Raw genomic sequence first — 45,548 nt, forward strand, 5'->3', positions numbered from 1 at the left:
ATCTACTGACGTTGGGCGTTCGTGCCATCCACGCATGGCGTGGATCTACTGACGTTGGGCGTTCGTGCCATCCACGCATGGCGTGGATCTACTGACGTTGGGCGTTCGTGCCATCCACGCATGGCGTGGATCTACTGACGTTGGGCGTTCGTGCCATCCACGCATGGCGTGGATCTACTGACGTTGGGCGTTCGTGCCATCCACGCATGGCGTGGATCTACTGACGTTGGGCGTTCGTGCCATCCACGCATGGCGTGGATCTACTGCTACGCGTTTGCTCTCTGAATCTACAGTAGAGCCACGCCATGCGTGGATGCCTCTGCTCGGGCAATGAGGTTAGTTGCAAAACAATCGGCGAAAAGTTGCATCTCTCTCAATTCTTGACCGCCATCCCTAAAATTCCTTAACAACCAAATATTTAGGAATCGTTGAATGGTCAACGGGGGTAGGGGTTCCTACCATTCTCTCCGTCGCCACTCCCTACCTCCGGCGTGGTGACGCTCCCCTCCCACCCTCCTTCCTCCGGGAGGGGAGCTTCTTCCTTTCATTGTCCGAGAGAGACAACCGATGAATACCATTCTGAAGAAGGTCGCGCTGGCTGCAGCGCTGGCCACCGCTTCGCTGTCCGCACACGCCGCCGAAGCCGAAATCGCTGTCTGGGCCAGCGTCGATGCATCCCTGGCCCTGCTGAAAGCCGATGGCACTGCCCTGGACGATTCGGTCCGGCTGGTTCACAACCCCGTCAGCGGCCGACTGGGCGATTGGACCGATCGCGTCCGCATCTATAGCAATGGCACCGACAAGGACGTTGAAGTGCGCTTGGGTGCTGATCCGGTGCTGCTGCGTGAAGGTGGTGGCGGCACCGCCGTGCCGCTGGCGGTCAGCCTGAACGGCGAAGCCCTCAGCACTACCCCGCGGACCTACGAGGCCAGCAAGATCTTCGACGGTGCGATGGATGGCGCGTCCATCCCGATGGAGCTGCGTATCGCCCACGGCGGCACCGACAAGATCACCGTCGACGGCAAGTACGTGGGCATCGTCACCATCGCCATGGTCCATGCCGCTGGCACCCCGTAACACCCCGCGTTGAACCCCGCGCCGGCCCGACCACCGGGCCGGCCGCACCAGGCACCCCTCCCATGAAAGCTCCCGCACCCGCCGTCACCCGGCTGGCGGTCGCGCTCGCCTTGTCGCTGGCCACGCCGCTGGTCGCGGCACGCGGCGTTCCCGTCGGTTTCGAGGATCTGGTTGAAGGCCAGGTCGAACAACTCGACATCCGCCTGTTCGGCCGCAGCGCCGGGCTCTCACCGGTGCGCGTCACCCTGGAACACGTGCAGCTGGAAGATCCCGCACGCGTGCTGCAGGCGCTCGACCTGCCGGCCGATGCCCAGGCGGCGCTGCTGCCCGCACTCACGCAGCCGCTGGCGCGCAACAGCCACCTGGCCTGCCGCTTCGGCGGCGCCGAAGCCGGCTGCGGCTACCTCGATCCGCCGGAAGACCCCAACACCGTGCGCGCGCTGTATGACGAAGGCGAGGGCGCCGTGCGCCTGTTCGTGGCCAAGCAATGGATCACCGCCGAGCCCGCCGCCGACCGCTTCCACCAGATCAGCAGCAATGCCGAGAACGCCTTCCTGCACCAGCAGACCGTCAACCTCAGCGGCGGCCGCGGCTACCAGGCCATCACCGCCCAGGGCGCGGGCGCGCTGGGGATGTTCCAGCGCGGCCACATCGCCGTGGATTGGAACCTCAACAGCCAGCAGTACCGCGGTGGCCGACGCCGCCACGATTTCCAGTTCGACAACGCCTATTACCGCCATGACCTGGGCCCGCAGCACTACCTGCAGGCCGGGCGCATGGACCGCCGCAACCTGTCCAGCCCGCAGGGTGGCACCTTCAGTTTCAGCATGCTGCCGATGGACCGCTTCGCCGGCCTGCGCATCGGCACCACCCAGGCCTACGTGGATACCGAAGCGGCCGTGCAGTCCACGCCGCTGACCGTGCTGCTGGCCCGCGATGCACGCGTGGATGCCTTCGATGGCGAGCGCCTGCTGCAGAGCTTCTACCTGCAGGCCGGCATCAACGATCTGGACACGCGCCGCTTCCCGTTCGGCAACTACACCATCACCCTGCGCATCTACGAGGACGGCGTGCTGGTGCGCAGCGAGGAAGCACCGTTCGACAAGGGGGGCGACTGGGCCAACAGCAGCGTGCAGTGGTTCATGCAGGGCGGCCGCCGCAATGAGCGCCGCAGTGACCGGTTTGATGGCGAGATGGCCGCCATGGCCGGCCTGCGCGTGCCGATGGGCCGCGACATGGCGCTTACCGCAGGCGTCGCCGATCTCGGCGGTTTCAGCTACGGCGAGCTGCGCGTGGACCTGCGCCACATGTTCACCACCCAGGACGTGCGCGCCAGCTTCAGCGGCATGCGCGGCAGCGATGGCAGCAGCGGCCAGCAGCACCAGCTGTCCTACCGCCGCAAGGCGTCCTGGAACGTCTACCAGCAGCGCATGCGTGGCCGTGCCTGCCAATTTGAATTCGATACCCGCGACCGCCTGGCCTGCGCCGATTCGCTCAGCGCCTCGATGTCACTGCCCATCGGCGGTGGCAACGCCTACGTCGCCTACACCCGCCGCCAGACCTGGAGCCGAGGCACCGTGCTCACCCCCGACCCCGATGACCCGATGGCTGCGCTCGACCCGCTGCTGCCGTGGGAGCCGCGCTACAGCCGCGACCCCAACCTCACCCGCACCTGGCAGGCCAGCTACAGCCGCGTGCAGCGCTGGCAGGAATTCAGCGTCTCCACCCGCGTGGGCGTCTGGCAGCAGGCCACGCAGCGCAGCGTGGGCGACAGCCGCGACCGCGGCATCTTCATCAACCTCAGCCTGACCCGCCTGCAGCGCCGCGACATCGGCAGCTCGCAGCGCCGCTACGCCGTGGATGTGCGCCAGCCGCAGCACGCGCGCCCGGATGTGAACTACGGCGCCAGCCAGACCCTGCGCCAGGAAGTGGATGCCCTGTACCGCGAGGCCACCGTGGACCTGCGCGGCAACAACACTGACCGCTACAGCGCATCGCTGAGCGCCCAGACCCAGAACAAGTACGGCCACACCGGCGCCAGCGTGTCGCATTACCAGCAGCGCGGCGGCGACGAACTGAGCTATACCGCCACCCACAGCTCCGGCTTGGCGCTGGGCCGTCGTGGTTTCTACTGGGGTGGCGGCCTGGGTGCCGAGGCCGGCCTGGCGGTGCAGGTGGATGGCACCGACGACCTGGAGCTGACCGGCGTGGCCGCCGAGCTGCAGGTGGGTGGCCAGCGCAAGCAGCGCCTGGCGCTGGGCGAACGCCGGCTGATGCCGCTGTCGGCCTATCAATCGCACCGCGCCGAAGTGCAGGATGCCAGCGCACTGAACAGCGATGCCGCCATCCGCGTGACCGGCGTGGGTGGCGCGCGCCCGCTGTTCCTCGCGCCCGGCCGCCTGGTGCGCATGCCGGTGCCGATTGAAGTGACCTACACCTTCATCGGCAACGCCCGCGACGTGGCCGGCGTGCCGCTGGGCGGCGCCCGCATCCTCAACGCCCCCGTGCCCGGCACCGGCAGCAACGGCGGTTTCGTGGCCGACTTCCCGCGCCGCGAACGCACCCTGTACCTGCTGCAGGATGACCGCCTGCTGCAGTGCCCGCTGCAGGTCCGCGAGCGCCGCAGCGTGGTGATGCTGGTGGGCGCGGTGAACTGCGAGCCGCTTTCAGTGGCGCAGCTGCCGCCGGATATCCGCCAGCAGGCGCGGGTAACCCGGCTGCTGCAGGAACAGGCGTTGATTGCAGGCACGCAGCAGACCGCTGCGGCAGGAGGTACGCCATGAAGCGCGCGATTCGCGGATTGATGTGGGTGATGTTGAGTACCGCGCTGGTGGTGATGGTGCCGCGGGCGTTTGCGCAGCGGCCGCCGGAGACGCATCCGGTGAGCACGCACCAGGACATTGTGATGAGTTGGGATCGCTCGGCGTTGCCGGGCGATGTGGAGATTCTGCCGCGTCGAACCGTGCTCGGCTATAGCCATACAGACTCGAGCCTGCAGTACGGACTGTTGCATTTCGTTTGCACATCTGAATCCAGCGCCGAACACGGACAGTGCCCGACTGTGGGTCAGGAACTTATAGGAATTGGTGCAAAAACAATCCCGTTAACTTTCACAGAGGCGAGAACGTCTGCCCGCTTTAACTTAAATGTCACGGCTGGCATTGAGAGAGCACTGTCCAGCCGAGTGTGTCTCGGTGACTTCTGGCACGGAAGTCTACTGGCTCCCTGGTCAGTATCTGGAGAGTATTGCCGTTCGAAAGCTGCAGGCACGGGTGCGGAGCTGTGGCTTGAGAAAAATGAGTTGAGCAAACTGGTTGCTGGGGTCTGGACCGCGCGTCTGGATCTGTCGTTGCGTACGCCTGCCAACTCAAATGTGGCGAGCTACAACTTCGAATTCTCCTTCACTGTCACCGACCGCGACGCAGTAGCCATCTACTTCCCGCACTTCGACGAAATCTCCCCACACGTCGGCATGAACCTCCGCTACGACCCCATCACCCAGACTGTGGGTGGCGGCACGACCGTGGACATGTGCCTGTACGACGGACTCGGGTCGCACTCGCCTTACCTGGGTGTAACCGTCCGCGACTCCGGCAGCCGAACACCCGGCCCCACTGGCTTCTCCGCATGGCATCGCGACAGTGGTGGCACCGGCGACAGCGAGCGCCTCGATTACAACGTCACCCTCGACTACAACGGCGCGCCGTTGCCCATGCGCAACGGCGTGGAAGAGCAACTCACCGGCATCGATACCGCCAAGTTGAAGCTGGTGGTGCTGCCCGGCATGAGCCAGCCCGTGTTCTGCGTGGATACACCGCTGCGGCTGGAGATGCCGCGCGTGCCCATTGCCGAGAAACAGGCGGGCTATTACCGCGGCGATCTCAAGGTCGAGCTCCGCGTCCCCACCGGTGTGCCCTGATCCCCACCAGGAGTGTCCATGAAACGTCTTTCTTTCTGTCTGCTGCCCCTCTCCCTGCTGCTGGCGGTGCCTGCCCAGGCCAACCTCACCGTGCATCCCATGCGCACCTCGGTGGATGCCAAACGGGGTACGCAGATCCGCGTCTACTCGCAGTCCGCCCAGCCGCAGTACATCCAGGCCTCACTGCGGCGCATCGTCAACCCGGCCGATGCCGATGAGCGCGAGGTGGAGGTGGAGCCCGGCGATGCGGAGATTGCAGTGACGCCTGCCAAATTTGCACTTTCAGGTGCCGGCAATCGCCTGATACGGGTCATCCCGCTGCAGCCGGTGGAGCGGGAAGCGGCGTATCGCGTGTACTTCGAAGGCGTCAGCGGGCCGGAAGAAGCAACCGCAGACGCCAAGGAGGCCGCCGAGGCGAAGGTTGGTGTCAACCTGGTCTGGGGCGCGCTGGTGAACGTGCTGCCGGCCGATGGCACAGTGCTGCCACGCCTGCAGGGCAATACCCTGCGCAACGACGGCACGCTGCGCCTGGGCATTACCAGCATTTCCGATTGCGTCGGCAACCGCTGCACCGCGCACGACGTCTCCCGCAGCCTGTATCCCGGCAGTGCGCTGCAGCTGCCGTTTGCCGTTGAAGCCGGGCACACCGTGCAGCTGCGCTACCGGCTGACCCGCGATGGTTATCGCGAGCACGTGCAGACCCTTACTCCCTGATCCCCACACCCCGCCTTGCGCTGGGCGCGGGCGGGTTTCTTCTGTATTCCCTGTTAAGGAGACACCTGATGAACAAGATCTATCGCCGCCTCTGGTCCACCGCACGGCAGTGCTGGGTGGTGGCCAGTGAGCTGACTTCACCGCGTGGAAAGGCCTCTTCTACTGTCGGCGCCTCTGCACTGGTGCTGGCCATGGCAATGCTGCCCGGCGTGGGGGTGAATAACGCGCATGCCTATTACTACAACACGTGCCAGAACCCAAGCCAGTACAACTGCGTACCCTTCATGGCAGAAGTGGAGGGGTCGCAGCCAAACACGCTGGTGACGGGCTCAAGGTCCTACATGATGCTTGGCATGAGCAGCTACATGCACGGAAGCTACTCCACCTTGTTCGGCAACTGGTCAAGGTCGGTGGGCAACAACAATGCGGTGTTCGGATTCGACACCCGGGCGAAGCAAAGCAACAGTGCAGTATTTGGTGCCCGATCCGAAGCGGACGGCAACGGTGCTGTAGCGGTAGGCACTAGCGCGTATGCACACGGAGACATGTCCATTGCGATGGGCTACGCAGCGAAAGCCGTTGAGGGCGGCGGCGTCTCACGCATTGCCATCGGTAACGACGCCAATGCGGGTACGTCCGGCTGGACAGGTGCCGTAGCTATAGGGGGACGATCAAAGGCGGAATACGATAGCCTTGCGGTGGGCTACGAAGCCAAGGCCACAGCCGTTCGCTCCGTCGCCCTCGGTCGTGGCTCGGTCGCCACCGAGACAGACACGGTCTCGGTTGGCAACGCAGCCGCCAAAAGCCGACGGCGCATCGTCAACGTTGCTGACGGTGTCGTCAACAGCAGCAGCTTCGACGCGGTCAATGGTCGGCAGCTGCAGCAGGTCATTGACAACAACGCCACTGCAAATGCGGTGATCGCGGCTGGCTCTACGCTTGATGATAAGCAGGCTACGTCCCGTGGGCACTTGGCGCTGTCAGTCGGTCATCTAGCGCAGTCCAACGGTGTTGCAGCACTCGCATTGGGTCATTCCGCCTATGCGGGCGCAGATAACGCAATTTCCCTTGGTAGCGGCTCGCGTGCAGCTGGCGTCGGTGCCGTAGCCTTAGGCGGAAACACCCGCGCCATTCACAGGAATTCTGTCGCACTGGGTGAAGGCTCGGAAACCAGCGGTGACCGGCAGGTCTCGGTCGGCAGCGGCTCGATCAAGCGCAGGATCATCAATCTGAATGATGGTGACGTCAGCGCGACGAGCAGCGATGCAATTACCGGCAAGCAATTGCATGCCACCAACCAGCGCATCGACAGCACCAACCGGGCCATTGCCACGAGCGCCGCGATTTCCGAAGCGAACAAGGCCGTAGCGACGGGCGCTGTCTCCCTGGCCATCGGCAACCTCTCCAAGGCAACTGGTGACGCAACGACCGCCGTGGGACACATGTCGAAGGCGGAAGCACTGAATGGCGTTGCAATGGGCGCGTCCGCGCGCGCTGCGGCAAAGTACTCCGTGGCGCTGGGCAGCAATTCGGTGGCAGGGCACGAGGAGTCTGTCGCGCTTGGCGAGCAATCGCAGACCAATGGCATCAAGCAGGTATCGGTGGGCAATGCCACGCTGAAGCGCAAGATCGTCAACCTGGCCGACGGTGACATCAACGCCACCAGCAGCGACGCGGTGACCGGCAAGCAGATGCACCAGGAGAGCCAGCGGATCAGTGGCTTGGTGAAGCAGGCCCATGGAGGTGGCATCCTGTACCTGGGCGCTGAAAACACCGGCAACGTACTGACCGTCAGCAACAAGGAGGGCGGGAAGCGTTATATCAACGGCGTACAGAACGCCACGCTGAGCGCATCCAGTAGTGATGCCGTTACGGGCCAGCAGCTGTTTGCCACCAACAACAACGTGACAACTGCACAGAGCACGGCAAACAACGCACTGGGAAAAGCCGATGCTCTTGGCGGTCTGGTCAGCCAGGCTGCTGCCAATGGCAACGTTCGGTTGGGCGGTGAAAATACCGGCACCGTGCTGGATGTCCGCAACAAGGCCAATGCCAGTCGTGTAATTGACGGCGTGACCGCCGGCAAGGTCGGCACCGACAGCAACGAGGTTGTGACCGGCAGGCAGCTTCATGCAACCGAAACACGGATCAATGCCGTCATCAGGACGGCGGTGGGCGCGGAGGCCGTTGCCAATCGGGCGGACGCAAAAGCAGATCTGCTCGGTGGCCTGATCAACGAAGTGGCCGGCGATGGCGACGTGCGTCTGGGGGGCGCCAATGCGGGCACCGTGCTGGATGTGCGCAACAGCGCCGATGCAAATCGGACCTTGAGTGGCCTCGCCGATGGCACCATCAGCGCAACCAGCACCGAAGCTGTGACTGGCAAGCAGCTGCAGGCCACCCATGATCGTCTGGCAACGGCGCAGTCGCGCGCCGACGCCGCATTTGCTGATGCTTCCGCCGCGCAGACGACCGCCAACCAGGCCAAGGCCAAGGCCGATGCAACCGGTAATGCCGTAGCCACCTCGGCGGTGATTGAAGATCGCAACCGCGCGACCGCCACGGGCAGTCTGGCAATGGCGATGGGCGAGGCTGCCAAGGCCAATGGTGTGGCAGCCTTTGCCATGGGCCATAGCGCCATTGCCAATGGCAACAATGCCGTGTCCGTGGGCAGCGCATCGGCCGCCTCGGCCAAGTTCGCGGTGGCACTGGGCGGCAATGCCAAGGCAAAGCACGAGAACTCGGTGGCTCTGGGCGAGGGCTCCGAGACTACGGGCATCAATGAGGTATCGGTGGGCAACGCCGCGACGGATCTGAAGCGCCGCATCGTCAACGTGGACGATGCACGTCTGACCGACAGCAGCACCGATGCGGTGACCGGCAAGCAGTTGTTCGTCACCAACGAAAAGGTCCGAGCGAATGAGGGTGTACTTGCAGGCCACACCAGCGACCTGGCAACGCAGTCTGGCCACATCGCCGACAATCGACGCGATCTGGATGCGCTGCGCTCGGAATTCGAGGACTTCGATCCGGACCTGGATGGCGTCGTGAAGTTTGCTGCCGACGGAAGCGTGGATATCGCCGGCGGGAAGCTACGTGGTGTGGCCGCGGGTGATATCAGCTCTTCAGCGAGTACAGACGCTGTGAATGGTGGGCAGCTCTTTGCTAGCAATGAGCGAATCGCCTCAATGGAGTACGGCGGCCGCTTCTTCAAAATCGGTACTGATGAGTATAGTGAAGATGCCTATGCGGGCTGGTTCGGTGTTGCCATCGGTGAGTCTGCAGAAGCATCCAGGGTGGGTGAGGGAGGAGTTGCGGTTGGTGGTTTTGCTAGCGCACTGGGTACCAACTCTGTTGCGCTGGGACGGGGGTCCCAAGTTATCCAGTCCGCCACCAAAGGGTTCGCACTCGGCGCTAGCTCTAGCGTTGATGCGGAAGGAGGAATCGCTTTGGGTGCAGACTCGAGGGTGACGTCTTCCGCAAGAGGCAGTGTTGCAATTGGTGAAGGGTCCATCGCTGATGTGGCTGGAACGGTGTCGGTTGGTGGCGAAGGACTGGTGCGCAGGATCACTAATGTCGGACGTGGTGCGGGCCTGTCCGACGCCTCTACGGTTGCTCAGCTTGATGACGCCCTTCGGACTTTGGGCGCGGGCGCAGGCATGGATAGCAGCGGCAACATCATCGCTCCCACCTACAACATCCAAGGCGGCACCCAGAGCAATGTCGGCGATGCCCTCGCCGCACTCGACAGCGCCGTGGTCACTGCGGACAGCCGCGTGGACAACCTGGAAGGCAAGCTGCGCTCCGTATTCCTGGATGGCCCGTCGGTGCGTGCCGATGGCCTGAATCAGCTGGTGCTGGCAGGCGCCAATGGTTCGGTGCTGACCAATCTGGCCGACGGCCGCGTTGCCGCAGGCAGCCGTGATGCTGTAACCGGTAGCCAGCTGTTTGAGGCGAAGCAGGAGATCGCCCGCAACCGCAATGATCTGAATGACCTGCGCGGTGAACGTGATGGGCTGCTGTCGCGCGGGCTGATGGCGGCGGAGCAGGGCAACGTGATCGATTACGGCGGCGCGCGATTGACGGGTGTTGCTGATGGGGTGCTCAGTCCGCGTAGCAGCGATGTCGTAGTCGGAAGTCAGCTCTATGCGAGCAATGAGCGAATTGGCGCTGTTGAAGGGAAAGTGCGCAACTTTGCATTCGGTGTGACACCCTACGAGGATGATGATTCTGATCCGCCGATGGCGGGGAAGTTCGGCGTTTCCATAGGTGACTGGTCGAAGGCATCCCCTGATTCAGAAGGTGCTGTTGCGGTTGGATTTGCCGCAGTGGCATCCGGCAAGAATTCGGTTGCACTTGGGCGCGGTTCACACGTCCACAAGAGCGCCGAACGGGGGTTCGCGGTAGGAACAGAGTCTCAAGTGGGTGCATTCGGCGGTATCGCATTGGGCGCAGCCAGCGTGGTTGGGACATCTGCCTTCAACGCTGTCGCCTTGGGCGCAGAATCGATAGCTGAGGAGGCCAGTACTGTCTCAGTTGGGCACAGAGGCCTCCAACGCCGCATCGTAAACGTAGCCAACGGCCGCAACGCCACCGATGCCGCCACCGTCGGCCAGCTCCGCGGTGCGCTCGCCACCCTCGGCGGCGATGTCGACGCCAACGGCAACATCATCAACCCGACCTTCAACGTGCAGGGCAGCCAGCAGTCCACCCTCAACGAGGCCTTGTCCAGCCTGGACTCCGCCGTCGTCACCAACACCACACGCACCGAGCGCGTGGAATCCCAGCTCCGCTCGGTCTTCCAGGACAGCCCGACCGTCCGCAACGACGGCCTGAACCAGCTCACCTTTGCCGGTGCCAACGGCATGGTGCTGTCCAACGTCGCCAACGGTGCCATCGCCGCCGGCAGCCGCGATGCGGTCAACGGTGGTCAGCTGCATTCCATGCAGCAGCAGCTCAACGGCCGCATGGACGGGCTGGAGCAGCGTATCGACGGCCAGCCGCAGGCACCGCAGTCGCGTACGCTCACCGTGGCTGCGGCGGACAGCGGCGCATCGTCCGCCCCGGCGGCCACGCCGGCCGCCGACGAGCCGGCTGCACCGCCGCCGTCCAGTGGTGACAACAAGGTCGTGGCCGATGCCGGCAACGCACCGAAGTCGTCGCCGCAGCCGCAGGCCGATGCACCCAAGCCAGAATCGCCCAAGCCGCAGGTGGATACCGCCGAACTCGAGAAGATGCTGGCCCGTGCCAACGAGTACAGCGATGGCATCTCCCGCGAGGTGGACCGCCGCCTGGACAAGATGGACAAGCGCTTCAACCGCATGGCGGCGATGAGCAGCGCGCAGAGTGCGATGGCCATGAACACCGCCGGCCTGAACACCTACAACCGCCTGGGTGCGGGCGTGGGTTACAGCGAGGGCGAGTCGGCCATGGCCGTGGGCTACCAGCGCGTGTTGAACGACAAGGGCTCGGCAACCTTCAGCCTCAATGGTGCCTTCACCAACAGTGGTGAACGCAGCATGGGCGTGGGTGTGGGCATTGGCTGGTAAGCCGTGACGCCCCGGCGTGGCGCGCAGAAGGATGCCCGTTGCGCCGGGGCACTTCAGAGGGAGATGGCGATGTACAAGAAGTTCAGCCGCTTCATGACCTACCGGCGCTTCTATGTGTGGCGCGCGCGGTACAACTATGTGGTCCGCAGCATCAACGGATGGACGCTTGTCTACGCGCTGCTGGTGCTGGGGCTGGTGTATTCCTGCTGGATCATCTGGAAGATCAGCAACCCGCCGGTACCGCGCGTGCATCCGGAGGCTGCCAAGGTGCAGGTGCGGTTGATCCAGGAGCAGTCGATGCATCGCGTGGCCGTGGCACTCCACGGCGGCGGCAAGCCCGGGCAGGATTACACCACGGCCGACGAGGTACGTGCGGCGACGCTGCGCGCGATGCGGGCGCGTGAGGTGTATTTGGGCGAGGAATCCAAGCAGCTGCAGGCCGACATGCTGGCGGATATCTCCGATTACATCCGGGCGACGGGTGTGTGTGCGCCTTTCATCTGCTGGCATGTGAAAGAGAGCGTCGCGCAGCTGCAAAGGGCAGGGCAGCGCACGGCTGCACTGGATGAAGCGCTGCGGCCGATGTTGGACCTGCCCAGCGGGGCGCTGCCGCCACTGGACGGAGGCCTGGACCGGTTGCAGAACTCGTGGTCCGACCCGTTCCAGGATGTGGTTTTCCACGGCTGGATGCTCAGCGACATGCAGGTGCTGCACGAGCGCATGATGAAGGAGTACCCGCAGCGCGAGCCGATGCCGTGGTTGTCGCGGTTGATGGACAAGCCGCTGGACCCGCGTTACGCGATGTGATGCGTTGGTGGGTGTAACGCCGCTGCGCTCGCCCGGGCATGGCCCGGCGCTACCCTTGCGGTGCCGCGCGGAAGAGCAGCCGATCATGGGCTCGGCTCTACAGGGGCGGCGCGATGTAGGCGGCGATCTCCGCTTCTGCCAGCAGCTGCCGCAGCTGCGCGATGGATGCCCGCCGCATGGGTTTCTCATCCACCGGTGACAGCGGTGCCTGGCGCAGGGCGTCGTACGGCAGCACGGCCAGGTCGAAGGTCAGTTCCTCCGCGCTGAACACCCACACCGGTACGTCCAGGTTGCGCTCGCGGTCCAGGCGCAGGCGGCGCACGCGCGATTCGGCAGGGATGCCGTGTTCGTCGAGGAAGCGGTGCACGGCTTCCGGGTCATCGCTGTGCACGTGCAGCTGCACGGGGCTGTTGCTGTCGGCGGTGCCGTCCAGCACCGGACCGACCAGGCGCGGGGCGAAGCCATGCAGGAATTCCAGGGCGCGCCCTGCGGCCTCGCGGCGGCGCTGCAGGTCGTTGCCGTGCTCGGGCCCGGCGAACAGGCGCTGGTACTCGCGCAGGGCGTCTTCGATCTCGACGTTGCGGGGCAGGGAGGCATCGTCATGGATGCCGAGGCGGCTGGCGGCCTTCAACTTGGCTCGGTGGTAGTCGCGGATGCCGCCTTCGGCCATGAGGCGGGCGGCTTCGTGGGCGAGGCGGTGGCGCCGCTCGCGGGTCTGGCTGGCAGCATGCTGACGTGCCCGATGCATGCAAAGACTCCTGATGCGACCTGGGGACAGGTTAGCGCAGTGATGTGACATCTGCGTGGGGGGCGGGCGGTTCCTGTAGAGCCGAGCCCATGCTCGGCTGCACTACGGCAGTGCCAACCAACGGTTGGCACCCACCAGAGCAGGAAGCGCCAACCAAGGTTGGCATCTACCGGTAGCGCCGGGCCATGCCCGGCGGATGCCCAAGCAGTGCCAACCAACGGTTGGCACCCACCAGGCAGAGGCAGAAGCAAAGGCAGTGCCAACCAACGGTTGGCACCCACCAGGCAGAGGCAGAGGCAAAGGCAGTGCCAACCAACGGTTGGCACCCACCTGTACCGGCACCCGTACCGGCCTTAGAAGATATCGAACGCGGCGGCGTCGGCCTGCGGGGTGTTCTGCAGGTTGAGGTCGTAGTCGGTCAGGCGGTCCATGTCCTCCACCTTCACCCACTCCACCGCGCCGTTGAGCGTGGCCTGGACCATGCCGGCCGGCGGTTCGTTCTCGGCCAGCGGCACGTCCTTCAGGGCCACGCGCATGTAGTCGATCCAGATCGGCAGGGCGGCCTTGCCACCGTATTCGCGGTAGCCCAGCGAGCGGAAGTCGTCGCGGCCCACCCAGACGGTGGTCACGTACGGGCCGCCGAAGCCGGAGAACCAGGCGTCGCGGTGGTCGTTGGTCGAACCGGTCTTGCCACCCAGGTCGGCGCGGCCGAGCACCTTGGCGGCGGTACCGGTACCGCGCTGGACCACGTCGCGCATCATCGACACCAGCTGGTAAGCCGTACGGGCGTCGATCGCGCGCGGGGCGGTGCGGGCGTCCGGGTTGACCGGCGCGGCCGGGGTCTCGGTGGCTGGCTTGGCAGCCGCCGTGGCATCGGGCTTGGGTGCCGGGGCGCCGAAGTTGAAGCCGTCCACCACCTGGTTCACCGGCTGGTCGCTGGTGCCGGCGCACTCGCGGCAGGCCAGGGCCGGGTTCTCCTTGAACACCACGGTGCCGTCGCGGTCGGTCACCTGGTCGATCAGCCAGGTGTCCACGCGCGAGCCACCGTTGGCGAACACGGCGTAGCCGCGGGCCACCGACAGCGGGGTGAGCGAGGCGGTACCCAGCGACATCGACAGGTTCGGCGGCAGTTCCGATTCGGCAAAGCCGAACTCACTGATGTACTTGCGCGCGTAATCCACGCCCATGCCGTCAAGCAGGCGCACCGAGACCAGGTTGCGCGACTGCACCAGCGCTTCGCGCAGGCGCATCGGGCCGCGGAAGCCGCCGCCGTCGTTCTGCGGGGCCCAGGTCTTGCCGCGGCGGTCGCGGAACACGACCGGGGCGTCGAGCACGATCGAGGCCGGGTTGTAGCCCTTGTCGAAGGCGGCCGCGTAGACGAACGGCTTGAAGCTCGAACCCGGCTGGCGGCGGGCCTGGGTGGCGCGGTTGAACTTGTTGCCGGAGAAGCTGAAGCCACCGACCAGAGCCTTCAGGGCGCCACTGTGGGCATCCAGCGAGACCAGGGCGGACTGGCCGCGCGGGATCTGGTCCAGCAGCCACTCGCCTTCCTTCGCACCAGCGCGCACGCGCACGATGTCGCCGCGCTGCACCAGCTTGCCCGGGGTCTTGTTGGTCCACTTGGCGGCGCCGGCCGGCAGCACGATCTCGCTGCGGTTGGCCAGGACCACGGTGGCGCTGCCGTCGGCGCCGGTGCTGGCGACGATGGCCGGCAGCAGGCCAGCCTGGCCGGCGATGCCGCGCAGGTGCTCGGCCAGGGCAGCGGCGTCATCACCGGCGCCCAGCTGCACCTGCTTTTCCACGCCGTGCCAGCCGTGGCGGTGGTCGTACAGCAGCAGGCCGTCACGCACGGCCAGGTTGGCCGATTCCTGCAGGGTGGCATCGATGGTCGTGGTGACGTGATAGCCCTTGTTGACCACGTCACCGCCGAAGCGGGCGATCATCTCCTGGCGCACCAGCTCGGCCACGTACGGGGCGTACACCTCCACCGGCGGCTCATGCGGGGTGGCGTGCATCGGCACGGCCTTGGCCGCATCGGCCTCGGCCTGGGTGACGAACTTCAGGTCGGCCATGCGCTGCAGCACGTAGTTGTCGCGGCGCTGGCGGGCACGTTCCGGGTTGGAGATCGGGTTGCCGGAGGAGGGGAACTTGGGGATGCCGGCCAGCGAGGCCATTTCGTCCAGGTCCAGCTCGTTCAGCTTCTTGCCGTAGTAGAACTCGGCGGCGGCGGCCACACCGTAGGCGCGGTTGCCGAAGAAACTCTTGTTCAGGTACAGCTCGAAGATCTCGTCCTTGCTCAGCTCGGACTCGATCTTGCGGGCCAGCAGGATCTCGGCCAGCTTGCGGGTGTAGCTGTACTCGGAGCTGAGGAAGAACTGGCGGGCGACCTGCTGGGTGATGGTCGAACCACCCGGCACGCGCCGGTCGCTGGTGGTGGCCAGCAGCCAGACCGCGCGGGCGATGCCCTTGTAGTCCACGCCGCCATGCTCATAGAAGCGCGCATCCTCGGTGGCCAGGAAAGCCCGCTTCAGGTTCTCCGGCACGTCCTTCATGGTGACGGGGGTGCGCCGGGTCTCGCCGAAGACGGCCATCAGCTTGCCATCGGCAGCATAGACGTACATCGGCTCCTGCATTTCCACGTCGCGCAGGGTCTGCACGTCGGGAAGCTTGGACGATACGGCGTAGTACAGGCCGCCGAGGGCGGCAGCACCAACCAGCGCCAGGACCAGGACAACAACAAAGATCCAGCGCAGCCAGCGGCGGAGACGAGTCATCGGTGTCAGATTCCGATTGCGAATTTCGTGGTCGCAGAGTATAGATTACGCAAGGTAGCGGCTGGGGCCGGTGCCGGGGAACGCAAGGGGAATTGCCAGGGGCTGCGTGTTCATCCTGTGAGGGATTTCACAGCAGGGCGGTTGCCATTCGCTAAAAATACGTTATTAATGCGCGGACGCAGATCCTGTGTCCAAGTGCCCGTCGGCAGGGGAGAAACCGTGGGGCTCATCCCAAAAAGTCAGTCGCCGCTCATTGGCGTCGACATCAGTTCGACTGCGGTAAAGCTGTTGCAGCTTTCCCGCAGCGGCAACCGTTTCCGCGTGGAACACTACGCCGTGGAACCGTTGCCGCCGAATGCTGTGGTTGAAAAGAACATCGTCGAGGTGGAGGCCGTGGGTGAGGCCATCCGCCGGGCGATGAACCGTTCCGGCAGCAAGGCCAAGCTGGCGGCGGCCGCCGTGGCCGGTTCGGCGGTGATCACCAAGGTGATCCCGATGCCGGCCGACCTCGACGAAGGCGACATGGAAGCCCAGATCGAGCTGGAAGCGGTCAACTACATTCCGTACCCGATCGAGGAAGTGAACCTGGACTTCGAGGTGATCGGGGCGATCCCGAACAACCCGGAGATGGTCCAGGTGCTGCTGGCTGCCTCGCGCTCGGAAAACGTCGAGCTGCGCCAGTCGGCGCTGGAGCTGGGCGGCCTGCAGGCCAAGGTGATGGACGTGGAGGCCTTCGCGGTCGAGAACGCCTTCGCCCTGGTGGCCAGCGAGCTGCCGGTGTCCCACGACGGCGTGGTGGCCCTGGTCGACATCGGCGCCACCATGACCACGCTGAACGTCCTGCGCGGCGGCCGCAGCCTGTACAGCCGCGAACAGGTGTTCGGTGGCAAGCAGCTGACCGACGAGATCATGCGCCGCTACGGCCTGAGCTACGAGGAAGCCGGTCTGGCCAAGCGCCAGGGCGGGCTGCCGGAAAGCTACGAAGTGGAAGTGCTGGAGCCCTTCAAGGAAGCGACGGTCCAGCAGATCAGCCGCCTGCTGCAGTTCTTCTACGCAGGCAGTGAATTCAACCGGGTCGACCACATCGTGCTCGCCGGCGGTTGCGCCGCGCTGGCCGGTCTGCCGGAGATGGTCGAAGAGCAGCTGGGCGTGCCGACCGTGGTCGCCAACCCGCTGGCACAGATGACCCTGGGCCCGAAGGTGCAGGCGCAGGCGCTTGCCCAGGATGCCCCCGCGCTGATGATCGCTACCGGTCTGGCACTGAGGAGCTTCGACTGATGGCACGCATCAATCTATTGCCTTGGCGCGCCGAACGGCGCAAGCAGCGCCAGCGCGAGTTCGGCGTCATGCTCGGCATGGCCGCGCTCGGTGGCCTGCTGCTGTCCCTGCTGATCTGGTTCTACTACGACATGCAGGTCAGCGGCCAGCAGGAGCGCAACGCGTACCTGCAGACCGAGATCGAGAAGGTCAAGAAGCAGAACGAGGAGATCAAGCGCCTCGACGAGCAGAAGAGCCGCCTGCTGGCGCGCAAGGCCGTCATCGAACAGCTGCAGGCCAAGCGTTCGCAGATGGTCCATCTGTTCGACGCGCTGGTCCGCACCATTCCCGATGGCGTGGTGCTGACCGCCCTGACCCAGGACGGCGACATGCTCACCCTGGAAGGCCGCACCCAGTCCAACGCACGCGTTTCGGCGTATATGCGCAACCTGGAAGTGTCCGGCTGGATGACCAACCCGGAACTGTCGATCATCCAGGCCAGCGCACCGGACAAGGACGCAACCCAGGGCAGCCTGTTGGCTGACATCAAGGCCCTGCCGTATACGTTCAAGGTCACGGTGAAGCTGCCGGCGCAGAGCGACGAGACGACCACCCCTGGCCTGAATGCCGATGGCTCGGTGGCGACGCCTGGTGCGGCTGCTCCGGCTGTCGCGCCGCTGGCGGCCGCCCCGGATGCGGCCGCCCCGGCAGCTGGCCAGGCTCCGGCACAGCCCGGCGCTGCCCCGGCGGCAGCCCCGGCACCTGCTGCTGCTCCGGCGAACAGCCCGGCTGCCCAGCCCGCGCCGGCCGCCCCGGCCGCCAAGCCGCCGGCCCCGCCCAAGCCTGAGGGGAGCCGCCTGGCGCAACCGCCGCAGGCCTTCCATGCCCCGCTGCAGGGGGACCGCGCATGAGCAAGAAAGTCGACCTCAAGAGCCTGGACTTCAACGACATCGGCAACTGGCCGCGGAACGCGAAGATCGTGTTCTGCACGCTGATCGCCCTGGTCATCATGTTCGTGGCGTACATGCTGCTGATCAGCGGCAAGCGTGAAGAGCTGGAAGGGCTGGAAGGCCAGGAAACCACGCTGCGCGAGGAGTTCAGCAAGGAACAGGCGCGTGCGGTGAATCTGGAGCCGCTGCGCCAGCAGCTGGCGCAGATGGAACAGGTGCTGCAGCAGATGCTGCGGCAGCTGCCCAGCAAGACCGAAATGCCGGACCTGATCATCGACATCTCGCAGACCGCGCTGTCCAGCGGCCTGACCAACCAGCTGTTCGAACCGGAACAGGAACAGATCAAGGAGTTCTACGCCGAGAAGCCGATCAAGCTGAAGATGGTGGGCAGCTATCACCAGTTCGGTGCGTTCGTCAGTGGCGTGGCCTCGCTGCCGCGCGTGGTCATCCTGACCATGCACGACATCAACCTGAAGCCTGTGGACAAGGCCAGCGGCACCAGCCGTGCCGGGGCGCTGGAACTGTCCGGCACGGTGAAGACCTATCGTTACCTGGATGATGCCGAGGTCGCCGAACAACAGACCGTTGAAGCGGGCAAGGAGGCGCAGCCGTGATCCGTTCCTTCATTGCACGGGGTGGCATGGCCATGGCGGTGTTGTTGCTGGCCGGTTGCGGCCGCGGCATCACCAGCACGCCGGGCGACGCCCCCAACCTGGAAAAGTGGGTTGAAAGCGAGCGCGCACGACCGGCGCAGCCGCTGGAGCCGCTGCCGGTGATGCAGCAGTTCGAGACCTTCGAGTATTCCGCGCAGGGCATGCGCGATCCGTTCACCGATGCCTGGGCCAATCCGCAGCAGGGGGCTGGTGGAACCCGTCCGGATCCGAACCGGCGCAAGGAGCCGCTTGAAGGCTTCCCGCTGGATGCGCTGGACATGGTGGGTACCATCGGTACCGGAGGCGGCACGGTCGCCCTGGTGATGGGGCCCGACAAGGTGACCTACCGGGTGCGCCCGGGTGGATACCTTGGGCAGAGCGACGGGCGGGTCACCGCGGTCTACGAAGACCGCGTGGAACTGATCGAACTTGTGCCGGACGGTGCGGGGGGCTGGCTGGAACGTCCGGCCACGCTCGCGCTCGATGATCAATGATCGTTTACTGGGGATAGCACGATGACTTTTCACCAAGCCAAGGGGCTGCGACCCATCCGGCGCTCTACCTTGAACCGCATCAGCGCGCTGGGAGTCGCGCTGATGCTGGCCTGCGCCCCGGCGCTGGCTGCCGCACCGGCCGAAAAGCCGGCAGGCACCGCCGTAGCGACGCAGGCCTCCGCGCCGGCTTCGCTGTCGGTGCAGCGGATCGATTTCAAACGTGGCGATGACGGCAGCGGCCGCCTGATCGTCCAGTTCGACGGCCAGGGCGCGATCCCTGACCTGCGCACGCAGGACAACAGCGTGGTGGTCGACGTCGGCAATGCCCGACTGCCGGCCAACCTGCAGAAGCCGCTGAACGTCACCGACTTCGCCACGCCGGTGCAGCGCATCGACGCCAAGCCGTCCGGCGCGGGCACCCAGCTGGTGCTGAGCACCGGCGGCGCGGTCGAATCGCTGGCCTACCAGAGCGGCAACGAATACGTGGTCGAGATCAGTGCCCGCAAGGCACCGGCCGCCGTCGGTGCCGTCACTGCCGGCAGCGTCACCCAGGCCGCCAAGGGCGTGCCGGAGCGTGGCTACAGCGGCAAGCCGGTCACCTTCAACTTCCAGGACGTGCCGGTGCGCACCGTGCTGCAGTTGATTGCCGAAGAGTCGAACCTGAATGTCGTGGCGTCCGATTCGGTGCAGGGCAATGTGACCCTGCGCCTGGTCAACGTGCCGTGGGACCAGGCGCTGGACATCGTGCTGCGCGCCAAGGGCATGGACAAGCGCCGCGACGGCAGCGTGATCTGGGTCGCGCCGCAGGCCGAGCTGGCCAAGTTCGAGCAGGAAAAGGAAGACGCACGCATCGCCATCGAGAACCGCGAGGATCTGGTGACCGATTACGTGCAGATCAACTACCACAGCGCCACGCAGATCTTCAAAGCGCTGACCGAGGCCAAGGGCATCGGTGGTGGCGGTGGTGGTGGTGGTGGCGGCGCCGGTGGCAATGGCAGCTCCAGCCAGGAAGACAGTGGCTTCCTGTCTTCGCGCGGCCGCATCGTCGCCGACGAGCGCACCAACACCCTGATGATCAGCGACATCCCGAAGAAGATCGCGCGCATGCGTGAGCTGATCAACGTGATCGACCGCCCGGTCGACCAGGTGCTGATCGAGAGCCGCATCGTCATCGCCACCGATACCTTCGCCCGCGAGCTGGGTGCCAAGTTCGGCATCAGCGGCAGCCGTGACAATGTGTACTTCGGTGGCGACCTGACTTCCACGGCGGACACCCGCAAGTCGCAGGTCGACACCGCCAACACCAATGCCAACGCTGTGCGCGATTGGATCGCCGGAGGCAGCGTGGGCCCGGCGCCGGTGCCGGTTGCCCCGACCATTGCCCGTGGCCTGAACTGGAACCTGCCGGTGGCGTCCACCAGCAACCCCGGCTCGCTGGCGCTGTCGATCCTCAACGCGGGCTACCTGCTGGACGTCGAACTGTCGGCCATGCAGGAAGAGTCGCGTGGTGAGGTGATCTCCAACCCGCGCGTGGTGACCACCAACCAGCGCGAGGCCCTGATCAAGCAGGGTAAGGAAATCGGCTACGTCACCATCAGCGGCGCCGGTGGTGCCGGTGGTGCGCAGACCCCGAACGTGCAGTTCAAGGAAGTGGTGCTGCAGCTGAAGGTCACCCCGACCATCACCGACGACAACCGCGTATTCCTGAACATGGAGGTCAAGAAGGACGAAGTGCAGCGCTACATCACCCTGGCCGGCTACGGTGAAATCCCGGAAATCAACCGCCGTGAGGTCAACACCGCCGTGCTGGTGGAAGACGGCCAGACCGTGGTGATCGGTGGCGTGTACGAGTTCACCGACCGCAGCAGCGTCAGCAAGGTGCCGTTCCTGGGCGATGTCCCGTTCCTGGGCAATCTGTTCAAGAAGCGCGGCCGCAACAAGGACAAGGCCGAACTGCTGGTGTTCGTGACCCCGAAGGTGCTGCGCGTGGCCAAGAAGAACTGAGCCAGCCCGCACACGCTGTACGAGACGGGGCCGCCATGTGCGGCCCTTTTTCGTGATGGATCCACGCCCTGCGCGGATGGCCATTCATCCATCCTTGATCCAATCCGCGGACCGGCCTGCGATGATGTGGGGAACCCGTGCCGTTCCGCGCCGGTCAAAGGCCCCCATGAACCTGCCACCGCCGATGCCCGAATCCGCCACGCCGCCACCCGCGCCGACCACCTCGCAGCTGCATGCCGCCTTCACCGGCCTGCGTGATGCCCTGTCGGCAGAGATCGTCGGCCAGGCCGCGCTGGTCGAGCGCCTGCTGATCGCCCTGCTGGCCGACGGTCACCTGCTGGTCGAAGGCGCCCCCGGCCTGGCCAAGACCACCGCGATCCGCGCGCTGGCCTCACGCCTGGAAGCCGATTTCGCCCGCGTCCAGTTCACCCCGGACCTGCTGCCGGCCGACCTGACCGGTACCGAGATCTGGCGCCCGCAGGAAGGCCGCTTCGAGTTCGTGCCCGGCCCGATCTTCCACCCGATCCTGCTGGCCGATGAAATCAACCGCGCCCCGGCGAAGGTGCAGTCGGCGCTGCTGGAAGCGATGGGCGAGCGCCAGGTCACCGTCGGCCGCCATACCTATGCGCTGCCGTCGCTGTTCCTGGTAATGGCCACGCAGAACCCGATCGAGCAGGAAGGCACGTTCCCGCTGCCCGAAGCGCAGCTGGACCGTTTCCTGATGCACGTGCGCATCGGTTACCCGGATGAGGCCGCGGAAGCGGAGATCCTGCGCCTGGCCCGCGACCGTGCACGCGGTGCACTGGACAACGCCGCGCCGGCACCGGAAAAGCTGCCGATGCAGGTGGTGTTCGACGCCCGTCGCGAAGTACTGGACCTGCACATGGCGCCGGCACTGGAGCGTTACCTGATCGAACTGGTGCTGGCCTCGCGCGATCCGTCGCGCTACGACGCCGGCCTCGGCCGTCGCATCGCCTGGGGCGCAAGCCCGCGCGGCTCGATCGCGCTGGAGCGCTGCGCGCGTGCGCGTGCCTGGCTGGCCGGTCGCGACTTCGTCACCCCCGATGACGTGCGTGCCGTGGCCGCCGATGTGCTGCGCCACCGCGTGCTGCCCAGCTATGAAGCGACGGCCGAAGGCTGGGATGGCGAGCGCCTGGTGCAGGAACTGCTGGCCCGCGTGCCGGCGCCCTGAGCCTGCACATGTCCGATCCATCCCTGCCGCACACCGCCAGCGTGGCCGAAGGCGATGGCCTGCGCCCGCAGCTGGCCGAACTGGTGGCGCTGCGCCGGCTCGCGCAGCGACCGCCGCCGCCGCGCCGTGGGCGCGTGGGCAATGCCGGCCAGGCCCCGTCACCGCTGCGCGGGCGCGGCATGGAATACGCCGAATCGCGCGAGTACGTACCTGGCGATGACGCCCGCCATATCGACTGGCGGGTGACCGCGCGCACCGGTCGCGCCCATACCAAGCTGTTCCAGGCCGAGCGCGAACGGGTCAGCCTGATCGTTGCCGACACCTCGCCGGCGCTCTATTTCGGTACGCGCGTGCGCTTCAAGTCGGTGCAGGCCGCGCGCGCCGGTGCCGTGGCGGCGTGGTCCGCACAACGTCGTGGCGATCGCATCGGCGCGCTGCGTGGCAGTGACCGTGAACCGCCGATCGCTCCGGCCGGCGGCCCACGTGGCGTGCTGCGCGTGCTCGACGCACTGACCCGCTGGTACGCGCAACCGCCCGCCGATGACCTCGGCCTGGAGCGCGCGCTGGACCACGCCGGTCGCGTGCTGCACCCCGGCGCGCGCATGCTGGTGCTGGCCGATCCCCAGCAGGCCCTGCGCATCGCCCCGGCGCGCTGGAGTGCGCTGGCCCAGCACCATGACCTGAGCCTGCTGCTGCTGGTCGATCCGCTCGAACTGCAGCCGCCTTCGGCACCGCTGCAGTTCCTGGCCGCGCAGCAGCGCATCGGCCTGGATCTGCGCCGCAGCGAGGTGCAGGAGCACTGGCGCGCGCACTTCGTTGAACCGCTGCAGGCCCTGCGCCAGCAGCTGGCCGCACGCCGCGTGGATGTGCAGATCCTTTCCACCGATGCCCCCAGCGACGCCTGGCTGGCACCTGCACCGACCGAGGTCCCGGCGTGAGCGCGGCCCTGCCACTGCGCGACGTCGCGTTGCCGCCGTCGCCATCGTGGTGGCCACCGGCGCCGGGCTGGCTGATGCTGGTCGGCGCCGTGCTGCTGGTGCTGGGCATCGTGGTCTTCATCCGCGAGCGTCGCCGCCGTCGACGCCAGCGCTGGCTGCAGCAGTTCGACCTGGAACTGCAGGCTGCGCCCACTGCAGCGGCCGAACTCGCCGCCATCGCCGGCCTGCTGCGTCGCGCCGCGCGCCTGGCCCAGCCGGGCAGCGAAGCGCTGCATGACCAGGCCTGGTGGCAACGGATCGATCCGAAGGATGACCTCGCCGACCCGCAGCGACGCTTGCTGGCCGAAGGTGCCTACCGGCCGCAGGTCCCGGCGGATGAGGTGGCCGAGGTCCGCCGCTGGGCACGCGAACGTTACCTGCAGCTGCTGCAGGAGCGTCGCCGATGAGCCTGCTGGCAAGTTACTGGCCCTGGCCGGACCTGCAGCTGGCCTGGCCGCTGGCACTGCTGGCGCTGCCGGTGCCGCTGCTGATGCACCTGTGGAAGCGCCGGGCCGAGCCGGGTGCTGCCCTGCGCGTGCCGTATGCCGCCGCCGAGCTGCAGGCGCTGGCCGGCGGCGGACGCGTCGATGCGTCCTGGCTGCGCACGATCATCCTGTGGCTAGCCTGGGCCGCACTGTGCGTGGCGATGGCGCGGCCGCAGCAGCTGGGCGAAGCGATCACGCCGCCGCAGGAAGGCCGGCAGATGATGCTGGCAATGGACGTGTCCGGCAGCATGAGCGAGCCGGACATGGTGCTTGGTTCACAGGCGGTCGAGCGGTTGACTGCGGCCAAGGCGGTGCTGGCTGACTTCCTGGACCGCCGCGCCGGTGATCGCGTCGGCCTGCTGGTGTTCGGCGACCGCGCCTATACGCTCACCCCGATCACCGCCGACCTGGCCAGCGTGCGCGACCAGCTGCGCGACAGCGTGGTCGGCCTGGCCGGGCGCGAGACCGCCATCGGCGATGCCATCGCGCTGGCGGTCAAGCGCCTGCGCAGCCAGCCGGAAGGGCAGCGCGTGCTGATCCTGCTGACCGACGGCGTCAGCAATGCCGGTGTGCTGGAGCCGCTGCGCGCGGCCGAACTTGCGCGTGCCGAAGGCGTGCGCGTGCACACCGTGGCCTTTGGCAGCGATGGCAGCATGCGTCTGTTCGGCATCCCCATCGCCAGTGACCGGGACCCGGTGGATGAAGCCACCCTGCGAAAGATCGCCGAAATGACCGGCGGCCGTTTCTTCCGCGCCCGCGATACCGACGAGCTGGCCGGCATCTACGCCGAGCTGGACCGGCTGGAACCGATCGCGGCGAAGGGCCCGAGCCTGCGCCCGCGCAATGAACGCTATGCCTGGCCGCTGGGCCTGGCGCTGTTGCTGGGTGCATTGGCATGGCTGTGGCCGGAGCGCCGCCGATGATCGCCACGATCCTGCAGACATTCCACGCCGCGCTTCCCGATGGGAACGCACTGCATTTCCTGCGGCCCGAGTGGCTGTGGGCGCTGCTCGCGCTGCCGCTGATCATCGCCGCCACGCTGTACCGGCAACGCCGTAGTGATGCGTGGCGGCAGGCCGTCGACGCGCACCTGCTGTCGCACCTGCTGGCCGCGGGTGGACGCCGCCGCGCGCGTCTGCCTTGGGCCATCCTGCTGGGCTGGACGCTGGCGGTGCTGGCCCTGGCCGGCCCGAGCTGGCGCCAGCAGGCGCAGCCCATGTACCAGGCCGGCACGCCGCTGGTGGTGGTGCTGGACCTGTCCAGCCGCATCACTGCCACCGACCTGCCGCCGTCGCGGTTGCTGCAGGCGCGGGCCAAGATCGGCGCGCTGCTGCGTGCGCGGCAGGGCGGCCAGGTGGGTCTGGTGGTGTATGCCGACGATGCCTACACGGTCGCACCGTTGACCGATGACACCGCCAACGTGGCGCTGTATCTGGATGCGCTGTCGCCGGAGGTGATGCCGCGCGATGGGCAGCATGCCGACCGCGCGATTGACTGGGCGACCCAGCTGCTGCGCCAGACCGGCACGCTGCGTGGGCACATCCTGCTGATCAGCGACCACGCCGATGCCGCCGCTGCGCTCGCCGCGACGCAGGCACGCAGTCTCGGCCTGCAGGTGTCGGTGCTGGGCCTGGGCACGCCCACGGGCGCGGCCTACCGCGATGGCAGCGGGCAGATCGCCCAGGCGGTGCTGGATGAAGGCAGCCTGCGCACGGTGGCTACCGCCGGTGGCGGCCAGTACGCGCGCATCGCTGCCGATGACCGCGATCTGCGTGCACTGGATGTGCTGGATGCCAGCGATGGCTCCGCGCGGCAGGGCCCGGCGCAGGGCAGGCAATGGCAGGACGAAGGCTACTGGCTGCTGCCGCCGCTGATGCTGCTGGCCCTGCTGGCGTTCCGCCGCCGCGCGGTGCTGGCCGCGGTGCTGGCGGTAGGCCTGCTGCCGCTGGCCGGCAACCTGCACGCGCAGCCACGCAGTGCGCCGACGAAAGAAACCGGCACGCTCTGGCAGCGCGCAGACCAGCGTGAGCACGAACGCATCGCCGAAGGTGTGCAGGCCTACCGCAACGGTGATTTCGACACCGCGCGCGCACGCTTCGAGGGCATCGACAGTGATGCCGGCCTGTACAACCTCGGCAACGCGCTGGCGCGGCAGGGCGACTACGACGGTGCCATCGCCGCCTACGACCGCGCGCTGGCCAAGCATCCGGGCATGGCCGATGCCGTGGCCAACCGCGCGGTGGTGGACGCCGCGCGCAAGCGCAAGCCGCCGTCGAACAAGGACCAGAACGACCGTTCCAACCAGGACAAGGGGCAGGGCCAGCCGCCGCAGCAGCCGAAGCAGGGTCAGCAGCCGGGTCAACAGGGCCAGCAGGATCCGAAGCAGGGCCAGCAGGATCAACAGCCTCCGCAGCAGGGCAAGCCCGGCGACACGAAGGACGGCCAGGATGCCGGTCCGCAGGCCGCCGATGCGAAGGCACAGGCGAAGGCCGATGCCGAACAGCGCCAGCGCATGCAGCAGGCCATGCAGCAGTCCAGGCCCGGCGAGCAGGGCAAGCCGACCACGCGTGGCGATGGGCGCACGCCGCAGCAGCGCGAGGAACAGCAGGCAGTGGAGGCGTGGATGCGTCGCGTGCCCGATGACCCGGGCTCGCTGCTGCGGACCAAGTTCCAGCTGGAAAACGAACGTAGAAAGAGGGAAGGGCGATGATCGGCGTGCCGCGCAGGACATTCCAGGTGACGGTGCTGCTGGCGATGCTGCTGGCGTGGCTGCCGTCCGCCGCGCTGGCGCAGACACGTGCGTGGCTCGACCCGGCCAGCACGACCCTGGGCGAACCGGTCATCCTGCAGGTGGAAACCGACCAGGGCAGCCCGGACTTCGCGCCGTTGAATGTGGACTTCGTGCTCGGCGCGCAGGGCAGCAACCGCCAGGTGCAGTGGAGCAACGGCAGCATGCAGCAGCGCAACGTGTACTCGGTGACGCTGACCCCACGCCGCAGCGGCACCCTGCTGGTGCCCTCGCTGCAGGTCGGCAGCCAGCGCACCGAACCGCTGCAGCTGCAGGTGGGCACCGGCACGGTGGCCACCGCACAGAGCGATGCCGCCGCCTTCGTCGAGACTGAAGTTGACGACGCGCAGCCTTACGTGCAGCAGAGCGTGGGCGTGGTGGTGCGCCTGTACTTTGCCTCGCAGCTGGCCTCGGGCGAGCTGGTGCTGGATACGCCCGAAGGTGCCTCGCTGCAGCGGGTGGGCGAGGACCGCACCGACGTGCGCCAGGTCAACGGCCGCCGCTACAACGTGGTGGAGCGTCGCTTCCTGCTGATCCCCGAACGCAGCGGACCGCTGCGCCTGCCTGGCGCACGCTTCAACGGGCGCACGGCCGGTGGCTTCTTCGATGATTTCTTCGGCGCGGGCGGCGATGGGCGCATGAATGCCGTCGCCCCCGAGCGCACCCTGCAGGTGCGTGCGCAGCCGGCGCAGGCACCGCAGCCCTGGTTGCCGCTGCACGGCCTGCAGCTGCGCTACACCACGGCGCCGGACAGTGCGCGTGCCGGCGAAGCAGCCACCGTGGTGGTCGAAGCCGTGGCCAACGGTGCGACCCGCGCCCAGTTCACCGACCTGCCGGTGCCCGACGTGGGCGATGCCGGGCAGATCTTTGCCGAACCGGCCCAGTACGATGAGACCTTCAGCGGCAGCACGCCACGCCTGAAGATCACCCGGCGCTATTCGATCGTGCCGCGCCAGGCGGGCACGCTGGTGGTGCCGGGGCCGAAGGTGACCTGGTGGAACGTGGACAGCAGCAGCGCCGAGCAGGCCACGCTGCCGGACCTGACCCTGACAGTGGCCGCAGGACGCAGTGGCACCCCGGCGCCCCAGCCCCTCGATACCCAGGCCGCGCTGCCCGGCGACGACGCGCAGCCGGCCGCACCGACCGCAGTGCCGCTGGGCACGGCCATTGCGCGCCCGTGGCCGTGGATCGCGGCTGCCGTTGGCCTGGCCGTGCTGTGGCTGCTGACCCTGGCCTGGGGCTGGCGCCGTGGCCGTCGTGCACCGTCTGCAGGTGCACCGATCACCTCAGGTACCAGCCACAGCGGCGCCTCGCGTGGCAGCGTGGCCGAGCTGCGCCGCGCACTCGATGGCGAGGGCTTCGACCGGGTGCAGGCACAGCTGTGTGCGATGGCCGGAGTCGAACGCCTGGAGCAGGTGATCGAGCGCCTGGCCGATCCGGCCCAGCGCCAGGTGCTGCTGGACCTGCAGGCCGCGCGCTGGGGCGGGCAGGGTGAAGCCTCGGTGCTGCGTGCGCGCCTGCGCGAGTGCTTCCGTGACGGACCGCACTGGTCGGCGCCGCAGAAAGCCGTCGACACTGGGCTGGCGCCGCTGTACCCCACGCAGCGACCCTGAACCGGCGCGGCTTGCGCGCTTTGTTAGAGTAGATTCATTTTTCGAGGAATGCCGCGTATGACAGCAGCTGCTGCCGACAAGAAGAAGTTGCCCCTGCACTGGAAGATGGGCATCGGCTTTGCGATCGGCCTGATCCTGGGGTTGACCGTGCATGCCCTGGGCGGCAGCGTCGATGGTCTGCAGGCTGGTGCCAAGTGGGTCATGGACTACATCACCACGCCGGCGTCGGGTCTGTTCCTCAACCTGATCTTCATGCTGATCGTGCCGCTGATCTTCTCGGCGCTGATCATGGGCGTGTCCGAGATGGGCGACATCCGCGCCCTCGGCCGCATCGGCTGGAAGACCCTGGCCTACACCATTCTGTTGTCCGGCATTGCCGTGGGCATCGGCCTGGTGCTGGTGAACGTGCTCAAGCCCGGCGCCGGCGTCGACCCGCAGACGGCCGCGCTGATGCTGTCGGAGAACGCCGAGCGCAGCAAGGAGATCGTGGCCGGCATCCATGGCACGCCCAAGGGCATGGACATGCTGCTGTCGATCGTGCCGAGCAACGTGCTGCAGGCCGCATCGGACAACGGCGCGATCCTGTCGCTGATGTTCTTCGCGCTGATGTTCGGCATCGGCATGGTGCTGACCGACGAAGAGAAGGTCGCCCCGCTGCGTCGCGCCATCGAAGGCGTGTTCGAAATCTCGATGACCCTGATCAACCTGGTCATCCGCCTGGCCCCGTATGCGGTGGCCTGCTTCATGTTCAACCTGGCTGCGCTGTTCGGCTTCGAGCTGATCCTCCGCCTCGGCGCCTACGTGGGCGTGGTGGTGCTGGCGCTGGCCCTGCACATGTTCGTGACCTACGGCGTGTCCGTGTGGCTGTCGGGCCGTTCGCCGCTGTCGTTCTTCCGCGATACCCAGGAAGCGACGGTGATGGCCTTCTCCACCGCCTCCAGCAACGCCACCCTGCCGACCGCGCTGCGCGTGGCCGACCAGATGGGCCTGCCGCAGCGCGTCTCGCGCTTCGTGCTGACCGTGGGCGCCACCGCCAACCAGAACGGCACCGCGCTGTTCGAGGGCGTGACGGTGATCTTCCTGGCCCAGTTCTTCGGCGTGGACCTGTCCATCGGCCAGCAGGTGATGGTGATGGCGGTCTGCATCCTGGGCGGCATCGGTACCGCGGGTGTGCCGTCCGGCTCGCTGCCGGTGGTGGCGATGATCTGCGCCATGGTGGGGGTGAACCCGCTGGGCATCGGCCTGATCCTGGGCGTCAACCACTTCCTGGACATGTGCCGTACCGCGCTGAACGTGACCGGCGACCTGGCCCTGACCACCCTGGTGGCCAAGGGCGAGGCGGCCGACACCCCGGCCGAGGCGGCTGCTGCCGCGGCTCGTCTGGACAACTGATCGGTAGTGCCGGCCGCTGGCCGGCAAACCCTGAACGGGGTCGGATCCCTTTCCGCCAGGAAAGGGCTCCGACCCCGTCTCGTTTATGGGCGGCGTTGACCTGACCCTGCCGGGCGTCTGTGGGACAATGGCGCGCCCGCAGTTTCGCGGCCGCCTCCCGATTCCGACAGAACCATGACGCAGCCTACCCGTCGCCAGTTGGCCAACGCCATCCGCTTCCTTGCCGCTGATGCGGTTGAAACCGCAAATTCCGGCCATCCCGGCATGCCCATGGGCATGGCCGATATCGCCGAAGTGCTCTGGAACGACTATCTCCGGCACAACCCGAACAACCCGCAGTGGTTCAACCGTGACCGCTTCGTGCTTTCCAACGGCCACGGCTCGATGCTGCAGTACGCGCTGCTGCACCTGAGCGGCTACGACCTGCCGATCGAGCAGCTCAAGCAGTTCCGCCAGCTGGGCAGCCACACCGCCGGCCACCCGGAACGCCACGAGACCCCGGGCGTGGAAACCACCACCGGCCCGCTGGGCCAGGGTTTCGCCAACGCCGTGGGCTTCGCCCTGGCCGAGAAGCTGCTGGCACAGCGCTTCAACCGCCCGGAGCTGGAAATCGTCGACCACCGCACCTGGGTCTTCATGGGCGATGGCTGCCTGATGGAAGGCGTGTCGCATGAAGCCGCTTCGCTGGCCGGCACCTGGGGCCTGCACAAGCTGGTCTGCTTCTGGGACAACAACCACATCTCCATCGACGGCAACGTCGAGGGCTGGTTCACCGACAACACCCCCGAGCGTTTCGAAGCCTACGGCTGGAACGTGGTGCGCGATGTCGACGGCCATGACCCGGAAAGCATCAAGGCCGGCATCGAGGCCGCGCTGTCGCAGAGCGACAAGCCGACCCTGATCTGCTGCCGCACCACGATCGGCTTCGGTTCGCCGAACAAGGCCGGCAAGGAATCGAGCCACGGCGCCGCGCTGGGCAAGGACGAGCTGGCCGCGACCCGCAAGGCGCTGGACTGGAACTACGGCCCGTTCGAGATTCCGGAAGAAATCTACGCCGGCTGGCGTGCCGGCGGTACCGGCACCCTGCGCCAGGCCGAGTGGGAGCAGCAGTTCGACAAGTACGCCGCGCAGTTCCCGGCCGAAGCCGCCGAGCTGACCCGTCGTTCGCATGGCGAGCTGCCGGCCGACTTCGTCGCCCAGGCCGATGCCTACATCGCCAAGGTCGCCGCTGAAGGCGCCACCATCGCTTCGCGCAAGGCCTCGCAGCTGGCCATCGAAGCCTTCGCGCCGCTGCTGCCGGAAATCGTCGGCGGTTCGGCTGACCTGGCGCATTCGAACCTGACCCTGTGGAAGGGCAGCAAGTCGGTCGCCAGCGATGACGCCAACGCCAACTACGTGTACTACGGCGTGCGCGAGTTCGGCATGACCGCCATTGCCAACGGCCTGGCCCTGCACGGTGGTTTCATTCCGTTCGACGCCACCTTCCTGGTGTTCAGCGATTACGCCCGCAACGGCGTGCGCATGAGCGCGCTGATCCCGGCCCACGCCATCCACGTCTACACCCACGACTCGATCGGCCTGGGCGAAGACGGCCCGACCCACCAGCCGGTGGAGCACCTGGCCTCGCTGCGCTACATCCCGAACAACGATGTGTGGCGCCCGTGCGATGCCGTCGAGTCGGCCGTGAGCTGGAAGGCCGCGATCACCCGCCAGGACGGCCCGAGCTGCCTGGTGTTCAGCCGCCAGAACCTGCCGCACCAGCCGCGCAGCGCCGAGCAGATCGCGCAGATCGAGCGCGGTGGCTACGTGCTGGCCGATGCCGCCGGTACCCCGGACGTGATCCTGATCGCCACCGGTTCGGAAGTCTCGCTGGCCACCGAAGCGAAGGCCCAGCTGGATGCCGCCGGCCTGAAGACTCGCGTGGTCTCCATCCCGTCCACCGACGTGTTCCTGCGCCAGGATGCGGCCTACCGTGAATCGGTGCTGCCCAATGCCGTGCGCAAGCGCGTGGCGATCGAAGCCGGCGTCACCGGTTTCTGGCGCCAGTTCGTCGGCCTGGACGGCGCGGTGATCGGTATCGACACCTTCGGTGCCTCGGCCCCGGCGGACAAGCTGTTCAAGCACTTCGGCATCACCACCGACCACGTGGTGGCAGCCGCCAAGGCGCTGTAAGCAGCCCCGCGAAGCAGGAAAGGGAAAGGCCGGCGCAAGCCGGCCTTTCTCGTTTTCAAAAAGGGGACGGAGGGGATTAAGTCGTTTGTGCACAAACGACTTAATCCCCTCCGTCCCCTGTTTTACATCGCCGCGCGTACGTCCATCAGCGCGAACCCCAGCAGGTTCAGCCCACGCCACTGCGCCGGGTTGTGCGCGTCGGCGTGGTCCTTGGCCAGGCCGATGCCCCAGATGAAATCCACCGGGCTGGCTTCGACCAGCACCCAGCCTTCGGTCGCGCGCAGGAACGCGCCCAGTTCCGGGTTCTGCGCGAACTTGGCCTTGTTGCCTTCCACCACCAGGTCGTAGCGGGCCTGCGTCCAGCGCGCTTCGTCGAAGCCTTCGATCTTGCGGCCGAGCGCCTTGGCCTTGTCCGGCGTGGTGCTGGCGATGATCTTGTCGAGCAGGTCGGTGGCACCGAACAGGCGCGCCTTGCCGGCCATCATGTAGTGCTCGGCGGTGCGGTAGTGCACGCCATCGATGTCGAAGCCGGCGTCATACCACTGGCTGAAGCAGGAGGCGGACACGCCGCTGCGCGGCGGCTGGTGGCCCCAGAAACAGAGGTAACGCAGGTCTTCGCCTGCAGCCTGGCGCTGTTGCAGGTCATGCAGGAAATGGGAATCGTCTTTCATCGCTACAGGATAGCGTGCCGCCGTGCCCAGGTAGGTGCCAACCTTGGTTGGCACTGACGCTTGTCCGCCGGGCATGGCCCGGCGCTACCGTCGCCGCGATTACGCGATTACGCGATTACGCGGTGCGGGCGAGGGCCAGGCGCAGCAGGCGTGCGTTGATGCGCTCGCCGAAATCCTTCGGTGCCTGCAGGCCCATGCGCTGCAGGTACACCGCGTCGCCATCGCCGGCGGGCTGGCGCAGTGCGGCCCACAGCGTGCGCAGCTTTTCGCCGCGCGTCTGCGTGTTTGATTTCAGCCAGCCCAGTGCCTTCACCAGCACCTGCTCGATCTCGTTGAAGTCGCTGCCCAGCGGATAGTCGGGCAGGGTGCCATCGGCACGGAACGGTGCCAGCGCCGCCGCCAGCGCCTGCGGTGTGTTGCGCTGTTCGCGCTGCGGTTCGGGGTGCCGCCCGGTGCGCAGCTTGCGCGATGCATAGGCCTGCTGCAGCAGGCCCGCCTGGAACGGTGCCTCGGTGATCGCGGTCATCGCCTGCACGCAGTCGTCGTCGGTCAACGCGCGCAGGTCGGCAATGCCGTACTCGTTGAGGTAGATGTCACGCAGGTGGCGCGGAATAGTGGTGTGCCCGTAGTTCCAGCGCACGTTCGACGCGCGCTGGCCCTTGTCGTCGCGCGCGGCTCGGAACATCAGCACGCTGCGTGCTTCGGGCAGCGCATGCGCCATCGCCACGAAGTTGTACTGCCCGCCCACGCCGGACACCACGCGGCCGTCATCCAGCGCATCGGACACCGCTGCCCCGAGCGCGGTGGCCATCATGCAGGAATTGAAGAAGCGCGCATGGCGGCGCTGCAGGCGCTCCAGCGTCTCGTTGCCGCCATACAGCTGGTTGATCTCGCTGATGCGGCGCATGCCGATGGCGCTGCGCTCGTCGTCGGGCAGGGTCCGAAGCCATTCGTAGAACTCGGGCGAACCCAGGTAGAACGCGCCGTGCAGGTACTCACCCTCTGCTTCGAGCGTGGCGTGGTCGATGGACAGCGTGCTGCCGTTCTCGATGCGCTGCATCAGCGCCAGATCGTCGTGCACCTTGCGCCGGATGACGCCGGTCTGCACCAGCCGGCGGAAGCCTTCGTTGAGCATTTCGCTGCAACCGTACAGGCCGACCTCGAACGGATCGAGGCCGCCGATCTCCTCCACCAGCGGATGGCTGGCCAGCTGCGGATCCAGCGCATTCAAGACGCGGCGATAGCGCGCGTTGTCGGTATGGCGCAGCACCAGCGCATGGCTGAGTGCATCGGCGAGCGTACCGATGCCGATCTGCAGCGTGCCGCCGTCGCGCACCAGGGTGCTGGCGTAAAGGCCGATGGCGTAGTCCGCATCGGCCACCGGTTGCCGCGGCAGGCCGAACAGCGCCGGGTAGGGCGGCGGCGGGGTGATCACCAGATCGAAGAAGGACACATCGACCGTGGCCGTGCCGCCCAGGTAGGGCAGCTGCGGGTCGATCTCGGCCACCAGCAGCGGGCGCGGCAGGCCTCGCGCGGCCATCGCATCCAGGGTGTCCTGGGTGATGTCGTTGTTGCACGACAGCGAGAGCCGCCGGTCGTCCGGGCGCATCGCTACTTTCTGCACGATCACCTGCGGCGCGCGCTGCGCCACGGCATCGGCGGCGTGGGTGTAATTCAGGCTGGTATAGCTGGACTGGGCCTGCCGCGAACCGAGCAGCGCGCCGGACTGCATGTAGAACTCCTCCACCTCCACATGCGGCGGCAGCGCATCGCGGGCGACCGCATCGGCGTAGGCCAGGCGCGGGAAATCCTCGCCGAAATGGCGCTGCACGAACGGCGCCATGAACCGTGCTTCCAGGCCATCGCCGCGCGCCTGCGGCGGGTTCAGCGACAGCGCGGTGTACAGCTGCAGCGGCCGCGACGGATCCCCTTCCACCCGCGAATACAGCGCATTGAGCAGCCGGTGCGGCTTGCCCAGTGCCAGCGGAGCGCCCACCCGCAGCGGCCCTTCCACGCGCGCGAACAGCCAGTCAACGGCGGCGTCCAGGTCGGTCAGGTGATCGGTCATGCGTGGCGGTCCTGCGGCGGGGGGAGTGCTGGCATTACAGCATGTCGGGCTTGAACCGCCGTCGACGCGAGATTTCCGCGCCCGCCACCATGAACTGGCCATCGCCGCGGTAGTGGAAGGTACGGGGCAGTTTCGGCCGCGGCGCGACGTGGGCGCGGACGATTTCCCAGATGAAGAGATTGCTGGCCTCCACCTGGCTGTCGTCGTGCAGCCGGCATTCGAAGCTGGAATGGCACTGGCCGACCAGCGGCGCGGCCACGTCGCGGGCGGGCACCGCATCCAGGCCGAATCGCGCGAACTTGTCCACGTCGCGGCCGCTGCAGTTGCCGATATCCACCACGGTATCCAGCAGCTCCACGCCCGGCACGTTGATCACGCACTGCCGGCTGTCGCGGGCCAGCGCGAAGCTGTGGTTCTCGTTCCAGATATAGGTGGCCAGCAGCGAGGGCGAGAAGCCCATCACCATGTGCCAGCCCAGGGTCATCAGGTTGCGCTGGCCACGCGCGGCGGTGCTGACCAGCACGATGGGGCCGGGTTCCAGGAATCGCCGGGCCTGTTCCACCGGAAAGTCCAGTTTGTGCAGCGGCTTCATGCAGGCTCTCGGGGGCAGAAGGGCCGATGCTGGGGCAGGCCGGATGAACCTGCGGTCGAGGGCTTGACATCGGATTCGATTACGCGCGTAATCGCGTTGTCGATTACGGATGTAAACCATGACCCCGATCAGCGAAGCAGAAGCCGTCGTGATGGAGGTGCTCTGGCAACAGGCACCGCGCAGCGCCGATGACGTGGTGGCCGCACTGGCCCACCGCGAATGGGCCGAGCCGACCATCAAGACCCTGCTCAACCGCCTGCTGACCAAGGGCGCGATCGCCGCCGAGCGCGATGGCCGCCGTTATCTGTACCAGCCGCTGCTGCAGCGCCAGGCCTGGGTGGAAACGCAGAGCCAGGATTTCATCGGCCGCGTGTTCGATGGCCGGGTGGCACCGCTGGTGGCGCATTTCAGCGAGCGTGGCCAGCTGAGTGCGCAGGACATCGCCGAACTGAAGAAGCTGATCCAGGAGATGGACGATGAATGAGCTGCTCGATGGACTGTGGCAGGCCAGCCTGTGGCTGGCGCTGGGCGTGCTGCTGCTGGCGGCCGCGCGGCCACTGCTGGTGAAGCTGGGCGGCGCGGAGCTGGCCTATCGCAGCTGGTGGCTGCTGCCGCTGCTGTTGGCGGCCCTGCTGCTGCCCCTGCCGGCGTTGCGCGCATTGCCGGTGCTGCAGCATGTGCCGACGCTGCCGCTGAAGGTGGTGCCCGGTGCGGTCGAGGGCGCTGCCGCGCAGCTGCCGATCTGGCCGTGGCTGCTGGCCCTGGCCTGGGGGCTGGGCGCCGGTCTGCACCTGGCACGCGAACTGCGCGCTCAACGCCGCTTCGAGCGTGGGCTGGGCACGCTGCAGGCACGCGATGATGGCAGCTGGCAGGCCAGCGCCGATCCCGGCCTGCCCGCGCTGGTCGGCCTGTGGCAGCCACGCATCGTGGTCGGCCCGCACTTCGACCAGCAGTTCGACGCCGACGAACAGGCGCTGATCCTGCGCCACGAACGCAGCCACCGCCGCAATGGCGACCACTGGGCCAATGGCGCCCTGCTGCTGGCACGTTCCGTGTTCTGGTTCCACCCGTTGTTGCCCTGGGCTGCGCGCCGTTTCCTGCGCGACCAGGAACTGGCCTGCGATGCGCGCACCGTTGCCGCGCAGCCGACGCAGCGCCGTCTTTATGCCAGCACGTTGTTGAAGGCGCAGCTGGTCCACCCGGTTGCACCGATGGCATGTCATTGGCGCAGCCAACCCGTGTTGAAGGAGCGTATCGCCATGTTGAAGCAGTCGCAGCGGAAGGCATTGCCGAAGGTGTCCGGCCAGGTGTTGCTGATGGGGTTGTGCATGGGTGTTGCTGCGTTGGCCTGGGCCAGCCAGGGCGCGGTGAAGGGCACGCCGTCGGTCAGCGCCGAACCGTTCCAGCACGCCGCGGCGGATGCCGCCAAGGCTGGCCTGGACAGCCCGATCCAGGCCCAGAAGATGTCACCGCCGAGCTATCCGGCCGACGCCATCGAGAAGCGCCTGACCGGTGTGGTGAACCTGATCGTGTCCGTCGATGCCAAGGGCACCGTCACTGACGTGAAGGTGGAAAGTGCGACCAACCCCGGAGTATTCGAAGCTGCCTCGATCGCAGCGGCGCGTAAATGGACCTACACGCCGGCGATGAAGAATGGCAAGGCGGTGGCCGGCAAGCTGCGCATCCCGGTCACCTACGCCATGGACAACACCGACGCTGCCGGTGGCCAGACGCAGTGAAGGCAGCGATGAAGGGCGCACCGCTGTGCATCGCAGCGGTGCTGCTGGCCGGCTGTGTCAGCCATGAGCGGCTGACCACGGTCGACACCCGCAGCGAGAACGTCGGCCACCAGCGCCTGCAGCCCGATGCCGGCGGTGGTGCGGGGCAGATCCAGCCCTATACGCTGGCCGCCAGCGAGGGCTACCGGATGCCGCAGCTGTACGCGGCACCGGACCCGGTGGTCGGCGAGAGCGATCCACGCACCTCGCTGCCACCGACCACGGTCTGCCTGCAGGTGGTGGTGGACGCGCAGGGGCGGGTTGAGCGCAGCCAGCCGTTGACCGACCGCAGTGAATGCAGCGCAGGGGCGGTGGCGGAGAACGGGCCGCTGCTGCAGGCCGCACAGGACGCGGTCGCGCAGTGGAAGTACTCGTCAGCGGCGGTCTGCCATTTCGCGCCTGGGAAGGTGCCCAAGGACCGCAGCGACTGCCAGGGTGCCGACAGCATCGAACCGGTGGCGGTCACCCTGCAGTACGCCTTCACCTTCGAGATCGTGAAGGGCCAGCACGTGGTACGCACGCAGGGCAGGTAAGGGGTAGCGCCGGGCCATGCCCGGCGGTTTCCTGTTGCTGCAGTCAGGCGCCGCCCTGGATGTTGGCCTTCACTGCCGGCTGCATCAGCTTCGGCTCGGCCAGGGTGGCATCACGTGCTTCGCGCACGCTGACGAATGCCGCTTCATCCACGCCGTCGTGCACGTGGATGTTGTGCGCGCGTTGTTCGCCGATCGTGGTTTCGTTGGCGAACGCGCGTCCGCCCGGGCCGTAGTCGTGGCAGACGAACACGCGGGTGGCATCGGGCAGGGCGAGCAGGCGCTGGATCGAGCGGTACAGCTGCGCGGCATCACCGCCGGGGAAATCGCAGCGGGCGGTGCCGCCATCAGGCATGAACAGCGAATCGCCGGTGAAGACCGCATCGTCGATCAGGTAGGCGATGCTGTCGCTGGTATGGCCGGGCACGGCGATGATGCGGCCCTGCAGCTGGCCCAGCGCGAAGCTCTCGCCATCGGCGAACAGATGGTCGAAGTGCGCATCCTGCGCCGCCAGCTGCAGGCCGTAGCGCGGCGCGAACGTGGCCTGCACCGCGCGGATGCCTTCGCCGATGGCCAGGGTCGCCTGCGGGAAGCGCTGCTTCAGCCGTCGCCCGGCCGACACATGGTCGGCATGGGCGTGGGTTTCCAGCAGCCAGCGCAGTTGCAGGCCCTGCTGTTCGATGGCGTCCAGCAGCGGGCGCACCGGCGCGTCGCTGCTGGCATCGGTGTCCGGGTCGTAATCCAGGACCGGATCGATCAGCGCCGCCTCCCTGCTGGCCGGGTCGACGACCAGGTAGCTGAAGGTATTGCTGTCGCGGTGGAAGAAGGATTGGACCTGGACCGCCATCGGAACCTCCTCAGCGCGTGCCGAGCACGCGGTTCAGCAGCTGCGCGAGATTTTCGCCGGCCAGCCGCAGCTGTGCTTCGGCCACCGGGCGATAGCGCTCGGTGTATTCATCGCCGATCTGGTGCGTGGCCGGGTACACGCCCGGCTGCACCGAGATGCGGCAGCTGGCTTCGGCCCAGCGCTGCGGGTCGCGCTGCGGGTTGGACTGACGCGCCAGCTTCGGTGCCGGCAACGCACGCAGCACCGGCAGGTAACCGGCGTCATCCAGCTTGCGGGTGTTGAGCATGCCACTGTCCCACAGCGAATGCAGGTTGGTACCGCGGTTGCCGAACTGCAGCTGGAAATCGTTGCCGCCCTTGTCGTGGCCGTAGCCGGCGTGCATCGGCTGGTGCACGTCACCGACCATGTGCACGACGAACTTCAGTGCCTGCAGGCGCTCGCCGTCGGTCAGGCTGTGGTCGCCGAGGATGGCGCTCTGCGCCTTCAGTGCTTCGACGATGCAGTTGCCGTTCCTGCAGTGCTTGGCCGGCTCGTACTGGCAGCCGTCCTCGGCGATGTTGACGTAGTGCCAGCCGGCGGAGCGACGGCCCAGGCCGGGGTCCTTGGCACGCAGCTGGTCGGCCCACGGCGCGATGCTGGCCAGGGTGGCGCCGGGCTCGGCGGCCAGCAGGCGGTCGACTTCGGCACGTGCGGCCGGGTTGAGGCGGGTATCGGCCACTTCGGCCACCAAGCGATGGCCTTGCGCGCCCCAGGCATGGGCGGGGGCGGACAGGGTCAGCAGGGCCGGCGCGAGGGCGGCAGCGAGGATCAGGGAGTGCAGGGCTTTCATGCGCCCATTCTAGCGGGGTAGGTGGATTGAAGAACGGCGCGTTCCTGTCTGCTGGGGGCTGGCTGCAGGGGCAGGCGCTGCGGGACACGCTGCAAGTACGTCCCTGTAAGCTCGGCCGCGGCTTGTTCGTGTGCGCTGTCCTGCGCACACGGCAAGGCCGGGGTTGGGCGTCCTGCCCAACCCGCCCGAGGCATGCCTCGGGCCCATGCCGCGGACGGTCCCGCAGCGCCTGCCCCTGCAGCCCCCATCAAACATGGCTGCGGAGGCGGATGCAAACGTCAAAGGCAACGTCAAAAACAAAGCTCTTGTTCTTGCTTGAGCTGGCACGCGCGCGGTGATGGCAAGGGGCGAGGCGGGGAGCGGAGCCGGGACCGTTGGCGCCATGGATGGCGCCATCGAGCCCCCAGGGATGGGTTTACGGCGTGTCCCGGCTCCGCTCCCCGCCTTGCCCCATCTCCGGAACCACTTCAGTCCAAGGAACAAAAAAGCCCCGGCAATCACCGGGGCAACATGCTGCGAGGGTTTTGCGTGTAGCGGGGGAGCGGGGGCGAAGCCCCCCCACTCAATACGCCGCTTTAGAACTTGAAGACGTACGACACGCCATACACCAGCGGATCGATGTTCACCGTGCCGATCTTCTCGCCATCCAGCTTCACCTTGCTGTCGATGTCGATCCAGCGCATGTCCACGCGCAGCGCGCCCTTCTCGCCGATGGCGAAGTCCACGCCGGCATGCGCGGCCAGGCCCCACGAATCCTGCAGTTTCAGCTTGCTGCCGGCCAGCGCGCCGGTGGTGTCTTCGCTGAAGAAGGTCGTGTAGTTCAGGCCGGCGCCGACGAACGGCGAGACCTTGCCGGCGCTGTTGAAGTGGTACTGCAGGGTGACCACCGGCGGCAGCTGCTTGCTGCTGCCCACCCGGCCCAGGCCGTTGATGTTGATGTCGTGCTTGAACGGCAGGGCCGCCAGCACTTCGATGCCCAGGTTGTCGGCGATGAAGTACTCGCCGGTGATGGTCGGCTTGACGTCGTTGTCCACGTCCACCTTCAGGGTGCCACCGGCCAGCGAGCCGTTGTTCGACTTCGGGGCGACCTGGTGGACGCCGGCCGAGACGGTCCAGTCGCCCTTGGACTGGGCCATGGCCGGGGCGGCGGCCAGCGAGACGGCGGCGGCCAGGCCGGCCAGGATCAGGGGGGAGGTCTTGCGCATGGCGGTGTTCTCGTTGCGGGGTGGATGTGGCCAGTCTCGGCCTCACGCCGCGCTAACGCTTTGATCCGGATCAAATCCTGTCTGGCCGCCTGCCAGCCCCCGGGTGCTGGCCCGCGGTGGTCAGGGCGGTGCTGCTAGACTTGTGGGCCCTATCCATCCCGCCGCACCTGTCGCGGCTGCAGGAGCTTCTGAACATGGCAATCAAGGTTGGTATCAACGGTTTCGGTCGCATCGGACGCAACGTCCTGCGCTCGGCGGTGCTGAACTTCGGCGATGACATCGAAATCGTGGCCATCAACGATCTGCTGGAGCCGGACTACCTGGCGTACATGCTGAAGTACGACTCCGTGCATGGCCGCTTCAAGGCCGACGTGGCCGTGCAGGGCAACGACCTGCTGGTCAACGGCAAGAAGATCCGCCTGACCCAGGAACGCGACCCGGCCAACCTGAAGTGGGACGAAGTCGGCGCCGACGTGGTGCTGGAAGCCACCGGCCTGTTCCTGACCAAGGAAACCGCGCAGAAGCACATCGATGCGGGCGCCAAGAAGGTCATCCTGTCGGCCCCGTCGAAGGACGACACGCCGATGTTCGTGTTCGGCGTGAACGACAAGACCTACGCTGGCCAGGCGATCATCTCCAACGCCTCGTGCACCACCAACTGCCTGGCCCCGCTGGCCAAGGTCATCAACGACAAGTGGGGCATCAAGCGCGGCCTGATGACCACCGTGCACGCGGCCACCGCCACCCAGAAGACCGTCGATGGCCCGTCCAACAAGGACTGGCGCGGCGGCCGTGGCATCCTGGAAAACATCATTCCGTCGTCCACCGGCGCAGCCAAGGCCGTCGGCGTGGTCATCCCGGAACTGAACAAGAAGCTGACCGGCATGAGCTTCCGCGTCCCGACCTCGGACGTGTCGGTGGTCGACCTGACCGTCGAGCTGGAAAAGGAAGCCACCTACGCCGAGATCTGCGCCGAAGTGAAGGCACAGAGCGAAGGCGCGCTGAAGGGCATCCTGGGCTACACCGAAGACAAGGTGGTGGCCACCGATTTCGTCGGTGAAACCCACACCTCCGTGTTCGATGCCGACGCCGGTATCGCCCTGGACGGCACCTTCGTCAAGCTCGTGTCGTGGTACGACAACGAGTGGGGCTACTCGAACAAGTGCCTGGAAATGGCCAAGGTCGTCGCGGCCAAGTAAGGCCCGCGAAGATCCGCACACGAACCCCGGCCTGGCCGGGGTTCGTCGTATATGGGCCCGGCTGACGTAGCATGGGCCACGGACCGCTGCCGCTGGGGCGCGGCTGCGTTGGGGTAGACGAAGAATGGAAGCACTGATCGTCCTGTTGGTTCTGGCCCTGCTGGCGATACCGCTGCTGCTGGTGGTGGCGCTGGTGATGATTGCCGGCCTGCGCCGGCGCGTGGCCGCGCTGGAGGGCGCACTGGCCGAGGGCATCACGGCCGCCGCCGCACCGCTGCGTGAAGCCGAGGCCCCGGTGCCACCACCGCGGGCGGCCGCTGCCGCCGCGGAGACCAGCGAACCGCCGTTCCTGCGCCCGGCCGCTGCCGCGCCGCCGCCGGTACGGCCTCCCGAGCCCTCCGTTGCGCCGCCGGCACCCGCACCGGCACCCGCGGCACCGCCGCCGGTACCGGCATGGCCGCCACTGCCCGCCGAACCGGCGATGCCCAACGTGATCGAACGCGCCGTGGGCGCGGTCAAGCACTGGTTCACCGAAGGCAACGTGCCGGTGAAGATCGGCATGCTGGTGCTGCTGGCCGGCGTCGCCGCGCTGTTGAAGTACGTCAGCGACCAGGGCTGGCTGGTGGTGCCGATCGAGCTGCGCCTGGCCGGCATTACCGTTGGCGCGCTGGGCCTGCTCGGCTTCGGCTGGCACCAGCGCGAACGCCGCCGGTTGTTCGCGCTGGCCCTGCAGGGCGGTGCGATCGGCGTGCTGCTGCTGACCATCTTCGCCGCGTTCAAACGCTTTGAACTCCTCAACCCCGGCTTCGCCTTCGCCAGCTCGATCCTGCTGGTGGCTGGCCTGTGCGTGCTGGCCGTGGTGCAGAACTCCCGCACGCTGGCGGTGCTGGGTATCCTCGCCGGCTTCATGGCGCCGCTGTGGCTGTCCACCGGCAGCGGCAACCATGTGGGCCTGTTCAGCTACTACGCGGTGCTCAACGCGGGCATCTTCGCCATCGCCTGGTTCCGTCCGTGGCGCGCGCTCAACCTGCTCGGTTTCGCCTTCACCTTCGGCATCGGCACGTTCTGGGGCGTGCTGCAGTACCGCGCCGACAAGTTCGCCAGCACCGAGCCGTTCCTGCTGCTGTTCTTCGCCTTCTACCTGCTGATCCCGCTGCTGTACGCACGCCGCCAGCCGGCCGAGCGCCGCGACCTGGTCGATGGCAGCCTGGTGTTCGGCACGCCGCTGATCGCGTTCTCGCTACAGGCCGGCATGCTGCACGAGCAGCCGATGACGCTGGCGCTGTGCGCGCTGGGCCTGGCCGCGATCTATGCCGTGCTGGCGCGCGCGCTGATCCACCGCGCCTCGTACAACGTGCTGGCGCAGTCGCACGCGGTGCTGGCCGTGGGCTTTGCCACCCTAGCGGTGCCGCTGGCGCTGTCGGCGCGCGCCACCGGTGCTGTGTTTGCGCTGGAAGGCGCGGGCCTGGCTTGGCTGGGGCTGCGGCAGCAGCGCTGGCTGCCGCAGGTGGCGGCTGCGCTGCTGCAGCTCGGCGCCGCGTTCGCGTTCGTGGTGGGCGCCGACTACTGGCACGGCGACACGCGGTTCCTGCTCAACCCCACCGCCATCGGTGCGCTGCTGCTGGCCGTGGCCGGTTTCGCTAGTGCGTGGAGCTACCAGCGCCGCGCGCGGCATGACGTGGCCGTGGTTTATTACCTGTGGGGCCTGCTGTGGTGGCTGGGCGGATTCGTCCATGAGATCGGCCGCTTCATCGAGCACGCGGCGCAGGCCGACGCGCTGTTGGTGCTGGCGGCGGTCAGCGCCTGGCTGGCGGCCGAGGTGCAGCGTCGCCAGCCGGCCCGCGCGCTGGGCATGACCGCACTGGTGATGCTGGCCGCCGGCTTCCCGCTGGCCCTGCTGCAGAGCGATGCGCACCAGCAGCCGTTTGCCGGTTACGGCGCGCTGGGCTGGGCGGTGTTCGCCGTGCTGGGCGTGCGCACCCTGCTGTGCCTGCGCCAGGGCGGCGACGGTGTGGCCCGTATCGCCCAGTTCCTGTGGTGGCTGCTGTGGCCGTCGCTGCTGTCCCTGCTTGCGCTGTGGGGCGGCGATACCGCGCACCTGGCCCAGGGCTGGAGCGCGCTGCTGGTGACCCTGCCGTGGCTGCTGCTGGCGGCGTTTTCGCTGTGGCGCTGGACGTGGCTGCGCTGGCCGCTGGGTGACGCCTTCGATGCTGCGCGCGTGGCGCTGCAGAGCGTGGTGTTCGGCGTGCTGGCCTGCGCCTGGTGGATCGGCATCACCCTCGCCGGCGATGCCGCACCGCTGCCGTGGCTGCCGGTGCTGAACCCGGCCGAGCTGGCGCAGTGGCTGAGCCTGCTGCTGGCCGCGCGCTGGCTGTTCGGCGGCCAGGCCCCGGCGCTGTTGCAGCGCCTGCGCGTGCCGCTGCTGGCCCTGGCCGGGTTCCTCGCCCTGACCAGCACCGTGCTGCATGGCGTGCACCACTGGGGCGGTGTGCGCTGGGCGCCGTCGATGGCCCGCGAGAGCCTGGCCCAGACCAGCCTGACCGTGCTGTGGAGCGTGCTCGGCGTGATCGCCTGGGTCTGGGGCTCGCGCCGTGGCCAGCGCGTGCTGTGGATGGTGGGTGCCGTGCTGATGGCCGTGGTCTTGGCCAAGCTGGTGCTGATCGACCGCCAGCACCTGGGCAACCTGCTGGGTATCGCATCGTTCATCGCCTACGGCCTGCTGTGCACGGTCGTAGGCTATCTGGCGCCGGCGCCCCCGGGCACCGCGCCGACCGTGGAGAACACGCAATGAAAAAGTGGAGCACGGCACTGCTGCCGATGTTGCTGGCGCTGGCCGGCGTCGCATCGGCGCAGGCCACCGATTACCGCGCGCACTACGCCGAACAGTGGCCGTTGAGCCTGTCCAGCGCACAGTCCGGCGCCTACCGCGTGGTGCTGGAGCCGGCCATCTACCGCCGCGCCGGCAGCGCCGATCTCAGCGACCTGCAGGTGTTCAACGCGGCGGGCCAGGCGTTGCCCTCCGCGCTGCTGGCCCCGGACCAGCCGCTGGCGCAGCCCCCGGTGCAGCGCGAGCTGCCGTGGTTCGCGCTGCCGCCGTTGGCCGAAGCGCAGCGCAATGACCTGCAGCTGCTGACCGAGCGCGACACCGATGGCCGCGTGCGCCGGGTCGAAGCGCGCGTGGGCGGCGGCGGCGTGGCGAACGGGCAGGGCGGTTGGCTGATCGATGCCAGCGTGCTGGGCCAGCAGCCGTTGGCCGCACTGGTGCTGGACTGGGCCGACAGCGGGCAGCCGCTGCAGGCGCAGGTGCAGCTGGATGCCAGCGACGACCTGCAGCACTGGCGCGCGGTCGCGCGCGATGTGCCGCTGGTGGACCTGCAGCGCGCCGGCAAGCGCCTGCTGCAGCGTCGCCTGCAGGTGGATGGCAACGCACGCTACCTGCGCGTGCTGCCGCAGGGCGACGCGCGCCTGCCGGCCCTGCGCAGCGTGCTGGCCGAACTGCCGCCGGCGCCGGCGACGCTCCCGTGGGAGTGGCTGTCGCTGCAGCCCACGGCTGCCGGCAAGGGCGAATACACCTTCGAGCTGGATGGACGCTTCCCGGTCAGCAAGGCCGACGTGGCCAGCACCGACAACAGCCTGGTGCAGTGGACGCTGTACAGCCGCGACGATGCCGATGCGGAATGGCAGCGCCGCAGCGCACCGTGGATCGCCTACCAGGTGCAGCAGGGCGCCGCGGGCCAGCGCCAGCAGTCGGCTGCGCAGTCACTGGGCGGCCCGTGGCGTGACCGCTACTGGAAGCTGGTGGCCAGCCCGGTGGAAACGGCCACGGCACCGACCCTGCGCCTGGGCTACCAGCCGGAAGTGATGGTGTTCCTGAGCCAGGGCGCGGCGCCGTACGCGCTGGCCGTGGGCAGCGCCACCGCACGCCGCGCCGAAGCACCGATCGCGGTGCTGATCGAGGAACTGCGCCAGCGCAACGACCCGTCATGGCAGCCGACGCTGGCGCGGCTGGAAGGCGGCCCGGAGACGCTGGCTGGCGATGCCGCGTTGAAGCCGCAGCGCGACTGGAAGGCGTGGTTGTTGTGGGCGCTGCTGGGGTTGGGCGTGCTGGTGGTGGGTGGCCTGGCGGTCAGCCTGCTGCGGCAGAAGCCTGCGCCTTCGGCGTAGGTTCCGGCGAACGGCGCAGCCCCTCGTGGGTGGGCGGTTGGTAGAGTCGACTGTTAGTCGACTGGCCTTGCGAGGTAGGCCGGGCGGGTGGGTTGTCTGG

General features: G+C 67.4%; 33 protein-coding genes. 25 read left to right on the top strand and 8 right to left on the bottom strand.

Annotated features, from left to right (window positions below; translation table 11 throughout):
• Positions 1-567: 567 nt before the first annotated feature.
• The 6 genes from IAE56_RS07330 (at position 568) to IAE56_RS07355 (ending at position 12,066) form a co-directional block, all read left to right on the top strand.
• Positions 568-1,077, top strand: coding sequence for a CS1 type fimbrial major subunit (locus IAE56_RS07330; protein WP_200752051.1), 510 nt, complete (start codon positions 568-570; stop codon positions 1,075-1,077).
• 62 nt (positions 1,078-1,139) lie between these two features.
• Positions 1,140-3,860, top strand: coding sequence for a TcfC E-set like domain-containing protein (locus IAE56_RS07335; RefSeq protein ID WP_200752052.1), 2,721 nt, complete (start codon positions 1,140-1,142; stop codon positions 3,858-3,860).
• On the top strand, positions 3,857-4,996 hold the full coding sequence (locus IAE56_RS07340; protein ID WP_200752053.1) for a CfaE/CblD family pilus tip adhesin: 1,140 nt from the start codon (positions 3,857-3,859) through the stop codon (positions 4,994-4,996). The genes IAE56_RS07335 and IAE56_RS07340 overlap by 4 nt, the downstream gene beginning before the upstream one ends.
• Positions 4,997-5,014: 18 nt before the next feature.
• Positions 5,015-5,710 (top strand): pilus assembly protein, encoded by a 696-nt coding sequence (locus tag IAE56_RS07345; RefSeq protein ID WP_200752054.1) that lies wholly within the window; start codon positions 5,015-5,017, stop codon positions 5,708-5,710.
• A gap of 68 nt (positions 5,711-5,778) precedes the next feature.
• The gene (locus IAE56_RS07350; protein ID WP_200752055.1) at positions 5,779-11,259 is read left to right on the top strand and encodes an ESPR-type extended signal peptide-containing protein; all 5,481 of its coding nucleotides are present in this window, start codon (positions 5,779-5,781) and stop codon (positions 11,257-11,259) included.
• Positions 11,260-11,328: 69 nt separating this feature from the next.
• Entirely contained in the window at positions 11,329-12,066 is a 738-nt protein-coding gene (locus IAE56_RS07355) for a hypothetical protein (protein WP_200752056.1), read from the top strand.
• 97 nt (positions 12,067-12,163) lie between these two features.
• Here the strand turns inward: IAE56_RS07355 and IAE56_RS07360 are convergent, their stop codons facing one another.
• The gene (locus tag IAE56_RS07360; RefSeq protein ID WP_200752057.1) at positions 12,164-12,814 is read right to left on the bottom strand and encodes a hypothetical protein; all 651 of its coding nucleotides are present in this window, start codon (positions 12,812-12,814) and stop codon (positions 12,164-12,166) included.
• Between the two features lie 353 nt (positions 12,815-13,167).
• Positions 13,168-15,588, bottom strand: a complete 2,421-nt coding sequence (locus IAE56_RS07365; RefSeq protein ID WP_200752058.1) for a penicillin-binding protein 1A — start codon at positions 15,586-15,588, stop codon at positions 13,168-13,170.
• 219 nt (positions 15,589-15,807) lie between these two features.
• On the opposite strand from IAE56_RS07365, the gene IAE56_RS07370 reads away from it, so the two are divergent.
• The 13 genes from IAE56_RS07370 (at position 15,808) to tkt (ending at position 31,565) form a co-directional block, all read left to right on the top strand.
• Positions 15,808-16,866 carry a pilus assembly protein PilM gene (locus tag IAE56_RS07370; protein WP_108769848.1) on the top strand — a complete coding sequence of 353 codons (1,059 nt, stop codon included), beginning with the start codon at positions 15,808-15,810 and terminating at the stop codon, positions 16,864-16,866.
• The gene (locus tag IAE56_RS07375) at positions 16,866-17,756 is read left to right on the top strand and encodes a PilN domain-containing protein (RefSeq protein ID WP_200752059.1); all 891 of its coding nucleotides are present in this window, start codon (positions 16,866-16,868) and stop codon (positions 17,754-17,756) included. Before IAE56_RS07370 ends, IAE56_RS07375 begins: the two co-directional genes overlap by 1 nt.
• The gene (gene pilO, locus IAE56_RS07380; RefSeq protein WP_200752060.1) at positions 17,753-18,409 is read left to right on the top strand and encodes a type 4a pilus biogenesis protein PilO; all 657 of its coding nucleotides are present in this window, start codon (positions 17,753-17,755) and stop codon (positions 18,407-18,409) included. Before IAE56_RS07375 ends, pilO begins: the two co-directional genes overlap by 4 nt.
• The gene (locus IAE56_RS07385; RefSeq protein ID WP_174213516.1) at positions 18,406-18,942 is read left to right on the top strand and encodes a pilus assembly protein PilP; all 537 of its coding nucleotides are present in this window, start codon (positions 18,406-18,408) and stop codon (positions 18,940-18,942) included. The genes pilO and IAE56_RS07385 overlap by 4 nt, the downstream gene beginning before the upstream one ends.
• 21 nt (positions 18,943-18,963) lie before the next feature.
• Complete coding sequence (locus IAE56_RS07390; RefSeq protein WP_200752061.1) at positions 18,964-20,946, top strand: type IV pilus secretin PilQ family protein; 1,983 nt, start codon at positions 18,964-18,966, stop codon at positions 20,944-20,946.
• Between the two features lie 166 nt (positions 20,947-21,112).
• A complete protein-coding gene (locus IAE56_RS07395; protein WP_150454508.1) occupies positions 21,113-22,138 on the top strand; it encodes a MoxR family ATPase in 1,026 nt (341 codons plus the stop codon).
• An 8-nt stretch (positions 22,139-22,146) separates the two neighbouring features.
• Positions 22,147-23,076, top strand: a complete 930-nt coding sequence (locus tag IAE56_RS07400) for a DUF58 domain-containing protein (RefSeq protein ID WP_200752062.1) — start codon at positions 22,147-22,149, stop codon at positions 23,074-23,076.
• Positions 23,073-23,522, top strand: coding sequence for a DUF4381 family protein (locus IAE56_RS07405; RefSeq protein WP_200752063.1), 450 nt, complete (start codon positions 23,073-23,075; stop codon positions 23,520-23,522). The genes IAE56_RS07400 and IAE56_RS07405 overlap by 4 nt, the downstream gene beginning before the upstream one ends.
• Complete coding sequence (locus tag IAE56_RS07410) at positions 23,519-24,523, top strand: VWA domain-containing protein (RefSeq protein WP_200752064.1); 1,005 nt, start codon at positions 23,519-23,521, stop codon at positions 24,521-24,523. Before IAE56_RS07405 ends, IAE56_RS07410 begins: the two co-directional genes overlap by 4 nt.
• Positions 24,520-26,310: a VWA domain-containing protein gene (locus tag IAE56_RS07415; RefSeq protein WP_234455949.1), complete on the top strand. Its 1,791-nt coding sequence runs from the start codon at positions 24,520-24,522 to the stop codon at positions 26,308-26,310. Before IAE56_RS07410 ends, IAE56_RS07415 begins: the two co-directional genes overlap by 4 nt.
• The gene (locus IAE56_RS07420; RefSeq protein WP_200752066.1) at positions 26,307-28,001 is read left to right on the top strand and encodes a BatD family protein; all 1,695 of its coding nucleotides are present in this window, start codon (positions 26,307-26,309) and stop codon (positions 27,999-28,001) included. The genes IAE56_RS07415 and IAE56_RS07420 overlap by 4 nt, the downstream gene beginning before the upstream one ends.
• A gap of 57 nt (positions 28,002-28,058) precedes the next feature.
• Positions 28,059-29,393 (top strand): dicarboxylate/amino acid:cation symporter, encoded by a 1,335-nt coding sequence (locus IAE56_RS07425; RefSeq protein ID WP_108769838.1) that lies wholly within the window; start codon positions 28,059-28,061, stop codon positions 29,391-29,393.
• A 174-nt stretch (positions 29,394-29,567) separates the two neighbouring features.
• Positions 29,568-31,565, top strand: a complete 1,998-nt coding sequence (gene tkt, locus IAE56_RS07430) for a transketolase (RefSeq protein WP_108769837.1) — start codon at positions 29,568-29,570, stop codon at positions 31,563-31,565.
• Positions 31,566-31,687: 122 nt separating this feature from the next.
• Here the strand turns inward: tkt and IAE56_RS07435 are convergent, their stop codons facing one another.
• From IAE56_RS07435 to IAE56_RS07445, 3 genes are all read right to left on the bottom strand, one after another.
• A complete protein-coding gene (locus tag IAE56_RS07435) occupies positions 31,688-32,236 on the bottom strand; it encodes an NADAR family protein (protein ID WP_200752067.1) in 549 nt (182 codons plus the stop codon).
• A 115-nt stretch (positions 32,237-32,351) separates the two neighbouring features.
• Positions 32,352-34,304 carry an acetyl-CoA hydrolase/transferase C-terminal domain-containing protein gene (locus tag IAE56_RS07440; RefSeq protein ID WP_200752068.1) on the bottom strand — a complete coding sequence of 651 codons (1,953 nt, stop codon included), beginning with the start codon at positions 34,302-34,304 and terminating at the stop codon, positions 32,352-32,354.
• A gap of 34 nt (positions 34,305-34,338) precedes the next feature.
• Complete coding sequence (locus tag IAE56_RS07445) at positions 34,339-34,896, bottom strand: flavin reductase family protein (RefSeq protein WP_200752069.1); 558 nt, start codon at positions 34,894-34,896, stop codon at positions 34,339-34,341.
• A 118-nt stretch (positions 34,897-35,014) separates the two neighbouring features.
• On the opposite strand from IAE56_RS07445, the gene IAE56_RS07450 reads away from it, so the two are divergent.
• The 3 genes from IAE56_RS07450 to IAE56_RS07460 are packed head-to-tail and all read left to right on the top strand — an operon-like array spanning position 35,015 to position 37,207.
• Positions 35,015-35,380, top strand: a complete 366-nt coding sequence (locus IAE56_RS07450) for a BlaI/MecI/CopY family transcriptional regulator (protein ID WP_108769833.1) — start codon at positions 35,015-35,017, stop codon at positions 35,378-35,380.
• Complete coding sequence (locus tag IAE56_RS07455) at positions 35,373-36,635, top strand: TonB family protein (protein WP_200752070.1); 1,263 nt, start codon at positions 35,373-35,375, stop codon at positions 36,633-36,635. Before IAE56_RS07450 ends, IAE56_RS07455 begins: the two co-directional genes overlap by 8 nt.
• A gap of 8 nt (positions 36,636-36,643) precedes the next feature.
• Entirely contained in the window at positions 36,644-37,207 is a 564-nt protein-coding gene (locus IAE56_RS07460) for a hypothetical protein (RefSeq protein WP_200752071.1), read from the top strand.
• A gap of 43 nt (positions 37,208-37,250) precedes the next feature.
• On the opposite strand, the gene IAE56_RS07465 is transcribed toward IAE56_RS07460, so the two are convergent.
• The 3 genes from IAE56_RS07465 to IAE56_RS07475 all read right to left on the bottom strand — a co-directional run bounded on the left by IAE56_RS07465 (position 37,251) and on the right by IAE56_RS07475 (position 40,085).
• A complete protein-coding gene (locus tag IAE56_RS07465) occupies positions 37,251-38,051 on the bottom strand; it encodes an MBL fold metallo-hydrolase (RefSeq protein ID WP_200752072.1) in 801 nt (266 codons plus the stop codon).
• Positions 38,052-38,061: 10 nt separating this feature from the next.
• A complete protein-coding gene (locus IAE56_RS07470; RefSeq protein WP_200752073.1) occupies positions 38,062-38,880 on the bottom strand; it encodes a S1/P1 nuclease in 819 nt (272 codons plus the stop codon).
• Positions 38,881-39,455: 575 nt separating this feature from the next.
• Positions 39,456-40,085, bottom strand: coding sequence for an OmpW family outer membrane protein (locus tag IAE56_RS07475; RefSeq protein ID WP_200752074.1), 630 nt, complete (start codon positions 40,083-40,085; stop codon positions 39,456-39,458).
• Positions 40,086-40,279: 194 nt separating this feature from the next.
• On the opposite strand from IAE56_RS07475, the gene gap reads away from it, so the two are divergent.
• From gap to IAE56_RS07490, 3 genes are all read left to right on the top strand, one after another.
• Entirely contained in the window at positions 40,280-41,284 is a 1,005-nt protein-coding gene (gap, locus tag IAE56_RS07480; protein ID WP_079222994.1) for a type I glyceraldehyde-3-phosphate dehydrogenase, read from the top strand.
• 124 nt (positions 41,285-41,408) lie between these two features.
• Positions 41,409-44,075 carry a DUF2339 domain-containing protein gene (locus tag IAE56_RS07485; protein WP_200752075.1) on the top strand — a complete coding sequence of 889 codons (2,667 nt, stop codon included), beginning with the start codon at positions 41,409-41,411 and terminating at the stop codon, positions 44,073-44,075.
• A complete protein-coding gene (locus tag IAE56_RS07490; RefSeq protein ID WP_200752076.1) occupies positions 44,072-45,448 on the top strand; it encodes a DUF3999 domain-containing protein in 1,377 nt (458 codons plus the stop codon). Before IAE56_RS07485 ends, IAE56_RS07490 begins: the two co-directional genes overlap by 4 nt.
• The last annotated feature ends 100 nt before the right edge of the window (positions 45,449-45,548 follow it).

Source organism: Stenotrophomonas sp. S41 (assembly GCF_016624625.1).
Taxonomy (GTDB): Bacteria; Pseudomonadota; Gammaproteobacteria; order Xanthomonadales; family Xanthomonadaceae; genus Stenotrophomonas.

What these genes read in the sequence shown, in the direction of transcription:
- IAE56_RS07330 (WP_200752051.1), top strand. Translation starts at nt 568, where the DNA reads ATGAATACCATTCTGAAGAAGGTCGCGCTGGCTGCAGCGCTGGCCACC.
- IAE56_RS07335 (WP_200752052.1), top strand. Translation starts at nt 1,140, where the DNA reads ATGAAAGCTCCCGCACCCGCCGTCACCCGGCTGGCGGTCGCGCTCGCC.
- IAE56_RS07340 (WP_200752053.1), top strand. Translation starts at nt 3,857, where the DNA reads ATGAAGCGCGCGATTCGCGGATTGATGTGGGTGATGTTGAGTACCGCG.
- IAE56_RS07345 (WP_200752054.1), top strand. Translation starts at nt 5,015, where the DNA reads ATGAAACGTCTTTCTTTCTGTCTGCTGCCCCTCTCCCTGCTGCTGGCG.
- IAE56_RS07350 (WP_200752055.1), top strand. Translation starts at nt 5,779, where the DNA reads ATGAACAAGATCTATCGCCGCCTCTGGTCCACCGCACGGCAGTGCTGG.
- IAE56_RS07355 (WP_200752056.1), top strand. Translation starts at nt 11,329, where the DNA reads ATGTACAAGAAGTTCAGCCGCTTCATGACCTACCGGCGCTTCTATGTG.
- IAE56_RS07360 (WP_200752057.1), bottom strand. Translation starts at nt 12,814, where the DNA reads ATGCATCGGGCACGTCAGCATGCTGCCAGCCAGACCCGCGAGCGGCGC.
- IAE56_RS07365 (WP_200752058.1), bottom strand. Translation starts at nt 15,588, where the DNA reads ATGACTCGTCTCCGCCGCTGGCTGCGCTGGATCTTTGTTGTTGTCCTG.
- IAE56_RS07375 (WP_200752059.1), top strand. Translation starts at nt 16,866, where the DNA reads ATGGCACGCATCAATCTATTGCCTTGGCGCGCCGAACGGCGCAAGCAG.
- pilO (WP_200752060.1), top strand. Translation starts at nt 17,753, where the DNA reads ATGAGCAAGAAAGTCGACCTCAAGAGCCTGGACTTCAACGACATCGGC.
- IAE56_RS07390 (WP_200752061.1), top strand. Translation starts at nt 18,964, where the DNA reads ATGACTTTTCACCAAGCCAAGGGGCTGCGACCCATCCGGCGCTCTACC.
- IAE56_RS07395 (WP_150454508.1), top strand. Translation starts at nt 21,113, where the DNA reads ATGAACCTGCCACCGCCGATGCCCGAATCCGCCACGCCGCCACCCGCG.
- IAE56_RS07400 (WP_200752062.1), top strand. Translation starts at nt 22,147, where the DNA reads ATGTCCGATCCATCCCTGCCGCACACCGCCAGCGTGGCCGAAGGCGAT.
- IAE56_RS07410 (WP_200752064.1), top strand. Translation starts at nt 23,519, where the DNA reads ATGAGCCTGCTGGCAAGTTACTGGCCCTGGCCGGACCTGCAGCTGGCC.
- IAE56_RS07415 (WP_234455949.1), top strand. Translation starts at nt 24,520, where the DNA reads ATGATCGCCACGATCCTGCAGACATTCCACGCCGCGCTTCCCGATGGG.
- IAE56_RS07420 (WP_200752066.1), top strand. Translation starts at nt 26,307, where the DNA reads ATGATCGGCGTGCCGCGCAGGACATTCCAGGTGACGGTGCTGCTGGCG.
- IAE56_RS07425 (WP_108769838.1), top strand. Translation starts at nt 28,059, where the DNA reads ATGACAGCAGCTGCTGCCGACAAGAAGAAGTTGCCCCTGCACTGGAAG.
- tkt (WP_108769837.1), top strand. Translation starts at nt 29,568, where the DNA reads ATGACGCAGCCTACCCGTCGCCAGTTGGCCAACGCCATCCGCTTCCTT.
- IAE56_RS07435 (WP_200752067.1), bottom strand. Translation starts at nt 32,236, where the DNA reads ATGAAAGACGATTCCCATTTCCTGCATGACCTGCAACAGCGCCAGGCT.
- IAE56_RS07440 (WP_200752068.1), bottom strand. Translation starts at nt 34,304, where the DNA reads ATGACCGATCACCTGACCGACCTGGACGCCGCCGTTGACTGGCTGTTC.
- IAE56_RS07445 (WP_200752069.1), bottom strand. Translation starts at nt 34,896, where the DNA reads ATGAAGCCGCTGCACAAACTGGACTTTCCGGTGGAACAGGCCCGGCGA.
- IAE56_RS07450 (WP_108769833.1), top strand. Translation starts at nt 35,015, where the DNA reads ATGACCCCGATCAGCGAAGCAGAAGCCGTCGTGATGGAGGTGCTCTGG.
- IAE56_RS07455 (WP_200752070.1), top strand. Translation starts at nt 35,373, where the DNA reads ATGAATGAGCTGCTCGATGGACTGTGGCAGGCCAGCCTGTGGCTGGCG.
- IAE56_RS07460 (WP_200752071.1), top strand. Translation starts at nt 36,644, where the DNA reads ATGAAGGGCGCACCGCTGTGCATCGCAGCGGTGCTGCTGGCCGGCTGT.
- IAE56_RS07465 (WP_200752072.1), bottom strand. Translation starts at nt 38,051, where the DNA reads ATGGCGGTCCAGGTCCAATCCTTCTTCCACCGCGACAGCAATACCTTC.
- IAE56_RS07470 (WP_200752073.1), bottom strand. Translation starts at nt 38,880, where the DNA reads ATGAAAGCCCTGCACTCCCTGATCCTCGCTGCCGCCCTCGCGCCGGCC.
- IAE56_RS07475 (WP_200752074.1), bottom strand. Translation starts at nt 40,085, where the DNA reads ATGCGCAAGACCTCCCCCCTGATCCTGGCCGGCCTGGCCGCCGCCGTC.
- gap (WP_079222994.1), top strand. Translation starts at nt 40,280, where the DNA reads ATGGCAATCAAGGTTGGTATCAACGGTTTCGGTCGCATCGGACGCAAC.
- IAE56_RS07485 (WP_200752075.1), top strand. Translation starts at nt 41,409, where the DNA reads ATGGAAGCACTGATCGTCCTGTTGGTTCTGGCCCTGCTGGCGATACCG.
- IAE56_RS07490 (WP_200752076.1), top strand. Translation starts at nt 44,072, where the DNA reads ATGAAAAAGTGGAGCACGGCACTGCTGCCGATGTTGCTGGCGCTGGCC.